Annotated in this window: 50 protein-coding genes (2 of these 50 only partly in view); 30 read left to right on the top strand and 20 right to left on the bottom strand. The window is 66.2% G+C overall.

Features of this window, described 5'->3' with window-relative positions:
• A protein-coding gene (ligA, locus tag AC13GF_RS08795; RefSeq protein ID WP_483004531.1) for an NAD-dependent DNA ligase LigA crosses the window boundary here: on the bottom strand, positions 1–403 show its 5' portion. Its footprint begins 2,069 nt before the window's first position; the window shows 403 of its 2,472 coding nt (coding positions 1–403); its start codon is at positions 401–403; its stop codon lies off the left edge, out of view.
• Between the two features lie 202 nt (positions 404–605).
• Here ligA and AC13GF_RS08800 point away from each other — a divergent pair, with 202 nt between their 5' ends.
• Entirely contained in the window at positions 606–1,736 is a 1,131-nt protein-coding gene (locus AC13GF_RS08800; RefSeq protein ID WP_483004376.1) for a pyridoxal phosphate-dependent aminotransferase, read from the top strand.
• A 118-nt stretch (positions 1,737–1,854) separates the two neighbouring features.
• Here AC13GF_RS08800 and zipA read toward each other — a convergent pair whose 3' ends face one another.
• The gene (gene zipA / locus AC13GF_RS08805; protein ID WP_088026490.1) at positions 1,855–2,592 is read right to left on the bottom strand and encodes a cell division protein ZipA; all 738 of its coding nucleotides are present in this window, start codon (positions 2,590–2,592) and stop codon (positions 1,855–1,857) included.
• A gap of 46 nt (positions 2,593–2,638) precedes the next feature.
• A complete protein-coding gene (gene smc / locus AC13GF_RS08810) occupies positions 2,639–6,142 on the bottom strand; it encodes a chromosome segregation protein SMC (RefSeq protein ID WP_483004377.1) in 3,504 nt (1,167 codons plus the stop codon).
• A gap of 311 nt (positions 6,143–6,453) precedes the next feature.
• Between smc and AC13GF_RS08815 the strand changes: the two genes are divergently transcribed.
• Both AC13GF_RS08815 and AC13GF_RS08820 read left to right on the top strand, forming a co-directional pair.
• On the top strand, positions 6,454–7,041 hold the full coding sequence (locus tag AC13GF_RS08815; protein ID WP_483004378.1) for a DUF1963 domain-containing protein: 588 nt from the start codon (positions 6,454–6,456) through the stop codon (positions 7,039–7,041).
• 221 nt (positions 7,042–7,262) lie between these two features.
• A complete protein-coding gene (locus AC13GF_RS08820; RefSeq protein WP_483004379.1) occupies positions 7,263–7,733 on the top strand; it encodes a DUF1963 domain-containing protein in 471 nt (156 codons plus the stop codon).
• A gap of 110 nt (positions 7,734–7,843) precedes the next feature.
• On the opposite strand, the gene rplI is transcribed toward AC13GF_RS08820, so the two are convergent.
• The 5 genes from rplI to AC13GF_RS08845 form a co-directional block, all read right to left on the bottom strand.
• Complete coding sequence (gene rplI / locus AC13GF_RS08825; protein ID WP_014037734.1) at positions 7,844–8,293, bottom strand: 50S ribosomal protein L9; 450 nt, start codon at positions 8,291–8,293, stop codon at positions 7,844–7,846.
• 105 nt (positions 8,294–8,398) lie between these two features.
• A complete protein-coding gene (gene rpsR / locus AC13GF_RS08830; RefSeq protein WP_002804494.1) occupies positions 8,399–8,629 on the bottom strand; it encodes a 30S ribosomal protein S18 in 231 nt (76 codons plus the stop codon).
• A gap of 11 nt (positions 8,630–8,640) precedes the next feature.
• Positions 8,641–9,078, bottom strand: a complete 438-nt coding sequence (rpsF, locus tag AC13GF_RS08835) for a 30S ribosomal protein S6 (RefSeq protein WP_006452997.1) — start codon at positions 9,076–9,078, stop codon at positions 8,641–8,643.
• Between the two features lie 168 nt (positions 9,079–9,246).
• Positions 9,247–9,789, bottom strand: a complete 543-nt coding sequence (locus AC13GF_RS08840; RefSeq protein WP_483004380.1) for a CbrC family protein — start codon at positions 9,787–9,789, stop codon at positions 9,247–9,249.
• An 84-nt stretch (positions 9,790–9,873) separates the two neighbouring features.
• Positions 9,874–10,212: a HesB/IscA family protein gene (locus tag AC13GF_RS08845; protein WP_006376495.1), complete on the bottom strand. Its 339-nt coding sequence runs from the start codon at positions 10,210–10,212 to the stop codon at positions 9,874–9,876.
• Between the two features lie 128 nt (positions 10,213–10,340).
• Here AC13GF_RS08845 and asnS point away from each other — a divergent pair, with 128 nt between their 5' ends.
• The 12 genes from asnS (at position 10,341) to AC13GF_RS08905 (ending at position 20,836) form a co-directional block, all read left to right on the top strand.
• Positions 10,341–11,735: an asparagine--tRNA ligase gene (gene asnS / locus AC13GF_RS08850; RefSeq protein WP_483004381.1), complete on the top strand. Its 1,395-nt coding sequence runs from the start codon at positions 10,341–10,343 to the stop codon at positions 11,733–11,735.
• Between the two features lie 29 nt (positions 11,736–11,764).
• Entirely contained in the window at positions 11,765–12,064 is a 300-nt protein-coding gene (locus tag AC13GF_RS08855; RefSeq protein WP_483004382.1) for a hypothetical protein, read from the top strand.
• 5 nt (positions 12,065–12,069) lie between these two features.
• A complete protein-coding gene (locus tag AC13GF_RS08860; protein ID WP_006453002.1) occupies positions 12,070–12,384 on the top strand; it encodes a hypothetical protein in 315 nt (104 codons plus the stop codon).
• A gap of 7 nt (positions 12,385–12,391) precedes the next feature.
• Positions 12,392–13,030, top strand: a complete 639-nt coding sequence (locus AC13GF_RS08865) for an FMN-binding negative transcriptional regulator (RefSeq protein ID WP_483004383.1) — start codon at positions 12,392–12,394, stop codon at positions 13,028–13,030.
• 72 nt (positions 13,031–13,102) lie between these two features.
• On the top strand, positions 13,103–13,765 hold the full coding sequence (gene can, locus AC13GF_RS08870; RefSeq protein WP_014037740.1) for a carbonate dehydratase: 663 nt from the start codon (positions 13,103–13,105) through the stop codon (positions 13,763–13,765).
• Between the two features lie 19 nt (positions 13,766–13,784).
• Entirely contained in the window at positions 13,785–14,306 is a 522-nt protein-coding gene (locus tag AC13GF_RS08875; RefSeq protein ID WP_483004384.1) for a 3-hydroxyanthranilate 3,4-dioxygenase, read from the top strand.
• A 160-nt stretch (positions 14,307–14,466) separates the two neighbouring features.
• On the top strand, positions 14,467–15,741 hold the full coding sequence (gene kynU, locus AC13GF_RS08880) for a kynureninase (RefSeq protein WP_483004385.1): 1,275 nt from the start codon (positions 14,467–14,469) through the stop codon (positions 15,739–15,741).
• A 31-nt stretch (positions 15,742–15,772) separates the two neighbouring features.
• On the top strand, positions 15,773–17,140 hold the full coding sequence (locus tag AC13GF_RS08885) for an FAD-dependent oxidoreductase (RefSeq protein ID WP_483004386.1): 1,368 nt from the start codon (positions 15,773–15,775) through the stop codon (positions 17,138–17,140).
• A complete protein-coding gene (sbcB, locus tag AC13GF_RS08890) occupies positions 17,140–18,579 on the top strand; it encodes an exodeoxyribonuclease I (protein ID WP_483004387.1) in 1,440 nt (479 codons plus the stop codon). Before AC13GF_RS08885 ends, sbcB begins: the two co-directional genes overlap by 1 nt.
• Positions 18,576–19,262 carry a DUF2461 domain-containing protein gene (locus AC13GF_RS08895; protein WP_008265662.1) on the top strand — a complete coding sequence of 229 codons (687 nt, stop codon included), beginning with the start codon at positions 18,576–18,578 and terminating at the stop codon, positions 19,260–19,262. Before sbcB ends, AC13GF_RS08895 begins: the two co-directional genes overlap by 4 nt.
• Positions 19,262–20,242 carry an aldo/keto reductase gene (locus tag AC13GF_RS08900; protein WP_483004388.1) on the top strand — a complete coding sequence of 327 codons (981 nt, stop codon included), beginning with the start codon at positions 19,262–19,264 and terminating at the stop codon, positions 20,240–20,242. Before AC13GF_RS08895 ends, AC13GF_RS08900 begins: the two co-directional genes overlap by 1 nt.
• A gap of 42 nt (positions 20,243–20,284) precedes the next feature.
• Positions 20,285–20,836: a DUF2939 domain-containing protein gene (locus AC13GF_RS08905; protein ID WP_483004389.1), complete on the top strand. Its 552-nt coding sequence runs from the start codon at positions 20,285–20,287 to the stop codon at positions 20,834–20,836.
• 48 nt (positions 20,837–20,884) lie between these two features.
• Here AC13GF_RS08905 and AC13GF_RS08910 read toward each other — a convergent pair whose 3' ends face one another.
• From AC13GF_RS08910 to AC13GF_RS08920, 3 genes are all read right to left on the bottom strand, one after another.
• On the bottom strand, positions 20,885–21,829 hold the full coding sequence (locus tag AC13GF_RS08910; RefSeq protein WP_005410242.1) for a 5'-nucleotidase: 945 nt from the start codon (positions 21,827–21,829) through the stop codon (positions 20,885–20,887).
• 47 nt (positions 21,830–21,876) lie between these two features.
• Complete coding sequence (locus AC13GF_RS08915) at positions 21,877–22,650, bottom strand: NAD kinase (RefSeq protein WP_049445646.1); 774 nt, start codon at positions 22,648–22,650, stop codon at positions 21,877–21,879.
• A 293-nt stretch (positions 22,651–22,943) separates the two neighbouring features.
• On the bottom strand, positions 22,944–27,920 hold the full coding sequence (locus AC13GF_RS08920) for an NAD-glutamate dehydrogenase (RefSeq protein WP_483004390.1): 4,977 nt from the start codon (positions 27,918–27,920) through the stop codon (positions 22,944–22,946).
• A gap of 250 nt (positions 27,921–28,170) precedes the next feature.
• On the opposite strand from AC13GF_RS08920, the gene AC13GF_RS08925 reads away from it, so the two are divergent.
• From AC13GF_RS08925 to AC13GF_RS08935, 3 genes are read left to right on the top strand one after another with little or no spacing between them, the layout of a single operon-like run.
• A complete protein-coding gene (locus AC13GF_RS08925; protein WP_483004391.1) occupies positions 28,171–28,827 on the top strand; it encodes a TetR/AcrR family transcriptional regulator in 657 nt (218 codons plus the stop codon).
• Positions 28,827–30,071, top strand: a complete 1,245-nt coding sequence (locus AC13GF_RS08930; RefSeq protein WP_483004392.1) for an efflux RND transporter periplasmic adaptor subunit — start codon at positions 28,827–28,829, stop codon at positions 30,069–30,071. Before AC13GF_RS08925 ends, AC13GF_RS08930 begins: the two co-directional genes overlap by 1 nt.
• A 15-nt stretch (positions 30,072–30,086) precedes the next feature.
• Positions 30,087–33,260: a multidrug efflux RND transporter permease subunit gene (locus tag AC13GF_RS08935; RefSeq protein WP_483004393.1), complete on the top strand. Its 3,174-nt coding sequence runs from the start codon at positions 30,087–30,089 to the stop codon at positions 33,258–33,260.
• Between the two features lie 152 nt (positions 33,261–33,412).
• Here AC13GF_RS08935 and AC13GF_RS08940 read toward each other — a convergent pair whose 3' ends face one another.
• Both AC13GF_RS08940 and AC13GF_RS08945 read right to left on the bottom strand, forming a co-directional pair.
• Positions 33,413–33,676, bottom strand: a complete 264-nt coding sequence (locus AC13GF_RS08940; RefSeq protein ID WP_285311500.1) for a hypothetical protein — start codon at positions 33,674–33,676, stop codon at positions 33,413–33,415.
• Between the two features lie 170 nt (positions 33,677–33,846).
• A complete protein-coding gene (locus AC13GF_RS08945; protein WP_180845359.1) occupies positions 33,847–34,995 on the bottom strand; it encodes an acyl-CoA dehydrogenase family protein in 1,149 nt (382 codons plus the stop codon).
• 153 nt (positions 34,996–35,148) lie between these two features.
• On the opposite strand from AC13GF_RS08945, the gene AC13GF_RS08950 reads away from it, so the two are divergent.
• From AC13GF_RS08950 to metH, 3 genes are read left to right on the top strand one after another with little or no spacing between them, the layout of a single operon-like run.
• On the top strand, positions 35,149–36,078 hold the full coding sequence (locus AC13GF_RS08950) for an ArsR/SmtB family transcription factor (RefSeq protein WP_014037755.1): 930 nt from the start codon (positions 35,149–35,151) through the stop codon (positions 36,076–36,078).
• Positions 36,079–36,091: 13 nt separating this feature from the next.
• Positions 36,092–37,186 (top strand): homocysteine S-methyltransferase family protein, encoded by a 1,095-nt coding sequence (locus AC13GF_RS08955; RefSeq protein ID WP_483004394.1) that lies wholly within the window; start codon positions 36,092–36,094, stop codon positions 37,184–37,186.
• The gene (gene metH / locus AC13GF_RS08960; RefSeq protein ID WP_483004395.1) at positions 37,183–39,867 is read left to right on the top strand and encodes a methionine synthase; all 2,685 of its coding nucleotides are present in this window, start codon (positions 37,183–37,185) and stop codon (positions 39,865–39,867) included. Before AC13GF_RS08955 ends, metH begins: the two co-directional genes overlap by 4 nt.
• 212 nt (positions 39,868–40,079) lie before the next feature.
• On the opposite strand, the gene AC13GF_RS08965 is transcribed toward metH, so the two are convergent.
• The 6 genes from AC13GF_RS08965 to AC13GF_RS08990 all read right to left on the bottom strand — a co-directional run bounded on the left by AC13GF_RS08965 (position 40,080) and on the right by AC13GF_RS08990 (position 46,158).
• On the bottom strand, positions 40,080–42,152 hold the full coding sequence (locus tag AC13GF_RS08965; RefSeq protein ID WP_483004396.1) for an acyltransferase family protein: 2,073 nt from the start codon (positions 42,150–42,152) through the stop codon (positions 40,080–40,082).
• Between the two features lie 48 nt (positions 42,153–42,200).
• Positions 42,201–42,881 carry a DUF2058 domain-containing protein gene (locus AC13GF_RS08970; RefSeq protein ID WP_483004397.1) on the bottom strand — a complete coding sequence of 227 codons (681 nt, stop codon included), beginning with the start codon at positions 42,879–42,881 and terminating at the stop codon, positions 42,201–42,203.
• Positions 42,882–42,891: 10 nt separating this feature from the next.
• Positions 42,892–43,131, bottom strand: coding sequence for a SlyX family protein (locus AC13GF_RS08975; RefSeq protein WP_019660397.1), 240 nt, complete (start codon positions 43,129–43,131; stop codon positions 42,892–42,894).
• Complete coding sequence (locus AC13GF_RS08980) at positions 43,124–44,473, bottom strand: UDP-glucose dehydrogenase family protein (protein ID WP_483004398.1); 1,350 nt, start codon at positions 44,471–44,473, stop codon at positions 43,124–43,126. Before AC13GF_RS08980 ends, AC13GF_RS08975 begins: the two co-directional genes overlap by 8 nt.
• A 23-nt stretch (positions 44,474–44,496) precedes the next feature.
• Positions 44,497–45,474 (bottom strand): FKBP-type peptidyl-prolyl cis-trans isomerase N-terminal domain-containing protein, encoded by a 978-nt coding sequence (locus tag AC13GF_RS08985; protein WP_010480420.1) that lies wholly within the window; start codon positions 45,472–45,474, stop codon positions 44,497–44,499.
• 96 nt (positions 45,475–45,570) lie between these two features.
• A complete protein-coding gene (locus AC13GF_RS08990; RefSeq protein ID WP_483004399.1) occupies positions 45,571–46,158 on the bottom strand; it encodes a glutathione peroxidase in 588 nt (195 codons plus the stop codon).
• 613 nt (positions 46,159–46,771) lie between these two features.
• Here AC13GF_RS08990 and AC13GF_RS08995 point away from each other — a divergent pair.
• The 6 genes from AC13GF_RS08995 to AC13GF_RS09020 all read left to right on the top strand — a co-directional run bounded on the left by AC13GF_RS08995 (position 46,772) and on the right by AC13GF_RS09020 (position 51,113).
• Entirely contained in the window at positions 46,772–47,131 is a 360-nt protein-coding gene (locus AC13GF_RS08995; RefSeq protein ID WP_006453095.1) for a GntR family transcriptional regulator, read from the top strand.
• A complete protein-coding gene (locus tag AC13GF_RS09000; RefSeq protein WP_032130455.1) occupies positions 47,131–48,006 on the top strand; it encodes an ABC transporter ATP-binding protein in 876 nt (291 codons plus the stop codon). The genes AC13GF_RS08995 and AC13GF_RS09000 overlap by 1 nt, the downstream gene beginning before the upstream one ends.
• A complete protein-coding gene (locus AC13GF_RS09005) occupies positions 48,003–49,031 on the top strand; it encodes a hypothetical protein (RefSeq protein WP_483004400.1) in 1,029 nt (342 codons plus the stop codon). The genes AC13GF_RS09000 and AC13GF_RS09005 overlap by 4 nt, the downstream gene beginning before the upstream one ends.
• Before the next feature lie 25 nt (positions 49,032–49,056).
• Positions 49,057–49,944 (top strand): GIN domain-containing protein, encoded by an 888-nt coding sequence (locus tag AC13GF_RS09010; protein WP_483004401.1) that lies wholly within the window; start codon positions 49,057–49,059, stop codon positions 49,942–49,944.
• A 31-nt stretch (positions 49,945–49,975) separates the two neighbouring features.
• On the top strand, positions 49,976–50,581 hold the full coding sequence (locus tag AC13GF_RS09015; protein ID WP_483004402.1) for a YggN family protein: 606 nt from the start codon (positions 49,976–49,978) through the stop codon (positions 50,579–50,581).
• 106 nt (positions 50,582–50,687) lie between these two features.
• The gene (locus AC13GF_RS09020; protein WP_483004403.1) at positions 50,688–51,113 is read left to right on the top strand and encodes a hypothetical protein; all 426 of its coding nucleotides are present in this window, start codon (positions 50,688–50,690) and stop codon (positions 51,111–51,113) included.
• Positions 51,114–51,183: 70 nt separating this feature from the next.
• On the opposite strand, the gene AC13GF_RS09025 is transcribed toward AC13GF_RS09020, so the two are convergent.
• Complete coding sequence (locus AC13GF_RS09025) at positions 51,184–52,611, bottom strand: class II fumarate hydratase (protein ID WP_476714150.1); 1,428 nt, start codon at positions 52,609–52,611, stop codon at positions 51,184–51,186.
• A 293-nt stretch (positions 52,612–52,904) separates the two neighbouring features.
• Between AC13GF_RS09025 and purB the strand changes: the two genes are divergently transcribed.
• From purB to AC13GF_RS09040, 3 genes are all read left to right on the top strand, one after another.
• Positions 52,905–54,272: an adenylosuccinate lyase gene (purB, locus tag AC13GF_RS09030; protein ID WP_483004404.1), complete on the top strand. Its 1,368-nt coding sequence runs from the start codon at positions 52,905–52,907 to the stop codon at positions 54,270–54,272.
• Positions 54,273–55,032: 760 nt separating this feature from the next.
• The gene (locus AC13GF_RS09035) at positions 55,033–56,448 is read left to right on the top strand and encodes a ribosomal protein uL16 3-hydroxylase (protein WP_483004405.1); all 1,416 of its coding nucleotides are present in this window, start codon (positions 55,033–55,035) and stop codon (positions 56,446–56,448) included.
• 9 nt (positions 56,449–56,457) lie between these two features.
• Positions 56,458–57,264, top strand: partial view of a GNAT family N-acetyltransferase gene (locus AC13GF_RS09040; RefSeq protein WP_483004406.1) — the 5' portion only. The gene runs 90 nt beyond the window's last position; the window shows 807 of its 897 coding nt (coding positions 1–807); its start codon is at positions 56,458–56,460; the stop codon falls past the right edge of the window.

Here is a 57,264-nt window from a genome sequence, read left to right on the forward strand (position 1 = left end):
CGAGCACGAAATGACCATCCTCGTAGCGCAGGCTGATCGCCAGGCCGTCCATCTTCGGCTCGGCCGAGAACTGCAGGCTGCGGCGGCCCAGGCGCTCATCGATGCGACGCACGAAATCGGCCACTTCCTCGTCGCTGAAGGCATTGGACAGCGACAACATCGGTACCGCGTGGCGCACTTCCGGGAAGCGGCCGGAGGGGCGCGCACCGACCTGCTGGGTCGGGCTGTCGGCACGGGCCAGTTCCGGGTGCTCGCGCTCCAGCGCTTCCAGCTCGCGCACCATCCGGTCGTAGTCGACGTCGGGGATCTCCGGCGCGTCCAGCTCATGGTAGGCGCGGTTGGCCTGGGCGATCTGCCGGCGAAGGTCTTCGGCACGTTCGGCGGGGCTGGGGCTCATCGGGATCCGGTGGTTCTGGGATGGCCGGGAATTCTACCGCGCCCGGCCGTCAGGCCCGGTAAGGCCCCTGCCTATGTAGAGTCGAGCTTGCTCGACTGGCCTTCATGCACGGCCAAAGCAGTCGAGCAAGCTCGACTCTACAAAAGACGGCTTGCGGCGCACCACCACCAGCGCTAGCGTGCCCTGGCTACCCTCCGGAATCCCGCCCGTGACCCTACCCGCCTCCCGCCGCCACTTCCTCCAACTGGCCGGTGCCGGCCTCGCCCTGGCCGGCACCAGCCTGCCCCGGCTTGCCGACGCCCAACCCGCTACGGCTTCGACGGCGGTATCTGCTTCAGGCGAAGGTGCGGTGCTGCTGAATTTCAACGAATGCCCCTACGGCCCCTCGCCCGCCGCCCAGCAGGCCGCGCGCGACAGCATCGCCGGTTGCGGCCGCTACCGTTTCGCACTGGCCGGTCAGGTGCGCGACGCCTTGATCGAACAGGCGCGCATTCCGGCCGATCACGTGCGGATCTATCCGGGTTCCAGCGAACCACTGAACCGTGCCGCCGTGCTATGGACCGGCCCGCAGGCAGGACTGGTGGTGGCCGACCCGACCTTCGAGACGCTGGGCGAGGTCGCTGCCGCACACGGTGCGCACGTGCAGAAAGTGCCATTGCGCGACGACGGCGCACATGACCTGCGCGCGATGGTCGCCGCCGCACACGCGCGCCCGACCGGTCTGCTGTATGTGTGCAACCCGAACAACCCGACCGGCTCGATCAGCCCACCGGATGAGCTGGCCTGGCTGCTGGCCCACAAGCCCGCCTCCACCCGTGTGCTGCTGGACGAGGCCTACCTGCAGTACAGCGAACAGCCGAGCCTGATCGCGCAGGTGGCGCAGCGCGACGACCTGATCGTGCTGCGCACGTTCTCCAAGCTGTATGGCATGGCTGGCCTGCGCCTGGGCGTGGCCGCTGCGCATCCCGACCGCCTTCGCGAACTGGCCAGTCTGGGCGACAACCCACTGCCGGTGCCGGCACTGGCCGCTGCACTGGCCAGCCTGCGCGATCCGCAGTTGATTCCGCAGCGCCGCCTACAGAATGCCAAGGTGCGGCAGGCCACCATCGCATGGCTCGGCAAGCGCGGTTTCAGCTGCCTGCCGTCGGAAGCGAACTGCTTCGTGGTGGACGTCCAGCGCGATGGCAGCGCGTTCGCCAAGGCAATGGCCAACAACGGCGTGGTGATCGGGCGGAGCTGGCCAATCTGGCCACAGCGCGTGCGCGTGACCGTCGGCACCGAAGAGGAGATGGCCGCGTTCCGCCATGCGTTCGCGAAGGTGGCCGGCGTACCGGCCTGACCCTGTTGGTGGGGGCGAACCCTGGTTCGCCCCATCCACGCATGGCGTGGATCTACTGTTGTGGGTGCCGACCGTTGGTCGGGGTGGGTGCCGACCGTTGGTCGGCACGCCATGGCGCTTACCAGCGCGGGGTCTTGGTCAGCGGCGGGGCCTGGTGCTGGCGGTCGTAGGCGCGCAGCTCGTCACGGATGTGTGCGATGCGCTGGCGGCCCAGAGCATTGCGGCTGTCATCCAGCACCACGCCATCCAGCAGTTCGGCCATGCGCTGCACGGTCGGCAGCATCTTCTCCCAGGCATCCAGCGCGGTCAGCGGCGCCGGCAAGGTCAGGAAGAAGGCGATGGCCGGGGTTTCCATGGCGCGGATGTTGGCCATGTCGAAGCTGCCCGGCTTCATGATGCTGGCCATCGAGAAGATCGGGCCGCGCTCGGGGTGGCCTTCCACCAGCCGGTGGAACACGTTCATGTGGCCGAACACCAGACCGGTCTTCTCGGCCGCCACCACGATGTCCTCACCACGCAGCTGCTCGCCGGCGCGGGCGGCCACGAACAACGAGACGATCTTGTCGAAGTCCTGGGTGGCACGCTTGCCGAGGTCGCTGGCGCCCGGGTCGGTTTCGCCCAGGCCGAGTTCGGCCTGCTCGCCCTCCGTGCCCATGCCCGGCTCGACGCGGCCATCGGCCACGGTGACGCCGTCTTCGCCCAGCACCGGTTCGCGGCGCTCGCCGCTGGTCGGTTCCGCGCCTTCCACGCGGCGCCCCTGGGGCTTCTTTTTCGGACGGCCAAACAGGAAGATCGCGGCGATCAACAGCAGGCCGGCGGCCAGGATGCCGATGCGCAACAGTGCCGTGTCGGACATTCGATAGGTTCTCCGGCTAGTTCATTCAGGTAACTAGGATGGCACGTCAGGCCGCGCCCGCCAATCGCGCGGCTTCTTCCAGGTCCACGCTGACCAGGCGGCTGACGCCCGGCTCGCGCATGGTCACGCCCGACAGCTGGTGCGCGGCCTCCATCGTCGCCTTGTTATGGCTGACGAACAGGAACTGCACCTTTTCGCTCATTTCCTTGACCATGTTGGCCAGGCGGCCGACGTTGGCTTCGTCCAGCGGCGCGTCCACCTCGTCCAGCAGGCAGAACGGCGCGGGATTCAGCTGGAAGATGGCGAACACCAGCGCCACCGCGGTCATCGCCTTCTCGCCGCCGGACAGCAGCGAGATGCTGGACACGCGCTTGCCCGGCGGACGCGCCATGATGGTCACACCGGTGTCGAGCAGGTCTTCACCGGTCAGTTCCAGGTAGGCGTGGCCGCCACCGAACAGGCGCGGGTACAGTGCCTGCACGCCAGCGTTGACACGATCGAAGGTGTCCTTGAAACGACCGCGGGTCTCGCGGTCGATCTTGCGGATCGCATCTTCCAGGGTTTCCAGCGCGGTGGTCAGGTCGGTGTGCTGCGAATCCAGGTAGTCCGAGCGCTGCGAGGCCTCGCCATACTCATGGATGGCCGCCAGGTTGACCGGCTCCAGCCGGCGCATGCGCCCATCGATCTGGTGCACGGCCTGCTCCCAGTCGCCCAGGCGGGCATCCTCGGGCAGTGCGTTGAGCACGTCCTGCAGCACGAATCCGGCCTTCTCCACCGCGCCCTGCAGGGTCTCGGCGCTGAGCACCAGCGCCTGCTGGTCCAGCTTGCGCTGCGAAATGCGCTCGCGCTGGGCCAGCGCCTGCTCGTCACGCTGGTGGCGGGTCTGTTCGTAGTTGCGCAGCTCGGCGTCAATGCCGTCCAGCAGCGTGCGCGCCTCGGTCAGCACGCGATCAGCCCGCACGCGCTCTTCCAGCGCGTTCTGGTGCTCGGCCTGCAGCGACTCGACCGGCGAATCACCTTCATCCAGCTGCGAATGCAGTTCGCCCAGGCGCGAATCCAGCTGCCCGCGCTGGGTGCCCATGCGCTCCAATGCCTGGCTCAACGAGGCCAGCTGCGCCCGCTGTGATTCCAGGGTCAGGGCCAGCGAGTGCGACCGCTCGCGCACCGCACGTGCAGCATCGCGTGCCAGGTCGCGGGCCTCGGTCAGCTGGCGGCGCTCGCCCTCCAGCCGCTGCCGGGTCGATTCCAGGTCGCCCATGCTGCTGACCGCGTTCTCCAACCGCGAGCGCGCTTCACGCGCCTGCTCGTTGTTGGCTTCCAGCGTTTCCTGCAACTGCTTCAGCTCACCTTCGATGCGGTCGATGCGCGTGCGCGCCGCTTCCACCTTGCCCTGCTGGCCCTGCAACTGGCCAGCCAGTTCAGAGACCGCACGATGGGCCTGGTACAGCGCACGCTGCGCGTCTTCGCGCTGCTGCTCCGCGGCGTGCAGCTGCTCACGGAAACCACTCAGTTGTTCTTCCAGCTCGGCCTCGCGGTCCTGCAGCTGCTCGATCTGCTCACGCAGTTCGTTGATCTCACGTTCGCGCAGCAGCGCGCCCTGCTGGGCCGCGCCGGAGCGCGATACGCGCAGCCAACCCTGGCCCAGGCGCTCGCCGCTCTGGGTGATGATCGAATCGCCTTCCGGAAGACTGCCCTGCAACGCCTTCGCTTCGGAAAGGTCCCTGGCTGCGTGCAGGTGTGCCAGCAGGCGACGGATCGCTGCCGGGCCACGCACGCGGGCGGCCAGCGAGGTCGGTGCAACCTTGACGTCGGCACCCCCGTTGGCAACCAGCGCAATGTGACCCTCGCCAAGTTCGCCAAGCGCGTCGACCAGGCTCGCCGGATCATCGACCAGCACGCCTTCGATCAACTGGCCGAGCGCGCTTTCCACCGCATTTTCCCAGCCGGCATCCACGTCCAGGCGTTCGCCGACACGCGCCGCCGAATCCAGCCCACGCGCCTTCAGCCAGGCCACGGCAGCGCCCTGCTCCTGGCCCAGCGCGGCCTGCTGCAGGGTTTCCAGCGAGGCCAGACGACCGCGCAGGCCGTTGGCCTGCTTGCGCAGCTCGGCCAGTTCATTTTGGCCATTGCGCTGCTGTTCCTGCACCGCCGCCACGCCCTGCTTGCGCAGCTCGACGTCTTCGCTCAATTCATCCAGCGCGGTCTTCTGCGTGTCGTGCTGCAGGTGCAGCTGCTCGAAGGCTTCTTCCAGCGCATCCACGTCCAGGCCGGCGCGCTCGGCGGCCAGGGCCTCGCGACGCCGGTCGGCATCGAGGATCTGCTTGTCCAGGTAGTCCACGCGCGTGCGCTCGACATCGCCGGCGCGCGAGGCTTCCGAACTCTGCGAGGTGTGCTGTTCCCAACGCTGCTGCCAGCTGGCCAGCCGGTCCTCGGCCTCGCGCAGGCTTTCCTGCTTGATCTCGTTCTCTTCCTGCAGCTCTTCCAGCTGCGGGGTGGCGGCCTCCACCGCCTCGCGCAGCACCATCAGCTTGGCCTCGTCGCCGCTGATGTGCTGGCCCAGTTCGGCCAAGGCCTGGCGGGTCTCATCGCGCGCCTTGTGCAGGCGCTGCGACAGCTCGCGCTGATGCTGGATCTGCTGTTCCACGCGCGCCAGCGTGCTGCCGACCTGGTAGACCGCGGCCTGCGCGGTGTTCAGCGCGTCGGCAGCCTCTTCGCGGCGCACACGCGAGGTCTCGATGCGGGCCTCGGCGTCACGCTGGTCGGCGATCAGCTGCTGCAGCTTGGTCTCTTCCTGCGACAGGCCCTCGCGCAGCTTCGACAGGCGCCCGTCGAGACCACGGAATTCCAGCGTCTTCCACTCGGCATCCTTGACCCGGCGCTCTTCCTGCAGCGCCTGGTACTGCTCTGCCTGCCTGGCCTGGCGCTTGAGGTGTTCGAGCTGCTTGCTGATCTCGTCGCGCAGGTCGCCCAGCCGGTCCAGGTTCTCGCGGGTGTGACGGATGCGGGTCTCGGTTTCCTTGCGGCGCTCCTTGTACTTGGAGATGCCGGCCGCCTCCTCCAGGTACACGCGCAGGTCTTCCGGGCGCGCCTCGATGATCTGGCTGATCATGCCCTGCTCGATGATCGAGTAGCTGCGCGGGCCCAGGCCGGTGCCGAGGAACAGGTCGGTGATGTCGCGGCGGCGGCACTTGGTGCCGTTGAGGTAATAGTTGCTGGTGCCGTCGCGGCTGACCGTGCGCTTGACCGAGATTTCGTTGAACGAGGCGTACTCGCCCGAGATCGTGTGGTCCGAATTGTCGAAGATCAGCTCGACGGTGGCCTGCGAGACCGGCTTGCGGGCATTGGAGCCGGAGAAGATCACGTCGGTCAGCGAGTCGCCACGCAGACGGCTGGCCGAACTCTCGCCCATGACCCAGCGCACGGCGTCGATGATGTTCGACTTGCCGCAGCCATTGGGGCCCACCACGCCGGTCATGTTGGTCGGCAGGTGCAGGGTGGTCGGATCGACGAACGACTTGAAGCCGGACAGCTTGATCGTGGAAAGACGCATGGCGTGATTGGGTTCCAGCAGGCGCCCTGGGGGCGTCCGTATTGTGGATGTCAGGTCAGCCAGCACCTCAAGCCATTGATTTCAAAAGAATTCAATGAAGCCAAGGGTGACACAATGGAATGAGTATAACGGCGCGAATGTTCCACGGGCGGGATGACCGGCTCGGAGCGCGCTTGAATAGGGCCCAGATGTCGCTTTGCGCCTGGCGCGACGGATTTCCAAGCCACCGATCAAATCGCAAGCCATTGATATTTATTGATTGTTGGACCGAGTCACAGCCCTGCACATCAGAAGCCGTGCAGGATGGGGGGATGCATCGACCGCTTTTATTTACCCACGCCGACGACGCGATGACCGCTCCCGTGCTCGGCGGGACCGCTTGGCTGGATGCCCGTACCCCTTGGCCAACCAGCATCCATGGACACGCACTGCTTCACCTGGCCAGTTTTCCAGCCGCATTCATTCGAAGCCACGTCGCCGGACTGTACATCGCGCCCGGGCTGAGCATTTCGGTCTTCACGCCATATATCACCTCGGGCGAGCAGAGATTCGAAGAAGCCATGGACCAGGGCGGTCGCGTGGTCGTTCACTGGTCTGGACATGAACCAAGAGACTCTCCCTGCGCGCCGATTGGGCCACTCCGCATTTGTGCCGGGATGGCGCTGAGAGAGGGCGAAACACCTCACGGAACTTCGAAAGTTGGTGGACGGCCTTACTGGCTGCAGGATGACGAATCGGAAGACCAGGTGTTCGTCCTTCAGTTCGACGACTTCGATCTTGATAAGGCAGCCCCGACACATCAAGGAATCCTGATCGGCGGGATGGGCTATCTGTTGCTTGATCGCAACATTCCTTCACCTTCGATGGACTGCGGTCGATTTGTCATCCAAACCACTTGAGAGACAGGCCAAGTCAGTTGCCCGACTTCGGCCGGCCATGACTCATCAGACCGGACAAGAACAGGTCATCGCTGGCTCGGCCCTCAACGCCATCGGACTCATCCATGTACAGAGAACTTGTATTCGAAAATCATGGCCAAGCTCCGGGCTGCGCTTTCTTGGGAGGCGCCCCATACCTGTCTCCCGATGCTCCTTGGCCTTGCGACGCCAAAGGAAAGCCAATGCTTCATCTTGCAAGCCTGCCTGCGCCCTTCATTCAAACGCATACCCCGAAGATCGCAATCAGAGCTCACCTCTGCGTGTCGATCTTCACGCCTTATGACGCTATTGATGATGCATACATCGAAACCGCTCTACTGACTGGCGGACGTGTCATCGCTTACGCGCCCCACGAACCCGGCGCAGACAGCGCAGCGCCGCCTTTTGACCCGCGCCTGATCGCCACTGCCACCGCCTCCATCCCGGATGACGCCGAGAACGGAATCGCCAAGATCGGCGGAACCCCCGCTTGGCTTCAGGACGATTGCGCTGAAGGGCGGGAATTCGTCCTCCAGATCAACGGTTCCCGATTGAACCGGGCAGCACCCACACATCGAGGAATCCTCGCCGGTGGAATGGGCTATCTATTGCTTGAACGCAACATTCGCGCGCCTTCAATGGACTGCGGTCGATTCGTCATCCAGACCACCTGAGCAACCAGTCGAGCATGGCTCGACTCTACATCCCCGGCGATCGCCCAAAACAAAACGGGCACCCTTGCGGGCGCCCGTTCTGCGGTGATTCCAGGCCTTGCGGCGTGGGATCAGGCTTCGGCGACGACGACGACCTTGACGGTGGTCTCGACGTCGGCGTGCAGGTGGACCAGCACGTCGTATTCGCCGATGTTGCGGAAGGCGCCTTCGCCCAGGATGACTTCGCTCTTGCTGACCGGCAGGCCAGCAGCGGTGAAGGCATCGGCGATTTCGCGGGCGCCGACCGAGCCGTACAGCTTGCCTTCGGTCGAAGCGTTGGCCGGGATGGTCACGCTCGCGCCTTCCAGCTTGGCCTTGCGGGCGTCAGCATCGGCGTGGATGGCCTGGGCCTTGGCTTCGTATTCGGCGCGCTTGGCTTCGAACTCGGCCTTGTTGCTCTCGGTGGCCGGAACGGCCTTGCCCTGCGGCACGAGGAAGTTACGGCCGTAGCCCGGCTTCACGTCGACCAGGTCGCCCAGGTTGCCGAGGTTGGTGACTTTCTGCAGGAGAATCAGCTGCATGGTATTGCTCCAGATGAGTTATTCGTTAGCGAGGCGATGCCCCGCAACAAAGGCTGTCCGAATAGCTGGCACAGCGGGGGCGGCACCGGGCCGCCCCGCCGGGCATCAGACGTCGTGGTTGTCGGTGTACGGGATCAGGGCCAGGAAGCGAGCGCGCTTGACGGCGGTCGCCAGCTGACGCTGGTACTTCGACTTGGTACCGGTGACGCGGCTCGGCACGATCTTGCCGTTCTCGGTCAGGTACTGGCGCAGGGTGTTGAGATCCTTGTAGTCGATCTCCTTCACACCTTCAGCCGTGAACTTGCAGAACTTGCGGCGACGGAAGAACTTGGACATGGGAAGGCTCCTTAGGCGGCGGAAGCGGCGTCGTCGCCGGCTTCGTTGTCAGCGGTGGTGGTGGACTCGCCTTCTTCGTCGTCACGACGACGGCGCTCACCGCGCTCCGGCTTGTCACCCTTCTCGTCCTTGCTCTTCATGATCAGCGACTGCTCGGTGTCAGCCTCGTCACGCTTGATGACCAGGTTGCGCAGCACGGCGTCGTTGAAGCGGAAGCTTTCGGTCAGTTCGTTCAGAACGGCCTGGTCGGCTTCGATGTTCATCAGCACGTAGTGGGCCTTCACCAGGTTCTGGATCGGGTACGCCAGCTGGCGGCGGCCCCAGTCTTCCAGACGGTGGATGGTGCCGTTGCCGTTCTCGACCAGCGACTTGTAGCGCTCGATCATGGCCGGGACCTGCTCGCTCTGGTCCGGGTGGACCATGAACACGATTTCGTAATGACGACTCATGTTTTTTCTACCTTTCGGATGTGGCCTTGCGGCCGGACAGCCCCCCGCCGTTGATACCGCGGTGGGGCAAGGATTCCCGCCAGGGAAGCAGGAAGCCGCGCATTATGGCGCAGATGGGGATGGCGGGCAACCGGGCGGCCACGGGACAACCTGAACCCACCAGCGTATTCAGCCCAGATCGACGTGAAGGCGATGCTGGCCGCATTCCAGGCACTGGAACAGGCAGCCGACCATCATCCCGTCCCGGCTCAGGTGCGCCAGCACCCAGTCGGCGTCGCGTGGATTGACCGCCGCCACATCGGGCCGGACCTGGTCGAGGATGGGCAGCAGATCGTCGCTGCCGGCGAAGCCGAGGAAGGCACAGGGCCGTTCACAGTGGCTCAGCCAGACCGATTGCTGCCAGGACGAGTAACCCGGGGTGCGCTCACAGATCTCCAGCAGCAACTCACGGGCGATGGTCGGCGGCGGGTCGGCTGGATCCGGGGATACCCCTTCAATATCGCTCCAGCCGGTGAATTCACCTTCGCAACTGGCCGCCGCCCTGCCATCGGCAATACACCACGGGCACAGATACTCCGGCCGCAGGCGCGTGTAGAACGGTCCGCGGTAGCGTAGTGTGCGCGGCTGGCCGCAGCAGTCACAGACCCCCTCGACCTCTTCGAATGAGAGGGCGTAGGCGTTGGGGTAATAGGTAAAAGCCGGTCGTTCCATCCGTGGGGTCCCTGCCGAGCCCAGCGTGCCGACCAAGGTCGGCACCTACCAGAGCACGCCTTGGCTATGCCCGGCAGCCGGGCCTCAGGCCTTGTCGGCGTCGGTGGTGAAGCTCTCGCCGCAGCCACACTCGGCGGTGGCGTTGGGGTTGCTGAACGTGAACGTCTCGCTCAGGCCGTGCTTGCCGAAGTCGATCACGGTGCCGTCCACCAGCGCCAGGCTCTTGGCATCGACGTAGATCTTCACGCCGTCCTGGTCGAACACGGTATCGCCCTCGCGCTCGTCGCGGGCCAGGTCGGTGATGTGACCCCAGCCCGAGCAACCGGTTTTGGTCACGCCGAAACGCAGGCCCAGCGCACCGGGGGTCTGGGCGACAAAGCGCTGCACGCGCTCGAAGGCAATGGGGGTCAGGCTGACGGCCATGGGGCTACTCCAGAGGTACGGGGACATTATAAGGAGCCGTTGCCGCGAAAAATGCCTCGCAAGCAGAACGCTGCAACCGGTAAACTCCCGTGTTCACAGATCGAGTCGATCAGCAGAGGATTCAAGTCATGACGGTGGTCAGCGTTGAACATGCGCTTGCCGGGAAGATCCCGGAAGGCGGCGAAGTCACGGTACGCGGATGGGTGCGCACGGTGCGCGGTTCAGCGAATCTGGCCTTCGTGAATGTGAGCGACGGCTCCTGCTTCGCCCCGATCCAGGTGGTGGCCGGCGACAGCCTGGCCAACTTCGACGAGATCAAGCGCCTGACCAGCGGCTGCTCGGTCATCGCCACCGGCATCCTGGTGAAGTCGCAGGGCAAGGGCCAGTCGTTCGAGATCCAGGCCAGCGCACTGGAAGTGGTTGGCTGGGTTGAAGACCCGCTCACCTACCCGATCCAGCCCAAGCCGATGTCGCCGGAGTTCCTGCGCGAAGTGGCGCACCTGCGCCCGCGCACCAACCTGTTCGGCGCGGTCACCCGCATCCGCAACTGCCTGGCCCAGGCCGTGCACCGTTTCTTCCACGAGAACGGCTTCAACTGGATCAGCACCCCGATCATCACCACTTCCGACGCCGAAGGCGCCGGCCAGATGTTCCGCGTGTCCACCCTGGACATGGTGAACCTGCCGCGTGACGAGAAGGGCGCGATCGATTTCAGCCGCGACTTCTTCGGCAAGGAGACCTTCCTGACCGTGTCCGGCCAGCTGAACGTCGAGGCCTACTGCCTGGCGCTGAGCAAGGTCTACACCTTCGGCCCGACCTTCCGCGCCGAAAACAGCCACACCACCCGCCACCTGGCGGAATTCTGGATGATCGAGCCGGAAATCGCCTTCGCCGACCTGGCCGAAGACGCGCGCCTGGCCGAAGAGTTCCTGAAGTACCTGTTCCGCGCGGTGCTGAACGAGCGCAGCGACGACCTGGCCTTCATCGCCGAACGCGTGGACAAGAACGCGATCACCAAGCTGGAAGACTTCATCAACGCACCGTTCGAGCGCATCGACTACACCGATGCGGTCAGCCTGCTGCAGAAGTCCGGCAAGAAGTTCGACTTCCCGGTCGAATGGGGCCTGGACCTGCAGACCGAGCACGAGCGCTGGCTGACCGAGGAACACGTCGGCCGCCCGGTGGTGGTGACCAACTACCCGGAGCACATCAAGGCCTTCTACATGCGCCTGAACGACGACGGCAAGACCGTTGCCGCGATGGACGTGCTGGCCCCGGGCATCGGCGAGATCATCGGCGGCAGCCAGCGCGAAGAGCGCCTGGACGTGCTGGACGCGCGCATGGCCCAGTTCGGCCTGGACCGTGAGCACTACAGCTGGTACCGCGACTTCCGCCGCTATGGTTCGGTGCCGCACGCCGGCTTCGGCCTGGGCTTCGAGCGCCTGGTGGTCTACGTCTGCGGCCTGTCCAACATCCGCGATGCGATCCCCTACCCGCGCGCCCCGGGCAGCGCGGACTTCTAAGCCCCACTCGACCACGGAGGTACTGCCCCATGACCCTGTTCTTCGCCCTCTGTTTCGTCGGCGTTGCAGTGGCCGGGTTCAGTGCCTTCGTGATCTTCTGGCCGCTGACCCTGGTGCACGTGCGCGACCGCCATCCGGCGCTCGCCGAGCGCTTCGGCAGGGGCGCCTTCCTCAAGCCCGATGCCCTGGCCTGGCTGCTGCGCCGTGACTATCGCCAGCAGCCGGACCGCTCGCTGTCCGGGCTGGCGACGCCGGCCTGGGTATCGCTGCTTACCCTGCTGGCAGGACTGGGCATGGCCGCCCTGCTCTGGCTGGCCTCGCTCTGGTAACCCCCATGAATGACATTACTGCCTCGCGCGACAGCTGGTGGCTGGCCAGCCTCGGCAACACCCTGATCTGGGCCCGCCTGCGCGTGCGCCCGGCCGGCACCGCCGAAGTGCTCGACAGCGACGGCAACACGCTGAGCTATGACAGCGAAGACACCGCGCGTTCGCAGCTGTTCGACGCCGAGTTCGTCGAATATGACGGCCTGGATGAAGAAGACGCGCTGGTGCGCGGCTTCAGCCTGCACGAAGTGCAGCCGCCGCAGGCCGACAGCGACGAGGGCCTGCGTGGCCGCATGATCCAGTCGCTGGGCGGGCGCGCCTGACCCCAGCATGTTCACCCCGCGCGCCTTCGCCGAGACCGACCTGCTCTGGCTGGACCGCCTGCTGGCGCGCGATCCGTTCGTCACCGTGCTCACCCCCGGCAGCGATGGCCTGCCGGAGCTGACCCGGATGCCGGTACTGTACCGGCGTGACGGCGAGCAGATCGAACTGCGCGGCCACTGGGCCCGCGCCAACCCTCAGTCTCGCCACCGCGGCGCGGCCAAGGTACTGGTCGATGGCCCACACGGCTACGTCTCGGCCAGCTGGTATCCGGACAAGGAGCCCGCTGCGCGGGTGCCTACCTGGAACTATGCCGCTGCCGAGCTGCGCGGCCAGCTGCACACCTTCGACGACGCCGATGCGCTGGCCGAACTGGTCGGTGCGATCAGCGACCGCTTCGAGGCCAGCGTCGGCCAGGCCTGGCAGTTCGATGCCACGCGCGCCGAACACGGCCCGGAGCTGCGCGCCATCGTCGGCTTCCGCTTCCAGGTCCAGCAGGTGCAGCTGAAGCTCAAGCTGAGCCAGAACCATCCCGATGCGAACCAGCGCGCGGTGATCGCCGAACTGGAACAGCTGGGCACCCCCTCTTCCACCGAGTTGGCGCAGTGGATGCGCTGGCACCGCGAACAGGCCGCCCGCAGCGACTGAACGCCCCAGATTCCCGCGACGACGCAGCCGGATGGCTGCGGCGCGCCCTCACCCGACGCCAGGGACCCGAACATGAAAGACATCCACAAGCTGCTGCAGAACAACCGCGACTGGGCCGACCGCATCGAGAAGGAAGACCCTGAGTTCTTCCACCAGTTGGCCAAGCAGCAGCACCCGGAATACCTGTGGATCGGCTGTTCCGATTCGCGCGTGCCGGCCAACCAGATCATCGGCATGGCCCCGGGTGAAGTGTTCGTGCACCGCAACGTGGCCAACGTGGTCGCCCACACCGACCTGAACTGCCTGAGCGTGGTGCAGTACGCGGTGGACCAGCTGAAGGTGAAGCACATCCTGATCGTCGGCCACTACGGCTGCGGCGGCGTGCATGCCTGCCTGCACAACACCCGCGTCGGCCTGGCCGACAACTGGCTGCGCCACGTTGGTGACGTGATGCAGAAACACACCGGCATCCTCGATGCGATCGAGACCGATGAGCTCAAGCACGCACGCCTGTGCGAACTGAACGTGATCGAGCAGGTCGCCAACCTGTGCCGCTCGACCATCGTGCAGGACGCCTGGGCCCGCGGCCAGAAGCTGATGGTGCACGGCTGGGTGTACAGCCTGAAGGACGGGCGCGTGCGCGAGATGGGCATCGACGTCGGTTCGCAGGAAGAGCTGCAGCCGGCGTATGAAAAGGCCCTGTCCTACGTCCCGCGCAAGGGCAAGCGCGACTGATCCCTTACGGATGACCACCATGCTCGCTTCGCCGATCAACCTGCACGCCTGGATCGAAGAAAACCGCCACCTGCTGAAGCCGCCGGTGGGCAACAAGATGATCGACAACGGCGACTTCATCGTGATGGTGGTGGGCGGGCCGAACTCGCGTACCGACTTCCACTACGACGAAGGCCCGGAGTGGTTCTACCAGCTCGAAGGCGAGATGGTGCTGAAGGTGCAGGAAGACGGCGCGGTGCGCGACATTCCGATCCGCGCCGGCGAGATCTTCCTGCTGCCGGCGAAGGTGCCGCACTCGCCGCGCCGCCCGCCCGGTGGTATCGGCCTGGTGGTCGAGCGCAAGCGCCTGCCGCATGAGATGGACGGCGTGATCTGGCACTGCGAGCGCTGCAACCACAAGCTGCACGAAGAGTACTTCCCGCTGCAGAACATCGAAACCGACCTGCCCAAGGTGTTCGCGCGCTACCACGCCAGCCTGGAACTGCGTACCTGCAGCCAGTGCGGGCAAGTGGATCCGCTGCCGGCGCCAGCGGCCGGCTGACCACCCGCCCCTGTAGAGCCGAGCCCATGCTCGGCTGCCGGGCCACGAAGCCGAGCATGGGCTCGGCTCCACAGCTATGGCGGTACGCAGGCATTCCGGGCGTCGGTCCCGCCGTGCCAGGCGCTACACTGGCGGTCCCGTTGCAGCCTGTTGCCCGACCATGTCCGACCTGCTCAGCCGAACCCACGCCATTGCTCTGGACGCCGCCGATCCACTGCGCCCGTTGCGCAATGAATTCCTGATTCCGCGCCATGGTGGCGGCGAGCAGACCTACTTCGTCGGCAACTCGCTGGGCCTGCAGCCGCGTGGTGCACAGGCGGCCGTGCAGGAAGTGATGAAGCAGTGGGGCGAGCTGGCGGTGGAGGGCCACTTCACCGGCCCGACGCAGTGGCTGTCCTACCACCGCCTGGTGAGCGCACAGCTGGCCCGTGTGGTCGGAGCATTGCCCAGCGAAGTGGTGGCGATGAACACGCTGAGCGTGAACCTGCACCTGATGATGGTCAGCTTCTACCGGCCAACGGCCGAGCGCCCGGTGATCCTGATGGAAGCCGGCGCATTCCCGACCGACCGCCACGCGGTGGAGGCGCAGATCCGCTTCCATGGCTTCGATCCGGCCGAGTGCCTGGTGGAAGTGCAGCCGGACGAGGCCAACGGCACGATCTCGCTGGCCGCGATCGAGCACGCCATCGCCGAACACGGCCCGCGCCTGGCACTGGTGCTGTGGCCGGGCGTGCAGTACCGCACCGGCCAGGCCTTCGACCTCGATGCGATCACCCGTGCCGCGCGCCTGCAGGGCGCGCGCATCGGCTTCGACCTGGCGCACTCGGTTGGCAACCTGCCGCTGCGCCTGCATGACGTTGCACCCGATTTCGCCGTGTGGTGCCACTACAAGTACCTCAACAGCGGCCCGGGCGCGGTTGCAGGTGCCTTCGTGCATGAGCGCCACCACCGCGATGCCACCCTGCCGCGCTTTGCCGGCTGGTGGGGCCATGAGGAAGCCACCCGCTTCCAGATGGCGCCGCAGTTCACCCCGGCCATCGGTGCCGAAGGCTGGCAGTTGAGCAATCCGCCGATCCTCGGCCTGGCGCCGCTGCGGGCCTCGCTGGACCTGTTCGAGCGCGCCGGCATGGAATCGCTGCGCAGCAAGTCGCTCGCGCTGACCGGCATGCTCGAAGCGCTGGTACGCGCACGCCTGTCCAGCGTGCTGGACATCATCACGCCAGCCGACCCGCAGCGCCGCGGCTGCCAGCTGTCACTGCGCGTGATCGGTGGCCGCGAACGTGGCCGCGCATTGTTCGAACACCTGCGCAGCATCGGCGTGCTCGGCGACTGGCGCGAGCCCGACGTGATCCGCATCTCGCCCACCCCGCTCTACAACCGCTACCTGGACGTGCACCACTTCGTCGAGGAAGTGGAAGCCTGGGCCGGCCTCTAAGCCGGCCCCTCCCCTACTGCTGGACAGTTCGTTGATCGCACACGCTTCCCGCTCGTTGAGCATTATCGGTGCCGGCCTCGCCGGGTCTCTGCTGGCCATCCTGCTGTCACGCCAGGGTTGGCGCATCACCCTGTACGAACGCCGCGGCGATCCGCGCGTGGCCGACTACGAGAGCGGCCGCTCGATCAACCTGGCACTGGCAGAGCGTGGGCGCAACGCACTGCGCCAGGCCGGTGTGGAAGACGAGGTGATGGCGCGCGCGGTGATGATGCGCGGGCGCATGGTGCACCCGCGCGAGGGCGAACCGCAGCTGCAGCGCTATGGCCGTGATGACAGCGAAGTGATCTGGTCGATCCACCGCAGCGACCTGAACACCACGCTGCTGGAACTGGCCGAACAGGCCGGCGCCACCGTGCACTTCCATCGTCGCCTGCACACCGTCGATTTCGATGCCGGCTACGCGCGCTTCATCGATGACCGCGACGACAGCCCGCACGACATCCGCTTCGACACCCTGATCGGTGCCGACGGCGCCGGTTCGGCACTGCGCGCGGCGATGAACCGCCGTGCGCCGCTGGGCGAGGACATCGCCTTCCTCGACCACTCCTACAAGGAGCTGGAGATTCCGCCGGCCGCCGACGGCAGCTTCCGCATCGAGCGCAATGCGCTGCACATCTGGCCGCGTGGCCACTACATGTGCATCGCCCTGCCCAACCACGAAGGCACCTTCACCGTCACCCTGTTCCTGCCCAACCAGGGCGACCCCAGCTTCGCCACGGTCAACACCGGCGCACAGGCCGAGGCGCTGTTCGCGCGCGAGTTCGCCGACACCCTGCCGCTGATCCCGAACCTGCGTGCGGACTGGGAACAGCACCCGCCAGGCCTGCTCGGCACACTCACCCTGGAACGCTGGCACCAGCAGGGCCGCGCCGTGCTGATCGGCGACGCCGCGCATGCGATGGTGCCGTTCCACGGCCAGGGCATGAACTGCGCGTTCGAGGACTGCGTTGCGCTGGCCCGTAACCTGATGGAGGCCGATGATCTGGAAGGTGCGTTCGCCGCGTTCGAAGCCGAGCGCAAGCCGAATGCGCGTGCCATCCAGCAGATGGCGCTGGAGAACTACCTGGAAATGCGCGACCGCGTGGCCGACCCGGCCTTCCTGCTGCAGCGCGAACTGGAACAGGAGCTGCAGCGGCGCTGGCCGACCCGCTTCGTACCGCACTACACGATGGTTACCTTCCTGCACACGCCCTACGCCGAGGCGCTGCACCGCACCGAACTGCAGCGCGGGATGCTGATGGCGGCCACTGCAGGTCACGATTCACTGGACAACATCGACTGGGCCGCACTGGAAGCGCAGATCCACGCGCAGCTGCCGGTCCTGGAGGGCGCGCACTGATGGCCGACAGCTTCCTGTTCTACGACCTGGAAACCTTCGGCCAGGACCCGCGGCGCACACGCATCTCGCAGTACGCCGCGATCCGCACCGATGCCGACCTCAACGAGATTGATACCCCGGTCAGCTTCTTCGTGCGCCCGGCCGATGACCTGCTGCCCTCACCGATGGCCACCCTGGTGACCGGCATTACCCCGCAGCAGGCACTGGCCGAAGGCATCAGCGAAGCCGAAGCCTTCGACCGCATCAACGAGCAGCTGTCGCGCCCCGGCACCTGCGCGCTGGGTTACAACACGCTGCGCTTCGACGATGAATTCGTCCGCTACGGGCTGTTCCGCAACTTCCACGACCCGTACGAACGCGAGTGGCGCAACGGCAATTCGCGCTGGGACCTGCTGGACATGCTGCGGCTGATGCGTGCGATGCGCCCGGACGGCATCCAGTGGCCGCTGCGCGAAGATGGCGCCACCTCGTTCAAGCTCGAGCACCTGGCCGAGGCCAACAACGTGCGCGAAGGCGATGCGCACGAAGCACTTTCCGACGTGCGCGCCACCATCGGCATGGCACGCCTGTTCAAGCAGTCGCAGCCGCGGCTGTGGGAGTACGCACTGAAGCTGCGCGACAAACGCTTCGTCGGCAGCCTGCTGGACGTCACCGCGATGAAGCCGGTGCTGCACATTTCCATGCGCTACCCGGCCAGCCGCCTGTGCGCGGCACCGGTGCTGCCGCTGGCCATGCACCCGACCATCAACAACCGGGTGATCGTGTTCGACCTGGAAGGCGAGATCGACGATCTGCTGGAACTGCCGGCCGGGGTGATCGCACAGCGCCTTTACATGCGTGCCAGCGAGCTGCCCGAAGGCGCGGCGCGGGTACCGCTGAAGGAAGTGCATCTGAACAAGGTGCCGGCACTGATCGCCTGGAACCACCTGCGCGCCGATGACCACGCGCGCCTTGGCCTGGACGTGGCCGCGATCGAGGCCAAGGTGGAGCGGCTGCGCGCGTTCGCACCGCAGCTGGCCGAAAAGGCGCGCCAGGTCTACAACCAGCCCCGCGCCGCCACCGTGGCCGACGTCGATGCCTCGCTGTACGACGGCTTCCTCGGCAACGGCGACAAACCGCTGCTTGCGCTGGCACGCACCAGCGCGCCGGAGCAGTTGGCCGCACTGGAAGGCCGCTTCCGCGACCCGCGCCTGCCCGAGCTGCTGTTCCGCTACCGCGCGCGCAATCATCCCGACAGCCTCGCGCCGCCTGAACGCCAGCGCTGGCAGGATTACCGCCGCCAGCGCCTGCTCGGAGACGGCGGCCTGGGCGAACTCAATCTGCCCCAGTACCAGCAGCAGCTTGATGCACTGGCCGCCGAAGCGCCCGACGATGCGCGGCGCCAGGCCCTGCTGCAATCGCTGCGCGACTGGGGCCAGCAGCTGCAGGAGACCTTGTGAGTACCTATTTCTCGGACGCCAGCTTCAAGTTCCTGCGCAGCCTGGCGCGGCATAACGAAAAGGCGTGGTTCAACGACCACCGCCAGCAGTATGAAGACCACGTGCGGCAGCCGTTCCTGCGCCTGCTGGGTGACCTGCAGCCGGCGCTGGCCGAGGTCAGCGACCACTTCCGCGCCGATACCCGCGGCGTCGGCGGCTCGCTGTTCCGCATCCATCGCGACGCGCGCTTCTCCAACGATAAATCCCCGTACAAGACCTGGCAGGGTGCGCGCCTGTTCCATGAGCGCCGTCGCGAGGTGGCCGCGCCATCGTTCTACGTGCACCTGCAGCCGGGCGAGAGCTTCGTCGGTGCCGGGCTGTGGCATCCGGAACCGGAGACCCAGCGCCGCGTGCGCCATTTCATCCTCGACAACCCCGGCAGCTGGAAGGCCGCCGCGCATGCACCGGCCCTGCGCAAGCGCTTCGACTTCGAGGAGAGCGAGAAGCTGGTGCGGCCGCCGCGCGGCTTTCCGGCCGACTTCGAATTCATCGACGATCTCAAGCACCGCAACTGGGTGATGTGGCGCTCGCTGGACGATGCCACCATGACCGGCCCGCGCCTGCTGTCCACACTGGGCAAGGACCTGGCTGCGCTCGGTCCGTTCGTCGACTACCTGTGCGCCGCGCTGGACCTGGAATTCTGATGCCGTTGGCGCACCAACGCCGCACGCTGGGCCGCACCGGCCTGGCGGTTTCGCCGGTGGGCCTGGGCTGTTCCGGCTTCTGGGGGCATCGCCGCTTCCTGGAACAGTCTGCCGCGCACGTGGTCGAGCATGCACTGGCACAGGGCGTGAACCTGTTGGACACCGGCCACAACTACTCCGGTTTCCACGCCGAGCCGCGGCTGGGCCGCATCCTGCGCCCGCTGCTGAAGCGATACCCGCGCGAGTCGCTGGTGATCTCCAGCAAGGGCGGCACGCTGACCGGCCAGGCCGGCATCAGTGGCGCCGAGCAGCGCAATTTCTCGCCCGCAGCCATCACCGCCAGCTGCGAAGCCTCGCTGCGCAACCTCGGCCTGGATTACCTCGACATCTACCAGCTGCACGGTGCCAGCCAGCACGACATCAACGATGACCTGCTGGCCGCACTGCAACGACTGCGCGAACGCGGGCTGATCCGGCACACCGGCATCAATACGCACACGGCGTCGACCCTGCACTGGATGATCGACCATCCCACGCTGTTCGACGTGGTGCTTCTGGACTACAACGCCCTGCAGCAGGACCGTGAACCCCTCATCGACCAGCTGCACGCGGCCGGGATCGGCGTGCTGGCCGGCACCGTGCTGGCACAAGGCCATCTGCTGCCGTCACGGGCCCGCCTGCCCCGCCCAGCTGACGCCTGGTACCTGGCCAGAGCCTGGCTCAAGCCGAGCAGCCGCGCACTGATGCACAGCGCGCGCCGGATGCGCCACGCCATCGCCGCCATCCGCAGCCAGCGCCCCGCACAGACCGCGTTTGCCTATGCCCTGGGCCATCCCGGCGTGGCCAGCGGCATCCTCGGCACTACCCGCACCGGCAGCCTGGACGAGGTGCTGGCGACGCAGCTTGAGGCACTGACCGCAGCCGAACGCCAACAGCTGGTGGCCGCCTTCGGTGATGGCCGCGGATCACCCAGTCATTGAGTCTTCACCCCATGCCGCTGCGGTTGCGGCAGTCTGGGCGGCATGAAGAAACTCACTGCACTCGTTGTGCTGCTGGTCCTGGCCTTGGCGGCCTGGTGGTTCGGTGGTCCCTACATGACCGTGCGCGGGCTGTCCCAGGCCATTGAACAGCGCGACACCGCGCGCCTGGAGCGCTACGTGGATTTCCCGCGCGTGCGCAGCAGCCTGCGCGGCCAGCTCAACGACTACCTGGTGCGCCAGGCCGGCCCGGATGTGGCGGCCAGTCCCTTCGGTGCCCTGCTGTACGGGCTGGGCGACCAGCTCGGCGGTGCCGCGGTGGACACCATGGTGACCCCGACCGGTATCGGCGCGATGCTGCAGGGCCACGTGCTGTGGAAGCGCGGCCGCAATGAACTGCAGGGCGGCGATGCCTTCGGCCCGACCGAGCCGGCGCGACCGCTGAAGAATGCCGAACATCATTTTGAAGCGCTGGACCGCTTCGTGATCGATGTCGATCGCGGTCCCGGCCAGCCACCGATGAAGGTGGTGCTGGAGCCGCAGGGGCTGCGCTGGAAGGTGGTGGACCTGCAGTTGGGGATGTCGGTCGCGCATTGACCGATAACGGCAGTGCCAACCAACGGTTGGCACCCACCCGGCATGGTTTCACCCCTCGTTGGCAACGCCGTGCGGTACGTGGCCGGCCGCCACATGCTCGCGGGCACTATCGATGTTGTGCTGCGAATCATCGAAGAAGATGTCGGCACCGAACGCCTGCAGGAACGGCCCCTTGTGGCGACCGCCGAGGAACAGCGCTTCGTCCAGGCGCACGCCCCACTCGCGCAGGGTGCGGATCACCCGCTCGTGCGCCGGCGCCGAACGCGCGGTCACCAGCGCGGTACGGATCGGCGCACTCTCGCCGGCCGGGAACACTTCCTGCAGCGTGTGCAGGGCCGACAGGAAGCCGCGGAACGGGCCGCCGCTGAGCGGTTCGCGGGCCCGTTCGCGCTCGTGGCGGCCAAACGCTTCCACGCCCTGCTCGCGCGAAATGCGCTCGCTCTCGTCACCGAAGATCACCGCATCACCGTCAAAGGCGATGCGCAGCTGGCCGGCCGGGCGACCGGTATCGATCTGGTCGGCCGCTGCCGCAGCGGTCTCACCGGGTGGCTTGGGCAGGATGGTCGCCGCAGCGATGCCATGGCGCAGCGCGCTGCGCACCGATTCGGGGTTGGCCGACAGGAACAGGTCGGTGCCGAACGGCTTCACGTACGGCCAGGTCGGCTCGCCGGCGGTGAAGGTCGCTCGGATAATGCCCAGGCCGTAGTGCTGGATCGAGTTGAAGATGCGTAGGCCCGTATCGGCCGAGTTGCGCGACAGCAGGATCACCTCGACCCGCGGATTCTCCGGGCTGGCGCCCTGGTTCAGCGCCAGCAGCTTGCGCACCACCGGGAAGGCCACGCCGGGGCCGAGGATGTCGTCTTCGTGCTGGCGCTGGAACTCGGCATAGGCCGCCACGCCATCGCTCTCGAACAGCGCGTGGCTTTCCTCGAGGTCGAACAGGGCGCGCGAGGTCACCGCGACGGTCAGCAAACGGGGGGAGTTGTCGCCCATCGGTGGGGGTCCTTCAAGCGGTCGGCGGGGCCGGCCGCCTATTGTCCTCAAAAAACGAACTGTTCGCTCAGGATCCGGTCTTCCAGGTTGTGCTCCGGGTCGAACAGCAGGGTCACGCGGCGGTCCTTCGACTCGCGGATGGTCACTTCGACCACGTCGCGGGTCTCGTGCGAATCAGCGGTTACGCTGATCGGGCGCTTGTACGGATCGAGCACGCGGAAACGCACTTCGGTGTCGGCCTTGAGGATCGCCCCGCGCCAGCGTCGCGGCCGATACGGGGCCAGCGGCGTCAGGGCGATGGTATGCGAGCCCAGCGGCAGCACCGGGCCATGCGCGGAATAGTTGTAGGCGGTACTGCCAGCCGGGGTCGCCACCAGCACGCCGTCACCGATCAGTTCGGCCACGCGTTCCTGGCCGTTGAGGTCGATGCCGATATGCGCGGCCTGGCGGGTCTGGCGCAGCAGCGAGACGTCGTTGTAGGCCAGCGAGCCGGTGCTGGTGCCCGATTCGGTCAGCGCCACCATCTCCAGCGGTCGCAGGTTGGCCGGTTCGGCACGGGCGATGCGCGCCTGCACGTCATCGTCGCCGCGGTACTGGTTCATCAGGAAGCCGACCGTGCCCAGTTTCATGCCGAACACCGGCTTGCCCAGGTGCCCATGCCGGTGCAGGGTCTGCAGCATGAAGCCATCGCCGCCCAGAGGGCACAGTACATCGGCCTGCTCGGGCGTGTAGTCGCCATAGCGCGACACCATGGCCGCGCGGGCCATCTGCGCGGGCTCGGTGGTGCTGGCCAGGAAAGCGATGCGGGGGGTGTCGCTCATCGGTGGATCCGGGTGGGTTTGATGGAGAGCATAACCGAGCGCCGGGAGTTGGACCCCGTGGGGCGGATGACCGGCATATCCGCCGGGACACGCCGTAAACCCATCCCTGGGGGCTCGATCGCGCCATCCATGGCGCTCGCGGTCCCGGCGGATATGCCGGTCATCCACCTGGCAGGTTCACGGTCGGCGTCGGGTCAGGTGGTCGCAAAGGTCAAGGGCAGAAACAGAACGGCCCCGCTCTCGCGGGGCCGTTCCGGTTCACGCATGCCAGGCATGGTCTGGCACTACTTCACTTACGCGCCGTGGGCAGCCAGCTGGCCCAGGCGCTGGACTGCCACCGAGACGGTCGGGTAGTCCAGCGTCTTCTGCTCGGCCAGTTCAGCCAGCATCGCCAGGGTGAAGCGCAGGCTGCTGTCGTCACGACCGATCCACGCGGCCACCTTGGCTTCAGCGTTACTGCCCTTGGTGCCCAGTGCCTGGCCGGCCAGGCTGCGGTGGTGCGCCGCCAGTTCGTCGCGCAGCACGCCACGTGCCACCGCGTGCCAACGGCCGTTGACCTCCAGCGCGTCGATCTGCTCGAACAGCCACGGCAGCTGCAACGCGTCGCCCAGGCGGAAGTGGATCTTGGACACGTCCACCGGCTTCAGCTTGCGGGTACGGGCCAGTTCGATAATGTCGAACGCCGGCTCCAGGAAGTGCAGTTCGGCCAGCTGCTGTGCCAGTGCCGACGGCAGGCCCTTTTCCTTCCACTCGGCCACCAGGGCTTCGTAGGTCGGACGCTGCGAATCCGGCAGCACACCCGAAGCAACACGGATGTCGTTGAACGGACCCTGATAGCGGTTGACCGCCTCGGTGATGCCCGGCATCGGGCCCGGGCGCGACAGCAGCCAGCGCACGAACGAGCGCTGCAGCTTCCAGATCACTTCCAGCGCGTCGATCTGCACCGACTCCGGCAGGGTGCCGTCGAGGGCGTCGATCTGTGCCCACAGCGCGCGTGCATCCAGCGTTTCGCGGCTGATGGTGTACGCCTTGGCGACCTCGGCGATGGAGCGGCCGGTGTCTTCCTGCATGCGCATCAGGAAGGTGGCGCCCATGCGGTTGATGGTCTGGTTGGTCACGGCCGTAGCGATGATTTCGCGCTTCAGGCGGTGACGCTCCATCGCGTCGGCGTACTTCTTCTGCAGCGGGGTCGGGAAGTAGCGCTGCAGTTCCTTGGACAGGTACGGATCTTCCGGGATGTCCGAATCCAGCAGCTGGGCGAACGCCACCAGCTTGGAGTAGGACAGCAGCACCGACAGTTCCGGACGGGTCAGGCCCTGGCCGCGTGCCTTGCGCTGGGACAGCTCGGCGTCGGACGGCAGGAATTCGATCTGGCGATCGAGCAGGCCCTGCTGTTCCAGGGTGCGGATGAAGTGCTGCTTGGAACCCAGGCGCTTGACCGCCATCCGCTCCATCAGGCTCAGCGCCTGGTTCTGGCGGTAGTTGTCGTTGAGCACCAGCGCGGCGACTTCGTCGGTCATCGACGCCAGCAGCTTGTTGCGCTGCTCGACGGTCAGCTTCTTGGCCCGCACCACATCGTTGAGCAGGATCTTGATGTTGACTTCATGGTCGGAGGTGTCGACACCGGCCGAGTTGTCGATGAAGTCGGTGTTGAGCAGCACGCCGGCCTGGGCAGCTTCGATGCGGCCCAGCTGGGTCATGCCCAGGTTGCCGCCCTCGCCCACCACCTTGCAGCGCAGCTCGCCACCATTCACACGCAGCGCGTTGTTGGCGCGGTCGCCGACATCGCTGTGCTGCTCGCTGGCGGCCTTGACGTAGGTACCGATGCCGCCGTTCCACAGCAGGTCGACCGGTGCCTTCAGGATCGCGCTCATCAGATCATTCGGCGACAGCGCCTTGACGCTCTCGTCCAGGCCCAGCACTTCACGCACCTGCGGGGTGATCTCGATCGACTTCAGGCTGCGCGGGTACACGCCGCCGCCCTTGCTGATCAGCTTGGCATCGTAGTCCGCCCAGCTCGAACGCGGCACGGTGAACAGGCGCTCACGTTCGACGAACGTGGTGGCTGCGTCCGGGTTCGGGTCCAGGAAGATGTGGCGGTGGTCGAATGCAGCGACCAGGCGGATGTGGCGCGACAGCAGCATGCCGTTGCCGAACACGTCGCCGGACATGTCGCCGACGCCGACGGCGGTGAAGTCCTGGCTCTGGCTGTCACGGCCCAGCGCACGGAAGTGGCGCTTGACCGACTCCCACGCACCGCGTGCGGTGATGCCCATGCCCTTGTGGTCGTAACCGACCGAACCACCGGAGGCGAATGCATCGCCCATCCAGAAGCCGTGCGCGATGGCCAGGCCGTTGGCGATGTCGGAGAAGGTCGCGGTGCCCTTGTCGGCGGCCACCACCAGGTACGGATCGTCCATGTCGTGACGCACGACATCCACCGGCGGCACGATTTTGTTGTTGACGATGTTGTCGGTGATGTCCAGCAGGCCCTGGATGAACAGCTTGTAGCAGGCCACGCCGTTGGCGAAGATCGCATCGCGATCGCCGTTCACCGGCGGGGTCTTGGCGAAGAAGCCGCCCTTCGCGCCAACCGGCACGATGACGGTGTTCTTGACCATCTGCGCCTTGACCAGGCCCAGCACTTCGGTACGGAAGTCTTCGCGACGATCCGACCAGCGCAGGCCACCACGGGCAACCGCACCGAAGCGCAGGTGGGTACCTTCCACGCGCGGGCCGTAGACGAAGATTTCGCGGTACGGGCGCGGCTTCGGCAGGTCCGGCACCAGCGCCGAATCGAACTTGAAGCTGATGACATGGCCGTGCTGGCCGTTGGCATCGGTCTGGTAGTAGCTGGTACGCAGGGTCGCATCGATCACGCCCATGAACGAGCGCAGGATGCGGTCCTCGTCCAGGCTGGACACGCGGTCCATCAGCTTCAGCAGCGCATCGCGCGCGGCCTGCATCTGCGCGTCGCGGTCACCCTTGCGGGCGTCGACCACGGTCTTGAGCACCTTCAGGGTGGCCTCGTCACCGGCGGCCAGCACATCGAGGTGCGCCTTCAGCTGGGCCTGGCCGGCAGCAATGTCTTCCTTGCTCTCGTGGCCGGTGGCCGGATCGAAGCGCGCTTCGAACAGCTCGACCAGCAGGCGCGCCAGCAGCGGATAGCGGGTGAAGGTGCCTTCCACGTACGCCTGCGAGAACGGCACGCCGGTCTGCAGCAGGTACTTGCAGTAGCCACGCAGCATGGCGACCTGGCGCCAGTGCAGGCCGGCAGCCAGCACCAGGCGGTTGAAGCCATCATTCTCGGCATCGCCGTGCCAGACGCGGGCAAAGGTCTCGCCGAAGGCTTCATCGACGCTGGCGGCATCGATCGCGCCGGCGGTCGATTCGACCTCGAAGTCCTGCACATACACCGGGGCGTTGTCGACCGACAGGCGGTACGGACGCTCGGCGATCACGCGCAGGCCCATGTTTTCCATCATCGGCAGCGCGTCCGACAGCGGAATGTCGTCCAGCTGTCGGTACAGCTTCAGGCGCAGGCCATCGCCGCTTTCGCGCGGCACAGCCTGCAGGCTCAGGCGAAGGTCGTCCGGACCGGTCAGGGCATCAAGCTGGCTGACATCGTTGGCGGCAACAGCGGTGCTGTTGTCTTCGATGTAGCCGGCCGGCAGTGCCTTGCCGATGCGGGCAGCGATGCGCAGGCCTTCGGTTTCGCCATGGCGGGTCACCAGCGCTTCACGCAGGTCGTCCTGCCAGTTGCGCAGCACCTGGGCCAGCTTCTGTTCCAGTTCGGCGGTATCGACGTCGAGCATTTCACCCGGCTTCGGGCGCACGATCAGGTGCACCTGGGCCAGCGGCGATTCGCCCAGCACCACCGAGCTGTCCACGTACTCGCCGTGCAGCGCGTCCTTCAGCATGGCCTCGATGCGCAGGCGCACGTCGGTGTTGAAGCGCTCACGCGGCAGGTAGACCAGCGCGGAGATGAAACGGCTGTACTTGTCGCGGCGCAGGAACAGGCGGCTGCGCACGCGCTCCTGCAGGCCCAGTACGCCCATGGCGGTGCGGAACAGTTCGTCCTCGCTGGACTGGAACAGTTCTTCGCGCGGCAGGGTTTCCAGGATGTGGCGCAGGGCCTTGCCGCTGTGGCTCGCCGGGGCCAGGCCCGACTGCTTCATCACGTGCTCGTGGCGCTGGCGCACCAGTGGGATTTCCCACGGGCGACGGTTGTAGGCGCTGGAGGTGAACAGGCCGAGGAAGCGCTGCTCGCCGATGATCTTGCCCTTGGCGTCGAATTCCAGCACGCCGATGTAGTCCATGTAGCCGGCGCGGTGCACGCGCGAACGGGCATTGGTCTTGGTCAGGATCAGCGCGTCCTTCAGACCGGACGTGGTGTTCAGACCCTGCGCGGCCAGCGTCTTGACCGGACGGGCGGCGGACTTGTCCTTGCCGCGCATCAGGCCCAGGCCGGTGTCGTTCAGCGGCGCCAGCACTTCTTCCTTGCCCTGCTTCTCGACGCGGTACTCGCGGTAGCCGAAGAAGGTGAAGTGGTTGTCGGCGGCCCAGCGCAGGAATTCCTGTGCTTCCTTGCGCGAGGCTGCGTCGACCGGCAGCTGGCGGCTGCCCAGGTCATCGGCCAGTGCCAGCGCCTTGTCCTTCATCGGCTGCCAGTCGCGCACGATCGCACGCACTTCGTCCAGCGCCTTGTTGATGGCCTGCTCGATGGCCGCCATGGCTTCGGCCGGCTGGCGGTCGATTTCCAGCAGCATCACCGACTCGGCATCACCTTCGCCGACCTTGACCAGCTTGCCGGCCTTGTCGCGGGTGAAGCGCAGCACCGGATGGCCCAGCACGTGGACACCCACACCCTGTTCGGCCAGCGACATGGTGACGGTATCGACCAGGAACGGCATGTCGTCGTTGACGATCTGCAGCACGGTGTGCGGCGATTCCCAACCGTTGGCCTTCGCGGTCGGATTGAACACGCGGACGTTGGCCTTGCCGGCCTTGCGGGCACGGGCAAATTCCAGCGTCTCAGCCGCGAGAGCGGCCCACTCTTCAGCGCTGTGGTGCGGGAACTCGTCCGACTCCATGCGCTTGTAGAAGTCAGTGGCGAAGGCCACCGCTTCGGCCTGTGCGGCCGCGGGGTAACGCTTGCGCAATGCCGTGTACACCGGCTCCAGGGAGAAACCAGCGGTCACTGCGACCTCCGACTCTGCTGGTTTGGTCTTGTTTTTCACGGTCTTGGCTGCGGTTTTTTGCGGTTTCATGGCAGAGCGATGCGCTTGCTCAGTTGGGAAAATGAAATTGTAGCCCTACCGCACGAAAAGGCCTTGCTGCAGGACGGAATAACCAGATTCGGGTTTGCTGCGGTTTAGACGCCTATTCAGTTCGCACCGGTATGGTGCTGGCGCCCGCTTCAGCACTGCCGACAGGATCGGCAAAGCGTGTTACCGGAAGACACACGCAGCGACTCCGATTCGATTCCACAATCCTGAACTGGACGGTATAGTCCACCGCGTGAACCCGGCCTACCTCCCCGTTGCCCTCGACGCACGCGATGAGCGCGTGTTCGATGCCGTGCGCGAGCTGCTGGCCCAGCAGGGCATGCAGATGAGCATGGACGCGGTGGCCCAGCACGCCGGCTGCTCCAAGCAGACCCTGTACTCGCGCTATGGCAGCAAGCAGGAACTGCTGCGCCGGGTGATGCAGCGCCACGTCGGCCACGCCACCGGCGCCATGGTTCGTGCACTCCGCAGTGACGACCTGCGTGCCAGCCTGCTCCAGTTCGCCACCGACTTCCTGGAGCATTTCAACCAACCGCACGTAGGACAGGCCTGTCGGCTGATCGCCGCCGATGCGTCCCAGTTTCCCGAAGAGGCGCGTACGCTGTACCGGCATGGCGCCGGCGCGCTGACGCTTCATCTTGCTGAATGGATTGAAACCGTTTGCAGGCGTGGCCAGCTACGGCATGACGACCCGCACTTCATGGCCGAACTGCTGCTGAGCATGATTGCCGGTCAGGATTTCGACAAACAGCGTTTCCATACCCCCCATCGTGATGACGCGCAGCTGCGTCGGCGCTGGGCAGAGTTCTCCGTCGACAGCTTCCTGCGCGCCTTCGCGCCACAGCCGTCGCCGGCCCCGTCTACAAACCAACCCCGGAGTTCCTCCTGATGACCGCCCCACTCCGCACCCTTGCCTTGACGTGCGCCGTTGCTGTCGCGCTGGCTGCCTGCAAGAAGCCGGAACAGCAGATGCCCCCGCCGCCGGAGGTGGGCGTGATCGACGCCAAGCCGCAGACCCTGCCGCTGCAGCGTGAGCTGGTCGGCCGCCTGTCGCCGTTCCGCAGCGCCGACGTGCGTGCGCGCGTGCCGGGCGTACTGCTCAAGCGCGTCTACCAGGAAGGCTCGCAGGTCAAGCAGGGCCAGCCCCTGTTCCTGATCGACCCGGCGCCGCTGCGTGCCTCGCTCAACGCCTCCGAGGCCCAGCTGGCCTCGGCCCGCGCCACCTACGCCAATGCCAAGGTGGCGGCAGACCGCGCACGTTCGCTGGCACCGCAGCAGTTCGTCTCCAAGTCCGACCTGGACAACGCCGAATCGGCCGAGCGCACCGCGCTGGCCGCGGTCAAGCAGGCCGAAGCGGCGGTGACCTCCTCGCGCATCAGCCTGGGCTATACAGAAGTAACCGCACCGATCAGCGGCGTGGCCAACAAGCAGCAGGTCACCGAGGGCGCACTGGTCGGCCAGGGCGATGTGACCCTGCTGACCACCGTCGACCAGCTCGACCCGCTGTACGTCAACTTCTCGCTGAGCGTGGACGAACTGACCCAGCTGCGCGCACAGCAGGCCAAGGGCGCGCTGGCGCTGTCGGGCGACGGCAAGGCCACGGTCAACGTCAAGCTGGCCGACGGCAGCACCTACAGCGAGCCGGGCACGCTGGACTTCTCTTCGACCACGGTCGACCCGGCCACCGGCGCGGTGTCGCTGCGTGCGCTGCTGCCGAACCCGCAGCAGATCCTGCTGCCGGGTGCCTTCGTCAGCTTCCAGGCCAACCTGGGCGAGCGCAACAACGCCTACCTGGTGCCGCAGCAGGCGCTGCTGCGTGACACCACCGGCGGCTACGTGATGGTGGTCGGTGCCGACGGCAAGGTCGTCCGCAAGAACGTGAAGACCGATGGTGCACAGAACGGCAACTGGCTGGTCAGCGATGGCCTGGCCGCCGGTGACAAGGTGATCGTGGCCGGCGTGCAGAAGGTCAAGGAAGGTGCACCGGCGGTGGCCAAGCCGTGGACCCCGGGGCAGGACGCCAACGGCAAGCCTGCCGCAGGCGGCGCCGCTCCGGCGGGCGCGGCACCGGCCGCAGGCAAGGCACCGGCCGATGCGGCCAAGCCGGCCGCCACCGATTCGAACAAGCAGTAACGGGAACCTTCCGTCATGCCTAAATTTTTCATCGAACATCCAGTCTTCGCCTGGGTGGTTGCGATCCTGATCTCGCTCAGCGGCGTGATCGCGATCCTCAACCTGGGCGTGGAGTCCTATCCCAACATCGCCCCGCCACAGGTCACCGTTTCGGCGACCTACCCGGGCGCCAGCGCGGACACCACCGAGAAATCGGTCACCCAGGTGATCGAGCAGCAGCTGACCGGTATCGATCATCTGCTGTACTTCAGCTCCTCGTCCGCCTCCAACGGCCGCGCGCAGATCACCCTGACCTTCGAGACCGGTACCGATCCGGACATCGCCCAGGTGCAGGTGCAGAACAAGGTGTCGCTGGCCACGCCACGACTGCCTTCGGAAGTGACCCAGCAGGGCGTGGTGGTGGCCAAGGCCAATGCCGGCTTCCTGATGGTGATCGCGCTGCAGTCCGATACGCCGGCCATCAACCGTGACGCCCTGAACGACATCGTCGGTTCGCGCGTGCTCGACCAGGTCTCGCGTATCCCCGGCGTCGGCAGCACCCAGCAGTTCGGTTCCGAGTACGCCATGAACATCTGGCTCAACCCGGAAAAGATGCAGGGTTATGGCCTGTCGGCCAGCCAGGTGCTGGCGGCAGTGCGCGCGCAGAACGTGCAGTTCGCCGCCGGTGCGCTGGGTTCGGACCCGTCGCCGGAAGGCCAGCACTTCACCGCCACAGTCTCGGCCGAAGGCCGCTTCAGTTCGCCGCAGGAGTTCGAGAACATCATCCTGCGCGCGAATCCTGACGGCTCGCGGGTGCTGATGAAGGACATCGCCCGCGTTGCCTTCGGCGCCAACAACTACGGTTTCGACACCCAGTACAACGGCAAGCCGACCGGCGCCTTCGCCATCCAGCTGCTGCCGGGCGCCAACGCCCTGAACGTGGCCGATGCGGTGCGCGCCAAGATGGACGAGCTGCAGCCCAGCTTCCCGTCCGGGGTGACCTGGTTCTCGCCGTACGACAGCACCACCTTCGTCAAGATCTCGATCCAGGAAGTGGTCAAGACACTGTTCGAGGCAGTGTTCCTGGTGTTCCTGGTGATGCTGATCTTCCTGCAGAACTTCCGCGCCACCCTGATCCCGACCCTGGTCATCCCGGTGGCCCTGCTCGGCACCTTCCTGGGCATGTGGATGATCGGCTTCACGATCAACCAGCTGACCCTGTTCGCGATGGTGCTGGCGATCGGCATCGTGGTCGATGACGCGATCGTGGTGATCGAGAACGTCGAACGCATCATGACCGAGGAGGGCCTGGCGCCGAAGCCGGCCACGCAGAAGGCGATGACCCAGATCACCGGCGCGGTGGTGGCGATCACCGTCGTGCTGGCCGCGGTATTCATCCCGTCCGCCCTGCAGGGCGGTGCGGCCGGTGAGATCTACAAGCAGTTCGCGCTGACCATCGCCATCTCGATGGCGTTCTCGGCGTTCCTGGCCCTGGGCTTCACCCCGGCGCTGTGCGCGACCTTCCTCAAGCCGACGCACAACGACAACCCGAACATCATCTACCGCACCTTCAACAAGTACTACGACAAGATCAGCCACACCTATGTGGGCCACATCACCTCGGCGGTGCGCCATGCGCCGCGCTGGATGATCCTGTTCGTGGTGCTGACCGCACTGTGCGGCTTCCTGTTCACCCGCATGCCGGGCAGCTTCCTGCCGGAAGAAGACCAGGGCTATGCGCTGGCGATCGTGCAGCTGCCGCCAGGCTCGACCAAGGGCCAGACCAACGAAGTGTTCGCGCAGATGCGTGGCATCCTGGAAAAGCAGGATGGCTATGAAGGCATGCTGCAGGTGGCCGGTTTCAGCTTCGTCGGTTCCGGCGAGAACGTCGGCATGGGCTTCATCCGCCTGAAGCCGTGGGAGGAACGCAAGTTCACCGCGCCCGAGTTCATCCAGAACATGAACGGCGCGTTCTACGGCATCAAGGAAGCGCAGATCTTCGTGGTCAACCTGCCCACCGTGCAGGGCCTCGGCCAGTTCGGCGGCTTCGACATGTGGCTGCAGGACCGCAGCGGTGCCGGCTACGAACAGCTGACCCAGGCGCGCAACATCCTGCTCGGCCAGGCCGCGCAGAAGCCGGACCATCTGGTGGGCGTACGCCCGAACGGCCTGGAGAACGCCCCGCAGCTGCAGTTGCATGTCGATCGCGTGCAGGCGCAGTCGATGGGCATGTCGGTGTCGGACGTGTACAGCACCATCCAGCTCATGCTGGCCCCGGTGTACGTGAATGACTTCTTCTACGAAGGCCGCATCAAGCGCGTGACCATGCAGGCCGATGGTCCGTACCGCACCGGCCAGGAGTCGCTGAAGAGCTTCTACAGCCCGTCCAGCCTGACCAAGAACGCCGATGGCACCAATTCGATGATCCCGCTGAACACGGTGGTCAAGTCCGAATGGGTATCGGCGTCGCCGTCGCTGAGCCGCTACAACGGCTACTCGGCGATCAACATCGTCGGCTCGCAGGCACCGGGCACCAGCTCGGGTGAGGCGATGCAGACCATGGAAGGCATCGTCAACGACGACCTGCCGGCCGGCTTCGGCTACGACTGGTCGGGCATGTCCTACCAGGAAATCCTGGCCGGCAATGCGGCGACGCTGCTGCTGGTGCTGTCGATCGTGGTGGTGTTCCTGTGCCTGGCCGCGCTGTATGAAAGCTGGTCGATCCCGGTGGCGGTGCTGCTGGTGGTGCCGCTGGGCGTCCTCGGTGCGCTCGCTCTGTCGATGATGCGCGGCCTGCCCAACGATCTGTTCTTCAAGATCGGCCTGATCACCGTGATCGGCCTGGCCGCGAAGAACGCGATCCTGATCGTCGAATTCGCGGTGGAGCAGCGTGCAGCAGGCAAGACCCTGCGCGATGCCACCATCGAGGCGGCACGCCTGCGTTTCCGACCGATCCTGATGACCTCGTTCGCGTTCATCATGGGCGTGATCCCGATGGCGATCTCCACCGGCGCCGGCGCCAACTCCCGCCACGCCATCGGTACCGGCGTGATCGGCGGCATGCTGTTCGCCACCCTGCTCGGCCTGCTGATGATCCCGGTGTTCTTCGTGGTCGTGCGCCGCATGCTGGGTGACAAGCTGGATGAACCGTCCAAGGAGTTCATGGAACGCCAGCGCGACGCGGATGCGGCACACCGTCCGGATCGTTGATACGGCGATGCGCTGAAACGAAAAGGCCCCGGAGCGATCCGGGGCCTTTTTTCTTGCCGCTTTTGAATTCATGCCAAGCAAGGTTGGCATTTACCGGGGCAACGGCGTGGCCGGTAGCCGCCAACCCTGGTTGGCGCTGTTCGGGCAACGTCTCAGCGCAGCAGCGCCACCACCACGCACACCGCCACGATCACCAAGGCCACCCACTGCATCGGCACGAAGAAGAAATGATGGGGCGCGGCTTCGCCCTTCTGCCGGGGCACGCGATTGAGCCACAGCCCCAGCAGCACGTTCACGGTTGCGCCGATGCCTGCACCCAGCAGCACCTGCTGCAACGGAACGTTGCCTTTGGGGCCATCATGCGGAAAGAAGTACGCCAGCAGCAGGATGGCTGCAATCGGCGTCACCAGCGTCATGAATCCCCAACCGCGATAGATCACGTCGTCATCCTCGAAGAAACGGACTGCATTAGAGCAGCATGCGTCTCCGCAGGCCAACGGCAATCACGTCATCTGGATGACCATCATCCACGGATGGCGTGGATCTACTGGCCGCGCCGCCGTTGCAGCGGCGCGGCCGGTCGAACTCAGCGCAGCCCGGTCTCGTTGCGGGCGATCACCAGGCGCTGGATTTCCGAGGTGCCTTCGTAGATCTCGGTGATCTTGGCATCACGGAAGTAACGCTCCAGCGGCATTTCCTTGGAATAGCCCATGCCGCCGTGGATCTGCACGGCCTGGTGGGTGATCCACATCGCCGCTTCCGAAGCGGTCAGCTTGGCCACGGCCGCTTCAGTGCTGAAACGCTTGCCCTGGCCCTTCACCCACGCCGCACGCAGGGTCAGCAGCAGCGCTGCATCCAGCTTGCACTTCATGTCGGCAATCTTGGCCTGGGTCATCTGGAAGGTGCCGATGGCCGCGCCGAATGCCTTGCGCTCCTTCACGTATTCCAGGGTCGCTTCATAGGCGGCACGGGCGATGCCGATGGCCTGCGAGGCGATGCCGATGCGGCCAGCATCGAGCACGCTCATGGCGATCTTGAAGCCCTCGCCTTCCTGGCCCAGCACATCCTCAGCCTGCGCTACGTAATCGTTGAACTCGATCTCGCAGGTGGCCGAAGCGCGGATGCCCAGCTTCGGCTCGGTCTTGCCGCGACCGAAACCGGCCTTGTCGGTATCGATGATGAAGGCAGTGATGCCGCGCGCGCCCTTGTCCGGCTCGCTCATCGCGAACAGGACGATGTACTTGGCCACCGGGCCGGAGGTGATCCAGCTCTTCTTGCCGTTGATGACGAAGGTGCCGTCGGCCTGCTTCACTGCGCGGCAGCGCATGGCGGTGGCGTCCGAACCGGACTGCGGCTCGGTCAGCGCGAACGCACCGATGGCCTCGCCCTCGGCGATGGCACGCACGTACTTCTGCTTCTGTTCCTCGGTACCGTGGGTGAGGATGCCGTTGCAGAACAACGAGTTGTTGACCGACATGATGGTCGAGTGGGCAGCGTCGGCGGCGGCGACCTCCACCATCGCCAGCACGTACGCAACCGGGTCCATGCCCGCGCCACCGTATTCGGTCGGCACTTCGATGCCCATCAGCCCGTTCTCACCCAGCAGGCGGATGTTGTCCAGCGGGAACTCGCCGGTACGGTCATGGTGCTCCGCGCTCGGGGCGATCTTCTCCTGCGCGATGCGCCGCGCAACGTCCTGCAACATCAACTGCTCTTCAGTAAAGCTGAAATCCACAACACCCTCCCGGGTACATGATGTTATGGGCCGCGCACGGCGTGCCCAGGTGCGCCGATTGTACCGGGGCCCGGGGAATTCCGTACGCCAGCGACTTGACCGCAGCAGGCGCTCTCGGCGAATATATCTCTATATCGCGATAGGTAGATATTTATGGATCTTGAAGACTGGTCGACACGCCTGAAGGTGTTCGCCGATGCGACCCGCGTGCGCCTGCTGGCGCTGCTGGAGCAGGAGGAACTGACCGTGGCCGAACTGTCGGCGATCACCCGGCTGGCACAGCCACGTGTGTCCACCCACCTGGCGCGCCTGAAGGAAGCCGGTCTGGTCCGTGACCGCCGTGCAGGCGTGTCGGCCTATTACCGGTTCGACGAGGCCCAGCTGGACCCGGCGCAGCGTGCATTGTGGCATGCCTTGAGCAACGGAAGCGACGACCCGCTGCTGCGCCAGGACGCCGAACGTGTTGCCGCCGTGCTGGCCCACCGTGCCTCCGACCAGAACTGGGCCGACAGCGTGGCCGGTGACATGGAACGCCACTACTCCCCTGGCCGCACCTGGGAGGCGTTGGCGCGTACCGCGCTGCCCCTGCTGGAGACCGGCGACGTGCTCGATATCGCCTCCGGTGACGGCGTACTGGCCGAACTGGTCGCCCCGCATGCCAAGCGCTACATCTGCATCGATACCAGCGCGCGCGTGGTTGCCGCCGCCAGCGAACGCCTACGCCGCCTGCCCAATGTGGAAGTGCGCGAGGGCGACATGCATGCGCTGCCGTTCAAGGACGGCAGCTTCGACCTGGTGGTGCTGATGCATGCGCTTACCTACGCCAGCAAACCGGCGCAGGCCGTGACCGAAGCCGCACGCGTGCTGCGCCCCGGTGGCCGCCTGCTGCTGTGCAGCCTGGCTCGCCACGAGCACAAGGCGGCGGTGGAGGCTTACGGCCACGTCAACCTTGGTTTCAGTGACAAGGAGCTGCGCAAGTTCGTCGACAAGGCCGGCCTGCAGGTGTCCAGCCTGGAGACGGTCACCCGCGAGAAGCGTCCGCCACACTTCGAAGTGATTTCGCTGATCGCCAACAAGCCCTGAGCCCGAGACCGCCATGCCTGCCCTGCCCTGGTTGCATCCTGATCGTGCCAACGCCCTGCTCGACGCCCTGCGCCAGCGGATCCTGATCATTGACGGCGCGATGGGTACGATGATCCAGCGCCATGGCCTGCAGGAAGACGATTACCGTGGCGAACGCTTCGCCGGTGGCTACGATCACAGCCATGGCCCCGGCTGCGACCACGGCACGCCGGAGGGCCATGACCTGAAGGGCAACAATGATCTGCTGCTGCTGACCCGGCCGCAGGTCATCGCCGACATCCACACCGCCTATCTCGAAGCCGGGGCGGATCTGGTCGAGACCAACACCTTCAACGCAACCTCGGTCAGCCAGGCCGACTACCACCTCGAACACCTGGTCTATGAGCTGAACAAGGCGGGCGCTGCGGTAGCTCGTGCCTGCTGCGATGCCGCCGCTGCAAATACGCCGGACAAACCGCGTTTTGTCATCGGCGTGCTTGGCCCGACCAGCCGCACGGCCTCGATCAGCCCCGACGTCAATGACCCCGGCTTCCGCAACACCAGCTTCGACGAACTGCGCGACACCTACCGCGAAGCCATCGACGGCCTGATCGACGGCGGTGCCGACACGATCATGGTCGAGACCATCTTCGACACGCTCAATGCCAAGGCCGCACTGTATGCCATTGAAGAAGCCTTCGACGCACGCGGTGCGCGGCTGCCGATCATGATTTCCGGCACCATCACCGATGCCTCGGGGCGCACCCTGTCCGGGCAGACCGCCGAAGCGTTCCACGCCTCGCTGGCGCATGCGCGGCCGCTGTCGATCGGGCTGAACTGCGCGCTGGGGGCGGAAGCGATGCGCCCGCATGTGGAAACCCTTGCACAGGTCGCCGGCTGTTACGTCAGCTCCCACCCCAACGCGGGCCTGCCCAATGCCTTTGGCGAGTACGACGAGACCCCCGAAGAGATGGCCGTCACCCTGCGCGGCTTCGCCGAGGATGGCCTGTTGAACCTGGTCGGCGGCTGCTGCGGCTCCACCCCCGAGCACATCCGTGCCATCGCCCAGGCGGTGGCCGGGCTGCCGCCGCGCGCCCTGCCCGCCGCCCAGGAGCAGCAGGCCGCATGAGCACCTCGCCCTACACCCGCCTGTCCGGCCTGGAACCGCTGGTCATCACCCCGGACCTGCTGTTCATCAACGTCGGCGAACGCACCAACGTCACCGGCAGCGCGCAGTTCCGCAAGCTGGTCAAGGAAGGCCGCTACGAAGAAGCGGTGGACGTGGCCCGCCAGCAGGTCGCCAGCGGCGCACAGATCCTCGACGTCAACATGGACGAGGGCCTGATCGATTCGGAAGCGGCGATGACCCGCTACCTCAACCTGATCATGTCCGAACCGGACATCGCCCGCATCCCGGTGATGGTCGACTCCTCCAAGTGGAGCGTGATCGAGGCCGGCCTGAAGTGCCTGCAGGGCAAGAGCGTAGTCAACTCGATCTCGCTGAAGGAAGGCGAGGCGCTGTTCCGCGAACACGCGCGCAAGGTCCTGCGCTATGGGGCCGCCGCAGTGGTCATGGCCTTCGATGAAAGCGGGCAGGCCGATACCTGCGCGCGCAAGGTCGAGATCTGCACCCGCGCCTACCGCATCCTGGTCGACGAGATCGGCTTCCCGCCGCAGGACATCATCTTCGACCCGAATATCTTTGCCGTCGCCACCGGTATCGAAGAACACGACAACTACGCGGTCGACTTCATCGAAGCCACCCGCATCATCAAGCAGACGCTGCCGCACTGCCATGTCTCCGGCGGCGTCTCCAACGTCTCGTTCTCGTTCCGTGGCAACGAAACGGTTCGCCAGGCCATCCACTCGGTGTTCCTGTACCACGCCATCGCCGCCGGCATGGACATGGGTATCGTCAACGCCGGCGCGATGCCGATCTACGACGAACTGGAACCGGAGCTGCGTGAGCGCGTGGAGGATGTGATCCTCAACCGCCGCAGTGATGCCACCGAGCGCCTGCTGGAAATCGCCGAGCGCTACAAGGGCAAGAAGGGCGCGGCGAAGACCGAAGACCTGGCCTGGCGCGAAAAGCCGGTGGCACAGCGCCTGGCACATGCGCTGGTACACGGCCTGGATGCCTTCGTGGAAGAAGACACCGAACTGGCCCGACAGGCCTCCAGCCGCCCGCTGGACGTGATCGAAGGCCCGTTGATGGATGGCATGAACGTGGTCGGCGACCTGTTCGGCGCCGGCAAGATGTTCCTGCCGCAGGTGGTCAAGTCCGCGCGCGTGATGAAGAAGGCGGTGGCCTACCTGCTGCCGTACATCGAAGCGGAAAAGGCGCGCAGTGGCGATACCGCCAGGAGCAACGGCAAGATCATCATGGCCACGGTGAAGGGCGATGTGCATGACATCGGCAAGAACATCGTCGGCGTGGTCCTGGCCTGCAACAATTTCGAAGTGGTCGACCTTGGCGTGATGGTGCCGGCGCAGAAAATCCTCGATGCCGCCCGCGAACACAACGCCGACCTGATCGGCCTGTCCGGACTGATCACTCCGTCGCTGGAGGAGATGAGCCACGTCGCCCGCGAGATGCAGCGCCAGGGCTTCGAGCTGCCGCTGCTGATCGGTGGCGCCACTACGTCGCGTGCGCATACCGCGCTGAAGATCGACCCGCATTACAAGGCGCCCACGGTGTGGGTGAAGGATGCCTCGCGCGCGGTCGGCGTGGCCCAGTCGCTGATCTCGCGTGACCTGCGCGAAGCCTTCGTTGCCGCCAACGAGGCCGACTATGCCGAGATTCGTGCCCGCCACCGAAATCGTGGCGATGCCAAGCGCCTGGTCACGCTGGAACATGCACGCGGGCAGAAATTCCAGGGGGGATGGGACAGCTACACGCCGCCGGCACCGATCCAGCCCGGCCTGCACGTATTCGACGACTACCCGCTGGCCGAACTGGTCGACTACATCGACTGGACGCCGTTCTTCCAGGCCTGGGAACTGGCCGGCAAGTTCCCGGCCATCCTCACCGACGAGATCGTCGGCACCCAGGCCAGCGACCTGTACAAGGATGCCCGCGCGATGCTCGAGCGCATCGTCGGCGAAAAGTGGCTGACCGCCAAGGCCGTGTTCGGTCTGTGGCCGGCCAACAGCGTCGGCGACGACGTGCGCGTGCAGCACCCGCAGGGCGAGACCACCCTGCATTTCCTGCGCCAGCAGGTGGACAAGCCGGCCGAGCGCCCGGATTTCTGCCTGGCCGATTTCATCGCGCCGGCCGACAGCGGCAAGCAGGACTGGATCGGCGCCTTTGCCGTCACTGCCGGTATCGGCATCGACGCACACGTGGCGCGCTTCGAAGCCGACCACGACGACTACAACGCGATCCTGCTGAAGGCCCTGGCCGACCGCTTCGCCGAAGCGCTCGCCGAACGCCTGCACCAGCGTGTGCGTACCGACTTCTGGGGCCATGAGCGTGCCGAGACGCTGGACAACGAAGCGCTGATCGACGAGCAGTACCGCGGCATCCGTCCGGCCCCCGGGTACCCGGCCTGCCCCGAGCACAGCGAGAAGCGCCACCTGTTCGACCTGCTGCAGGCCGAAGCGAATGCCGGCATGGAACTGACAGAGAGCTTCGCGATGCTGCCTACGGCCGCCGTCTCGGGCTACTACTTCAGCCACCCGCAGAGCCAGTACTTCGTGGTCGGCCGCCTCAGCCGTGAACAGGTCAGTGACTACGCCCGCCGCAAGGGCGTGGACCGCGCCCAGGCCGAGCGCTGGCTGGCCTCCAACCTCGACTACGATCCCGAATGACACAAAAAGGGGACGGAGGGGATTAAGTCGTTTTGGGCACAAACGACTTAATCCCCTCCGTCCCCTTTTCGCTTCATCATTGCGCTGGCTTTGACGGTTTCTCGTCCGGTGTCGTTTGCCCTGGCCGGCGCACTGCTGTGCTTCTTCGCACTGAGCCTGCCGCTGATCCGCGCACGCCGGAACCGCTCCGAGGCCTGACGTCGACGCCGATCCTACTGCTGCTGCAGTAGCTGCTGCAGCGACGGCAGCAGCACGCGGTTGCCATGCGCGCTGAGGTGGTCGCCATCGAAGAACAGCGGCCGGCCATCGCGCTGCGCCGGGCACAGCACGTCATCACACAGCACCGGCATCGGATCCCACAGCACACCGCCTGGCAGGCCATCGACTACCTGCTGCAGGCTGCCCAGCATCGGTGCCCGCAACGTTTCCATCGCCTCACGCGTGCTGTCCAGGCCATTGCGGCAGACCTCGTTGCGTGAATTGAAGCGATCCGAGCAGCGATACGGCGGCGCCGGCAGCACCGGTTTGGGCGCCTCAAGCACAATGCGGACACCACGCTCTGCCAACGGCCGCCATTGCGCAATCGCCTCCAGCGCTTCGGCCTCACGCCCCGCCGTGGCTTCCGGGGTCAACTCACCCGCCAGCTGCGCCTGCGCATCGAACAACACGAACTGATCGGACAAGCGCGGCATGCGCAGCGACACCAGCACCACGGCATCACCCGGCTGCGCTCGCTGCGTGACGTCGGCCAGCATCGCGGCATCGAAATCAGCGCAACCGGCACCCGCACCGCGCCACTTCTGCAGGCTCACCTGCGGGCATCCGCCTCGCCCGTAGAGGAAAACCTCCGAGCCGGTCTCAAGCGCCAGCCGCTGCAGCAGCTCGATGTAGGCCATCGCATGCGAATCGCCGGCAACAAAGACCCGCTTCGGCGCGCCGGCCGACAGCGGCCGATCGCAGGCGCCGCGGGCATAGGTCCGCATGCTGCCACCTGCGAAGCGCTGCTTGTCCGCCATCAATGCACAATCAGGATAGTCGCCTGCCACGCTCTTGCCGTTGGGATACCAGTCGGCCGGATGCCGGCTCACCGTGCTCAGTGATATCCGCGGCGCCTGCAGGTACAGCAACGTCTGGGTGCCGGCCGCGACCAGCAGTACAGCCGCCCCTGCCAGCACCCAGCGCCCCGGGCGCAGACGCTGCGCCAAGGGGCCGCGGAACGGTTGTTCCACCCAGCGCCACGACAGCCACGACAGCAGCAGCACCAGCGCCATCGCAGCGGTCATCTGCAAGGGCGTCTGCAGGCCCACGGTCCAGCGCATCAGCACGAACACCGGCCAGTGCCACAGATACAATGAGTACGACAGCAGGCCGACAGAGCGCATCGGCCTGCTGGCCAACAGGCGTGCCACCCAGGCCTGCGGATGATGATGCAGCGCCCACAGCAGGCCTGCCGCAGCGAAGGTCGGCAGCAGGCCATCAGGCCAGGGCGAACGACCGGCCCGCGCGGTCCACAACGCCCAACACAGCAGGGCCAGCGCCACTGCCGCGAGCAGCGAGAACACGGGCGCAGCGCGCTTCAGTGCAGTCGTCGTCACCGCATCCAGTGGCTTGCGCACGTGCAGCAACTGGAACAACAGTACGCCAACACCCAGTTGCCACAGCCGCGTCGTGGTGGCGTAGAACGCCCACGATGGCGGTGCCTCGCGCAGGCCCAGCACCGCCGCATGCAGCAGCGACGCTGCGCTGACCACGGCAAACAGGCCAAGGCTGATCCAACGCCCGCGCGCGCCGCGCGCCCAGGCCAGGAACAGCAGCGGGAACAGCAGGTAGAACTGCTCCTCCACGCCCAGCGACCAGGTATGGGTGTAGGGATTGAATTCGGCCTTGGGCGCGAAGTAATCGTTGCCGATCAGCGCCAGTACCCAGTTGCTGAAGCCGAAGAATGCCATCAGCCCGGTCTTGTCACTGGCCTCGCTGAGCCAGGACTCGGGAATGAACAGCACGCTGGCGACGGCGGTCAACAGCAGGCAGCTGATCAGCGCAGGTGCGATGCGGCGGATGCGGCGCGAATAGAAGCGCAGCATCGACTGCCACAGCGACAATGGCGGCAGCCGGTGCACCGACGCGCTGACCACGAACCCGGAAATGACGAAGAACACGTCTACGCCGGTGAACCCGCCCGGCAACCAGGCCGGATCCAGGTGGAACACGATGACGGCCAGCACGGCAATCGCGCGCAGGCCGTCAATGTGCGGCACGTAGCCACGGCTTGGATCAGCGGTCATCCCTTCCCCCCAACCGCGGAGGCAGTGCCGTCCGCGGTGGTTGCACCCTTACCAGACCAGGTCGTCCGGCACCTGGTACTGCGGGTCCGCGTACGGATCTTCCTCGGCCGGCGCATTTGGATCGACCTTCAGCGCCACCGAGGCGGCGAACACCGCTTCGGACTGTGCCAGCACATCGGCGGTCACCAGCAGGTAGCGGCCATTGAGCTGGACCACGCCCAGCTCACCGGCATTGAGCGCGGTCAGCTGTTCGGCGGTCACGTAGATGCGCTTGATCTTGCCGCCATACGGGAAGTGGCGGGCGATGTCCGCCGCCTCGGCATTGAGGCTCTTGTCCTTCAGCAGTTCTTCCAGCTTGGCCTTCGCCTCGCGGCGTACGCGTGCTTCTTCCTGCTTCAGGCGCTCGGTCTCGATGCGCTCTTCCTTCTCCCGCTGCGCACGGATGGCGTAGGCCTTGGCCAGGTCCATCTCTTCGGCGCTGCGCGGCTTGCGCGGACCCTGCTGCCCCTGGCCACCACGCGCATGCCCACCGGGCTTGCCCGCGCCACCATGGCCATGCCCGCGACGCTCGCCGGGCTTGTGCTCGCCCTTGCCTGCGCCCTGCGGCTTTCCATTGCCACCCTTGCCCTGCGGGCGGCCATCACGGCGGGGGCCATCATTCTTGCGCTCGGGCTTGGGCGCGGGCTTGAAGCCCAGGCCCATCAGCTGGTCGCGGAGGGTATCGCTCATAGGATTCGGATCAGTAGTGCGGCGGCGGCGGTTCGCTCGCCGGATCGGAAGAATTCAGTGCGTTGCGGACCTTGCCCAGGTCTTCCAGCAGCACGCGCAGCACATCGGCGTTGCGCATGCCCTGCATGCGGGCGTCAGCCAGCGCATCGCTCAGCTCGGCCAGCGCCTGTTCCTGGAAGGACACGCGCATTTCCAGCTCGACCAGGCGCGCTTCCAGCGCCTGCTCGCGTTCGGTCGGTAGATCAGACATGCAGCGAGCGCCCCCGGCCGATGCCGTAGTAAGCCAAGCCGGCGGCTTCCACTTCGGCCGGCTCATACAGGTTGCGACCGTCGAACACCACTGCGTCCTTCAACTGCTCGCGCAGCTTCTGGAAGTCGGGGCTGCGGAACTGCTTCCACTCGGTGACCACCACCAGCGCGTCGGCACCCTGCAGCGCTTCATCGGCGCTGTTGCAGAACACCAGATCGTCGCGCTCACCGAAGATGCGCTGCGATTCATGCATCGCCTCCGGGTCGTAGGCACGCACCGTAGCACCGCCTTCCCACAGCTGTGCCAGCAGGCGACGGCTGGAGGCCTCGCGCATGTCGTCGGTGTTCGGCTTGAAGGCCAGGCCCCATACGGCGAAGGTCTTGCCGCGCACACCCTCATCCTCGCCCTTGTCGTAATGACGCTGGATGAGGGCGAACAGATGGCCCTTCTGTGCATCGTTGACCGCTTCAACCGCATTGAGCAGTTTCGGCTCCAGGCCATACTGCTGGGCGGTACGGGCCAGTGCCTGCACGTCCTTCGGGAAGCACGAGCCACCGTAGCCGGCGCCCGGGTAGATGAAGTGCCAGCCGATGCGTGGGTCCGAGCCGATGCCCTGGCGGACCTGCTCGACGTCTGCACCGACGCGTTCGGCGATGTTGGCGATTTCGTTCATGAACGAAATCTTGGTCGCCAGCATCGCGTTGGCCGCGTACTTGGTCAGCTCGGCCGAACGCACATCCATTTCCACCACGCGGTCGTGGTTGCGGTTGAACGGCGCGTACAGGCGACGCATCACCGCCACCGACTCTTCGTTCGCCGCACCGATGATGATGCGGTCCGGGCGCATGCAGTCCGCAACCGCGTCGCCTTCCTTCAGGAATTCCGGGTTGGACACCACGTCGAAGGCGATGTCCGCGCCACGCGCGGCCAGCTCTTCGGCAATGGCCGCACGCACCTTGTCAGCGGTGCCGACCGGCACCGTCGACTTGTTGACTACCACGGTCGGCACACTCATGTGCCGGCCAATGGTTCGGGCTACGGCAAGCACGTATTGAAGATCGGCACTGCCATCCTCGTCCGGCGGCGTACCAACGGCGATGAACACCACCTGGCCGTGATCGATGGCGGCCGCAGCATCCGTGGTGAACGCCAGCCGCGCTGCGGCATGGTTGGCCTTCACCATCGGCTCCAGGCCGGGCTCATAGATCGGGATGATGCCCTGGTTGAGGCCATCGACCTTGGCCTGGTCGATATCGACACAGACCACCTGGTGGCCGACGTCGGCCAGGCAGGTACCAGTCACCAGCCCTACATAACCGGTACCGAAAATCGCAACGCGCATGTCCGTGCAGGCTCCGTGGTCGCTTACGGCAGAACGCCCAGCAGCTCGACGTCGAACGTCAGAGTCGCGTTCGGGCCGATCGGGCCGCCCGGGGTGCCGTTCTCACCGTAGGCGAGTTCGCCCGGGATCCAGAAGCGGTACTTCGAACCGACCGGCATCAGCGCGACGCCTTCGGTCCAGCCCTTGATCACCTGGTCCAGACCGAACTCGGCCGGCTGGCGGCCATAGGAACTGTCGAACACGGTGCCGTTGAGCAGCTTGCCTTCGTAGTTCACGCGCACCTTGCTGCTCGGCAGCGGGCGCTCGCCGCTACCCGGGCGGATCACCTGGTACTGCAGGCCCGACGAGGTGGTCACCACGCCCGGCTGGGTCTTGTTCTTGGCCAGGAACGCGTTGCCTTCCGTGCGGTTGGTCTGCGCAGCCTGGGCGGCCTTGGCCTGCATTTCAGCCTGCTTGGCGCCCATGAAGGCCTGGATGGTGGCGGTCGCGTCAGCTTCCGTCATCTTCGGCTGGCCCTTGGTCAGGCCGGTGCTGATTGCGTCAAACAGCGAGGCGACATCGATATCGTCCTTCAGCTGCGCCAGCGACGGGCCCACCGAGTAGGAGCCGATCATCTGCGACACCTTGACGCGGTCGACCTTCGGCGGCTGCGAACCCGGTGCCACGCCCGGCACCTGCTGGCCGCTGCGGGCCATCACGACCTGGCGCAGCGCGGCATCGGTGGCCTTGGCCTGTTCCTGGGTGATCTGCGGCTGCAGGCCCTCGAACGAACGCTCGACGGCGGTGCGCAGGGCGGCCACATCGATCTCTTCGGCGATCGGGGTGAACGACTTGGCGACATCAAGGCCGATGGCGTAGCCGAGCTTCTGCTTGGGGGAATTCAAGGTTGCGGTCTCCTTGGCGGCTGCGGGGGCAGCCGGTTGTTGCGACAGAGCGACACCCGAAGTGCCCATCGCCAGAATCAGAACCGACGCCGCGGCGCCGCGCATTCCCATCTTCATTCGCTGCATTCCTGGAAGTGTCTGGGCGCCGACGTCGGCGCGAAAAGAAGCATTGTCGCACGCATGCCGTCGATGTCGAGGCATGCGTGCCGGATATCAATGCGTGGCGGCTGCCGCCAGCGCCTTGTCGATGGCCGCGGTCAGCTGCGGATCGTCCGGCGTCACCTTGCTGGCGAACTGGGCGATGACCTTGCCATCGCGGCCCACGAGGTATTTGTGGAAGTTCCAGGCCGGCGCAACGCCGGTCGCTGCGGTCAGCCGCTGGTACAGCGGCGTGGCCTGCGTACCGACCACATGCACCTTCTCGAACATCGGGAACTTGACGCCGTAGGTCAGGGTGCAGAAATCCTGGATCTGCTTCTCGTCACCCGGTTCCTGGCCCTTGAAGTCATTGGAAGGGAAGCCCAGCACCGCAAAACCGCGGCCTGCATAGCGCTTCTGCAGCGCCTCCAGCCCTTCGTACTGCGGCGTGTAGCCACACTTGCTGGCGGTGTTGACCACCAGCAGCACCTGCCCGTGATAGCGCTGCTGCAGATTCACCTGCTGCTTGCTGGCCAACGGCCGGTATTCCAGATCGAGCAGGTCGGCCGCCAGCGCACTGGCGGAACCGGCGGCGCCGGCCACCATCAGGGCCAGCAGGGACAGGCCGCGCAGGCGGCGCGGGATAACGGTCGGCAGGGGCATCAGAGGCGGTCCGCGGTAGCCATTCACAAGGCCCGGCCAGTGCTGGCCGGGAATCGGCCGAACTATAGCACCGGGCTCCGGAGCCCCTGATGGCACAGGCCCACCGCGGGCTTTGCGCGGCATGGCGAATGTACTGCCCGGGCGCCATCGAAGGCGCAGTGATGACATAGCATGGACATCACTGAATGGAAGGCGGCCCCGGGAAGCCCCCTGCGACAGTTTTATTTCCCTTTGAAATCAATCGAATAAAGGGATATTTCAGCAATCTGCCCCCCCCTGCCATCAGTTGGGGACGGCAAGGGGTTGCACGTAGGCGTGCCGGTGTTATAGTTGCATACAACACCAGTCACCTGAGACAGGGGGAAGCCATGAACGTCCGGATCCGTCGCAACCTCACCGCACCCGCGGCCGTCGCTGTTTCGACCCTGCTCGTGCTGGCCTGGTGGGCCACGCCCACCGCCCCTGCTTCTGCCGCGGCTGAAAGTGCGCAGGACGCAACACTCTCCCCGGCAGGGAACGCCCCCTCCTCCCCCCCTCCCCCGCGTCGGCTGCACAGCGCGCTGTCCATGCCGTATTTCTCGTTCGCCCAGCCGCTGACCCCACGGAGCTGAATATGAGCGACATCCAGTGGAGCGACGGCGCTCCTATCTACCGTCAGTTGAAGGAGCGCGTGATCGCCATGATGCTCGACGGAATCCTCAAGCCAGGCGATGCCCTGCCTTCGGTGCGCCAGGTGGCCGCCGACTATCAACTCAACCCCATCACCGTTTCGCGCGCTTACCAGGAGCTGGCCGACGAAGGCCTGGTCGAGAAGCGCCGCGGCCTGGGCATGTTCATGACCGAGCAGGCGGCCACGCAGCTGCGCAGCAGCGAGCGCGACCGTTTCCTCAACGAAGAATGGCCAGCGGTTCTGGAGCGCATCCAGCGCCTGGGCCTGAGCCTCGACGAATTGCTGCCCCAGGGGAAAGTCTGATGAATAGCACTGCAAGTGAGTCGGTCATCACCGCCCGAGGCCTGCGCAAGGCCTACAAGACCACGGTCGCCCTCGACAACGCCAGTTTCAGCATTCCAAGCGGGCGCATCGTCGGCCTGATCGGGCCCAATGGCGCCGGCAAGACCACCGCGCTGAAGGCCATTCTTGGCCTCACCTCGGTGGAGGGTGAACTGAGCGTGCTCGGCCGCGACCCGCGACTGCACCGCGACGAGCTGATGAACGACATCTGCTTCATCGCCGACGTCGCCGTGCTGCCGCGCTGGCTGAAGGTCCGTGAAGCGATCGATTTCGTCGCTGGCGTCCACCCGCGCTTCGACCGCGCCCGCTGCGAGCGCTTCCTGGCCAATACCAAGCTGCAGCCGAAGCAGCGCGTGCGCGAGCTGTCCAAGGGCATGATCGTGCAGCTGCACCTGGCGCTGGTGATGGCCATCGATGCCCGCATCCTGGTGCTGGACGAGCCGACCCTGGGCCTGGACATCCTCTACCGCAAGGAGTTCTACCAGCGCCTGCTGGAAGACTACTTCGACGAACAGAAGACCATCATCGTCACCACCCACCAGGTGGAGGAGATCGAGCACATCCTCAGCGACGTGATGTTCATCCGCGACGGCCGCATCGTGCTCGACGCGGAAATGGACGACGTCGGCCAGCGCTATACCGAGCTGCTGGTCAATGCCGACCAGCTGGATACCGCGCGCGCCCTGAAGCCGATCGACGAGCGCAGCCTGGCGTTCGGCAAGACGGTGATGCTGTTCGATGGCGTGCCGCGCACCCAGCTTTCCTCTCTCGGCGAGACCCGCATCCCGGGCCTGGCCGACCTGTTCGTCGCCATCATGAAGGGGACCTACGCATGAATGCCGTCAACCACCCCGTCAGCCCGATCGGCACCCTGCGCTGGCTGCTCAAGCGCGAGTACTGGGAGAACCGCGGCGGTTTCCTGTATGCCCCGTTGATCGCGGGCCTGATCTCGCTGGTGATGAGCATCGCCGGCATTGCCTTCGGCCTGTTCGCGCTGAACCGTGCAGCACGCGACGGCGGCCTGCACATCGATGGCGAGAACGTGAACATCAATGGCCTGAACCTGGCCCTGCTCACCCGTGACATCAGTGCCAAGGACCTTGCAGATCTTGGCAACGGCCTGGACCTGACTCTGGTGCTCAGTTCAAGTTGGCCGTTCCTGGTGCTGGCCTTCGTGGTGTTCTTCTACTGCCTGGGCGCCCTGTACGACGATCGCCGCGACCGCAGCATCCTGTTCTGGAAGTCGTTGCCGCTGTCGGACACGCAGACCGTACTGTCCAAGGTGATCAGCGCACTGATCGTGGCACCGTTGATCGCGGTCATCGCCGGCATCTTCACCATGTTCGGCTTCATGCTGATCATCAGTGCCGTCGCGCTGCTGCACGGTGGCAGCCCGATGACCCTGATCTGGGGCCCGGCCAGCCCGCTGACCCTGGCCGCTGGGCACCTGGCCTGGATTCCGGTCTATGCCCTGTGGGCCCTGCCCACCGCCGGCTGGCTGCTGCTGTGCTCGGCATGGGCCAGGAGCAAGCCGTTCCTGTGGGCGGTAATGTTGCCGCTGTTTGCCGGCATCATCGTCAGCTCCACCAAGATGATGCCGCTGTTCGGCCTGACCACCGGCTGGTTCTGGCAGAACATCGTCGGCCGCCTGCTGCTGGGTGGCGTACCCGGCATGGACCTGCTGTATCGCCTCGGTGCCGACGAAGCCTCACGCCGCGACCTGGACTCGGTCGTCAGCCTGATGTCCCCCGCTTCGCAGCTGAAGTCGCTGGCGATGCCGGAGCTGTGGATCGGCGCCGTCGTCGGTGCAGTGTTCATCTTCCTTGCCATCCGCCTGCGCAAGCGCGCCGGCGAGATCTGATCCCATCCATCCGGAGGCACCACCCATGCGTTCTCTGCTCGCCTGTTCTGCGTTGTTGCTGTTGCCGTTGTCGGCGCTGGCCGCCGATGCTCCGAACTGCAAGTTCACTGCCGCCCGGGCACTGAAGCTGGACGTGGCCGGTGCCAGGACGGTGGTGTTCGAGGTCAACCAGCATGACCTGAAGGTGGTCGCCAACGCCGGCGGCGGCCAGCTGGACGGCCGCGCCTGCGCGTCCAGCCAGGAATGGCTGGACCAGCTGGTACTGGAGCAGCGCAAGGTGGGCGACAAGCTGGTGGTGAGCCTGCGCCGCGACGGCCGCCAAAGCGGCATCAGCCTTGGCAACAGCTACGCCTGGCTGGATATCCGTGGCAGCGTGCCGGACAACCTGCCGCTGCAGTTCAAGGTCGGCTCGGGTGACGCCAGCGTGGAAAACGCACAGTCACTCAGCGTGGACGTCGGCTCCGGTGACGCGGTGGCCCGCGGTACCCGTGGCAGCATCCACGCTGCAGTGGGTTCCGGCGACCTCAACATCGATGGCGGCAGCTCCCTGAATCTGCTGTCACTGGGTTCCGGCGACGTCACCGTACGCAACATCAGCGGCGACGCCAGCACCGGCACCGTCGGCTCCGGTGACCTGAAGATCACCGATGTGCGCGGCAACGCGCGGCTGGATACCGTGGGCTCGGGTGACATCGAGTTCAAGCGCGTGCAGGGCAACGTTGAAGTGGGCGTGGTCGGCTCCGGCGGGGTCGATCTGGCCGACGTCGGCGGCAATGTGCATGTCCGCAGCCACGGTTCGGGCGACATCCACGTCGACGGCGTGCGTGGCACCCTGACCGTCGACCACAGTGGCAGCGGTGACGTCGATCATCGCAACGTCAGCGGCCGGGTCACTCTGCCGCGCAGCAAGTAACCCTCTTCCAGACACTGACCAGGGGAACACCATGAACCTGTTGCGCCTGTTGCCTGCTGTGCTGCTGTCCCTGCCGCTGATCGCCTGCGGCGGCACGTCGTCCGCGCCCGACAAGACCGTCGGCAAGAGTGTCGCCGAAGCCACAGGCGGCGTTGGCGAGACCGTCAAGAACGCCATGGACGATGCCCGCAAGGATATCGCCCAGGGCAACATCAAGATCTCGGCGGACAAGCAGCCGCGTGCGGAGATCACCCCGGATGGCCGCCTGCTGATCGCGGGCAAGGAAGTCGCCGCCAACGATATCCAGCGCCGCCATCTGCAGGAATACCGCGGCCACGTGGTCGCCATCGCGATGGACGGCATGGATGTCGGCCTGGCCGGCGCCAAACTGGGTGCCAGTGCGGCCGGCGAAGCGCTGAAGGGCATTTTCAGCGGCGACAGCGAAGGTGTCGAAAAGCGCATCAATGCCGAAGCCGAGAAGATCGAGGCCCAGGCCAAGCGCATCTGCGACCGCCTTCCGGCGATGCTGGCCAGCCAGCAGGCGCTCGCACGCGAACTGCCGGCATTCAAGCCCTACGCGACCATGGACCAGGGCGACGTGGACGACTGCGGCAAGGACACCGTGGTCCAGCGCTAGGCCTGTGACAGATCAGCGCACCCGGCCGGCAGCGGCGTCCGGCTGCCGGCCGTAGTGCGCCGTCCGGCTTACAATAGCGGCCCCGGACGCCCCCGAACCGAATGTCATGAAGAAGCTGTTTCTGCTGCTGGCCGCCCTGCTCTGCCTTGGCCTGGCCGGCTGTGACCAGGAGTACCGCAACCACCGTGCCGAGCGCGGCAAGCCCAAGATTTCCGTCAGCGAAGGCATGGTCACCGTGCGTCGCCCGCCCGCGCCGAACATCATCATCCTCGCCGACGGCACGATGAAGATGGACGAGATCCAGATTCCGCTGGACGACGGGCAGAAACAGATGCTGCAGACCATGTTCGGCAAACTGCAGGTGCTCCGCCAGAACACCCTGGTGGCCGCACCTGCAGATCCCAACATGCAGCCGGTGAAGATCCGGCCGCCCGAGGGCATGGAAGTGATTCCGGCAGACCTGATCCAGCGCATCCCGGAATTCAAGGATTACACCGACACCTTCGGCAACATCGTCGCCGACCGTCGCTGAAGAAAAACGCCGCCCGAGGGCGGCGTTCCTGCGTGTGGTGGGTGCGGACCTTGGTCCGCACGCCGTTCGATCAACCGCCGGCGCCACCACCGCCCGCCTGGATGCCGCCGGCGGTCAGCGCGGTCGGGTCCAGCAGGCGACGCAGCTCGGCCTCGTCAAGCCCGCTGTCTTCCAGCGCCACGTCCAGCACCGGGCGCTGTTCCTTGTAGGCTCGCTTGGCAATCGCCGCGGCCTTCTCGTAGCCGATGATCGGATTCAGTGCGGTGACCAGGATCGGATTACGCGCCAGTGCCTCGGCAACGCGATCCTCACGCACCTTCAGCCCGGCGATCGCGCTGTCCGCCAACAGGGTGGACACGTTGGCGAGCAGGCCGATGCCATCGAGCAGGTTCACCGCGATCAGTGGCAGGGTGACGTTGAGCTGGAAGTTACCGGTCTGGCCGGCCACGGTAATCGCGGTGTGGTGGCCGATCACCTGTGCACAGGCCATCACGGTCGCTTCCGGAATCACCGGGTTGACCTTGCCCGGCATGATCGAGCTGCCCGGCTGCAGCGCCGGCAGTTCGATCTCGCCCAGCCCGGCCAGCGGACCGGCGTTCATCCAGCGAAGATCATTCGCGATCTTGATCAGCGCCACCGCCAGTGCATTGAGCTGGCCCGACAGTTCCACTGCATCATCCTGCGCGGCCAGGCCTTCGAACTTGTTCTCGGCGCTGTCGAACTTGAAACCGGTCTGCTGCTTCAGCGCCTTGGCCACCTGTGCACCGAAGCGTGGGTCGGCATTGATGCCGGTACCGATGGCGGTGCCGCCCAGCGGCAGCCGGCGCACGCGCTTGAGGCTGTCTTCGATACGCTCCTGCGCCGAGGCCAGCTGCGCCGACCACGCACCGAATTCCTGCTCGAAGGTGAGCGGCATCGCGTCCATCAGGTGGGTACGGCCGGTCTTGACCACCTTGCGCAGGCTGCGGCCCTTCTTGTCCAGGGTCTTGCGCAGGTGCACCAGCGCCGGCAGCAGCTGTTCATGCGTCGCCAGCACCGCCGACACGCGCAGCGCGGTTGGAATCACGTCGTTGGAACTCTGCCCCTGGTTGACGTGGTCGTTGGGGTGCACCGCCGTCTTGCCCGCCTTGCCCGCGCGGTTGGCCAGGGTAGCGATGACCTCATTGGCATTCATGTTCGACGACGTGCCCGAACCCGTCTGGTAGACATCGATCGGGAACTGCGCGTCCCAGTTGCCGGCGGCCACTTCGGCGGCAGCGGTCTGGATGGCCTTGGCCACGTTCTTCGGCAGGTGGCCCAGCTCCGCGTTGACGCCCGCGGCGGCGCCCTTGACCAGGCCCAGGGCACGGATGAAACCGCGCGGCATGCGCTGGCCCGAGACCGGGAAATTCTGCACGGCACGCTGGGTCTGGGCGCCCCACAGGGCGTCCGCAGGCACCTGCAGCTCGCCCATGCTGTCGTGTTCGATTCTGAAACCCTTGCTTGCAGCTTTGCTCATTGCATCAACTCCGCACTACTTCAGTTGGGGAAAGGGAAGCGGCGGCTGGCAGGGTGTCGCTTCCCGGGCTGGCGGCTGCGCCAACGATACTCCCTTGCCCGCAGCGTGGGATGACGAGGGCGGGCCAGATCGTTTCATCCGCAGGGCCGTTCTGCGCGCGCAGGGGCAGTGCCGGCCGCTGGCCGGCAATCCATGGAAGTGAGGGCCGGGCGTGGTTACCGGCCAGCGGCCGGCACTACCTGACCGGCACGTCGTAGAATATGGCCCCCGCCGCTCGCCCCAGCCCTGCCGACATGTCCGATTCCGCCCTGCTCGCCCTGTCCCCGCTCGATGGCCGCTATGCCGGCAAGGTCGACGCCCTGCGCCCGATCTTCTCCGAGTACGGCCTGATCAAGGCCCGCATCACGGTCGAAGTGGAATGGCTGCTGGCCCTGGCCGCCGAGCCGGGCATCGTCGAGCTGGCGCCGTTCTCCGACGCCGCCGTCGCCCGCCTGCGCGCCCTGGCCGCCAGCTTCAGCCCGGCCCAGGCCGCGCGCGTGAAGGAGATCGAGCGCACCACCAACCATGACGTCAAGGCGGTGGAGTACTTCATCAAGGAACAGCTGAAGGACGACGCCGAGCTGGCCCCGGCGCTGGAATTCGTGCATTTCGCCTGCACCAGCGAAGACATCAACAACCTCAGCTACGGCCTGATGCTGGAACAGGCCCGCCGCGAGGTGCTGCTGCCGACCCTGGACGGCATCGCCAGCAGCCTGCGTACCCTGGCCCACGCCCAGGCCGGCCAGCCGATGCTGTCGCGCACCCACGGCCAGACCGCCTCGCCGACCACCCTGGGCAAGGAACTGGCCAACGTGGTCGCCCGCCTGGAGCGCCAGCGCAAGCAGATCGCCGCGGTCGAACTGACCGGCAAGATCAACGGCGCGGTGGGCAACTACAACGCGCACGTGGCCAGCTACCCGGACGTGGACTGGCCGGCCTTCGCCGAGCGCTTCGTGACCGGTCTGGGCCTGGTGTTCAATCCGTACACCACGCAGATCGAGCCGCACGACAACATCGCCGAGATCGGCGATGCCGCGCGTCGCGCCAACATCATCCTGATCGACCTGGCCCGTGACATCTGGGGCTACGTTTCGCTGGGCTACTTCAAGCAGCGCCTGAAGGAAGGCGAAGTCGGCTCGTCGACGATGCCGCACAAGGTCAACCCGATCGATTTCGAGAATGCGGAAGGCAATTTCGGCATCGCCAACGCGCTGTTCGAGCACTTCAGCGCGAAGCTGCCGATCAGCCGCTGGCAGCGTGACCTGACCGACTCCACCGTGCTGCGTGCGCTGGGCACCGCGTTCGGCCACAGCCAGGTGGCGCTGGATTCGCTGGCCAAGGGCCTGGGCAAGCTGGAAGTGAACCCGCAGCGCCTGGATGCCGATCTGGACGCGGCCTGGGAAGTGCTGGCCGAAGCCGTGCAGACGGTAATGCGCCGCCATGGCCTGCCGAATCCGTACGAGCAGCTGAAGGCGCTGACCCGTGGACAGGGCATCACCGCCGAGTCGATGCGGGCGTTCGTGCAGGGGCTGGAGCTGCCGGCGGATGCGAAGCAGCGTCTGCTGGAGATGACCCCGGGCAGCTACACCGGCCTGGCCGAGTCGCTGGCGAAGAAGATTTAAGGGGTTTCCTTTGCGGCGGCGGCCGCGGGCGCTGCCTGCGGCAGGCTTGACTGCCACGGCAACTGCAACTGCAACGTCTAAGGCGGCTCTGGGTTTCTGCCGTGTTTGGCGGGGCGGGTTGGGTTCGCGGGGGACGCCGTAAACCCGTCCTTGGGGGCTTGGCCGCGGCATCCATGCCGCGGACACCCCCACGAACCCAACCCGCCCCACCTCTGACAGATTCCCGGTGACGGATCGAAGAGCATTGGGTTGTCGGAACGGAATTTGAAAGAGGGACGCGGCTTCGCCGCGTCCCTCTTTTGTTTTGGCATGAGCAAGCGCAGCGCGCGACCCGCTGTTGCCTTTGATCTTCTTCTTCCATTCCGTGGCGGGCCGCGCAGGAAACTGTCAGGGGCCGGGCGGGTGGGCCATGCAGGGGCGTTGGCGCCATGGATGGCGCCATCGAGCTTACAGGGGTGAAGGCGCTTTGCTTGCGAAGCACTGCTTCGCAAGCGCCTGAACGCACAGCCGCCAGCGGCTGGGCCGGGCCCCGGAGGGGGACTTGCAGCGTCCCCTGCATGGCCCACCCGCCCGGCCAAGCCCATGAAGCCGGTCGACTAACAGTCGACCCCACCAAAACACCGCCACGAGGGGCTCCGCCGTTGGCCGGACACCCCGCGACAAACCCGCGCACGTGCGCAATCCTGACGAACGGCGGACAATGGAGACCTTGGCGGCCCGCCGCGCCGCCCCTCCCGCTTTCCGCTGCAAGGATTCCCCCATGGCCGCCCGCAAGTCCTCCGCCCCCCTCATCGAAGTCACCGCCCGCCCCGGCCAGCCGCTGGGCATGGCGCCGGCCACCTTCCTGCGCGACTTCTGGCAGAAGCGCCCGCTGCTCATCCGCAACGCCTTCCCCGACTTCCAGACCCCGGTGCAGCCGGAAGACCTGGCCGGGCTGGCCTGCGAAGAAGGCGTGCTGGCGCGCCTGATCGAGCACGACAAGCATCAGGATGGCTGGCGTGTGCGCACCGGCCCGTTCCAGGAAAACGTGTTCCCCGCCCTGCCCGACCACGACTGGACCCTGCTGGTGCAGGACGTGGACAAGTGGGACCCGGACGTGCGCGCCCTGATCGAGCACTTCAGCTTCCTGCCGCGCTGGCGCATGGATGATGTGATGATCAGCTTCGCCGCCACCGGCGGCTCGGTCGGCGCCCACGTCGACCAGTACGACGTGTTCCTGCTGCAGGCCCACGGCCACCGCCGCTGGCAGATCGATGCCAGCGAATCGATCAAGGGCAAGCAGCCGCCGCTGGGCTTCCGCCCGGACGTGGAACTGAAGCTGCTGAAGGTGTTCAAGCCGACCCACGACTGGGTGCTGGCGCCGGGCGACATGCTGTACCTGCCGCCGAACGTGCCGCACCACGGCGTGGCCGAAGATCCGTGCCTGACCTTCTCGTTCGGCATGCGCGCGCCGTCCTCGGCCGAGTTGATCAGCGATTACCTGGACACTCTGATTGCCGATGCCGACGAGAACATCCGCTACGAGGATGCCGACCTGAAGGTGCCGGCCGATCCGAACGAGATCGACACGGTGGCGATGGCACGCGTGATCACCGCGCTCAACGCCATCCGCATGAACGACCCGGACAAGCTGGGCGACTGGTTCGGCCGTTTCATCACCACCTACCGTGCAGCGGGCGAAGTGATGGCCCACCAGGCCGCGCCGGCACCGGAGGAAGTGGTCCAGGCCCTGGCCTCGGGCCTGCTGCTGCAGCGCCACCCGTGGGCGCGCCTGGCCTGGCGCCGGGCCAAGCGCGGCGCCAGCCTGTACGTCAGCGGCCAGGACTTCGCGCTGCCGGTGAAGGACGCGCAGCGCCTGGCCGGCGCCGAACAGCTCGATGCCGCCGCCTATCGCGGGCTGTCCGACAAGGGCCGGGCCGTGGTCCAGCAGCTGCTGGTCGGCGGAGTGTTCCAGTTGATCGACCCGAATGAGGTGTACGAGGCGGAAGACGAGGAAGACGGTGAGGATGCCGTGGTGCTCGGCCAGGTCGTCGAAGGCCGTGACCGCGTGGATGCGATCGACGCCGACGCGGTGTCCGACGATGTCCACTCCGTGACCGTACATGACGACGGCATCGAGGTCATCGTCAACTTCGAGGACGACGAGGAAGACGACAGCAGCACCGGCCGTGCCTGAGTCGCCGCCATGATCCGGGTCCAGCAGGTCAGCCACGCCGACGCCCACGTCGCCATCCACGAGGTGCGCCAGCGCGTGTTCGTGCAGGAACAGGGCATCGCTGCGGAGCTGGAGCGCGATGCGCTGGACCCGGTCAGTGCCCACGTGCTGGCGCTGGACAGTGACGGCCAGCCGGTCGGCACCGGCCGGTTGGCACCGGACGGCCGCATCGGCCGCATGGCCGTGCTGGCCAGCCGTCGCAGCCAAGGGGTTGGCGAGGCCCTGCTGGAGGCTCTGGTCGAGGCCGGGCGCCACCTCGGCCTGGCCGAACTGCACCTGCACGCCCAGCTGCCGGCCCGCGATTTCTATGCCCGCCAGGGCTTCCTGCCGGAAGGCGAGTTGTTCGAGGAGGCCGGCATCGGCCACCAGCAGATGCGCCGCCGGCTGGGCGCGGCCAGCGCCATCGACAGCCGCGCCGAAGCGGTGGCCATCACCACCGCCATCCTCCACCGCGCCCGTCGCCAGCTGTGGCTGCACAGCCGCCAGCTGGACCCCGGGCTGCTTGACGCCTCCCCGGTGCAGGCCGCCCTGCGCCGCTTCGTCACCGCCCGTCATGACAAGCAGCTGCGGGTGATCGTGCACGACGCCGCCGCGATCGCCTCTGCAGGCGCGCCGCTGCTGGCGTTGGCCCAGCGCCTGCCAAGCGTGATCCAGTTCCGCGAGGTCGCCGACCCGGTCGACCGTGCGCTGGCCTCGGCCTGCCTGCTCAACGATGCGGGCGACTTCTACTTTCGTCTGATCGGCCATCGCATCGACGGCGAAGCTGGCATCGCGCTA

It is taken from the genome of Stenotrophomonas sp. 22LJNL06-5-1 (assembly GCF_056861455.1).

Excerpts from the sequence above, each read along its gene's own strand:
- AC13GF_RS08845 (WP_006376495.1), bottom strand. The coding sequence starts at position 10,212 with ATGGCCGTCAGCCTGACCCCCATTGCCTTCGAGCGCGTGCAGCGCTTT.
- AC13GF_RS09025 (WP_476714150.1), bottom strand. The coding sequence starts at position 52,611 with ATGAGCAAAGCTGCAAGCAAGGGTTTCAGAATCGAACACGACAGCATG.
- metH (WP_483004395.1), top strand. The coding sequence starts at position 37,183 with ATGAGCACCTCGCCCTACACCCGCCTGTCCGGCCTGGAACCGCTGGTC.
- AC13GF_RS09015 (WP_483004402.1), top strand. The coding sequence starts at position 49,976 with ATGAACCTGTTGCGCCTGTTGCCTGCTGTGCTGCTGTCCCTGCCGCTG.
- AC13GF_RS08905 (WP_483004389.1), top strand. The coding sequence starts at position 20,285 with ATGAAGAAACTCACTGCACTCGTTGTGCTGCTGGTCCTGGCCTTGGCG.
- AC13GF_RS08940 (WP_285311500.1), bottom strand. The coding sequence starts at position 33,676 with ATGACGCTGGTGACGCCGATTGCAGCCATCCTGCTGCTGGCGTACTTC.
- can (WP_014037740.1), top strand. The coding sequence starts at position 13,103 with ATGAAAGACATCCACAAGCTGCTGCAGAACAACCGCGACTGGGCCGAC.
- kynU (WP_483004385.1), top strand. The coding sequence starts at position 14,467 with ATGTCCGACCTGCTCAGCCGAACCCACGCCATTGCTCTGGACGCCGCC.
- AC13GF_RS09010 (WP_483004401.1), top strand. The coding sequence starts at position 49,057 with ATGCGTTCTCTGCTCGCCTGTTCTGCGTTGTTGCTGTTGCCGTTGTCG.
- AC13GF_RS08985 (WP_010480420.1), bottom strand. The coding sequence starts at position 45,474 with ATGAAGATGGGAATGCGCGGCGCCGCGGCGTCGGTTCTGATTCTGGCG.
- zipA (WP_088026490.1), bottom strand. The coding sequence starts at position 2,592 with ATGTCCGACACGGCACTGTTGCGCATCGGCATCCTGGCCGCCGGCCTG.
- AC13GF_RS08980 (WP_483004398.1), bottom strand. The coding sequence starts at position 44,473 with ATGCGCGTTGCGATTTTCGGTACCGGTTATGTAGGGCTGGTGACTGGT.
- AC13GF_RS09005 (WP_483004400.1), top strand. The coding sequence starts at position 48,003 with ATGAATGCCGTCAACCACCCCGTCAGCCCGATCGGCACCCTGCGCTGG.
- AC13GF_RS08875 (WP_483004384.1), top strand. The coding sequence starts at position 13,785 with ATGCTCGCTTCGCCGATCAACCTGCACGCCTGGATCGAAGAAAACCGC.
- sbcB (WP_483004387.1), top strand. The coding sequence starts at position 17,140 with ATGGCCGACAGCTTCCTGTTCTACGACCTGGAAACCTTCGGCCAGGAC.
- AC13GF_RS08855 (WP_483004382.1), top strand. The coding sequence starts at position 11,765 with ATGACCCTGTTCTTCGCCCTCTGTTTCGTCGGCGTTGCAGTGGCCGGG.
- AC13GF_RS08865 (WP_483004383.1), top strand. The coding sequence starts at position 12,392 with ATGTTCACCCCGCGCGCCTTCGCCGAGACCGACCTGCTCTGGCTGGAC.
- AC13GF_RS08915 (WP_049445646.1), bottom strand. The coding sequence starts at position 22,650 with ATGAGCGACACCCCCCGCATCGCTTTCCTGGCCAGCACCACCGAGCCC.
- AC13GF_RS08965 (WP_483004396.1), bottom strand. The coding sequence starts at position 42,152 with ATGACCGCTGATCCAAGCCGTGGCTACGTGCCGCACATTGACGGCCTG.
- AC13GF_RS08970 (WP_483004397.1), bottom strand. The coding sequence starts at position 42,881 with ATGAGCGATACCCTCCGCGACCAGCTGATGGGCCTGGGCTTCAAGCCC.
- AC13GF_RS08950 (WP_014037755.1), top strand. The coding sequence starts at position 35,149 with ATGGATCTTGAAGACTGGTCGACACGCCTGAAGGTGTTCGCCGATGCG.
- rpsR (WP_002804494.1), bottom strand. The coding sequence starts at position 8,629 with ATGTCCAAGTTCTTCCGTCGCCGCAAGTTCTGCAAGTTCACGGCTGAA.
- rplI (WP_014037734.1), bottom strand. The coding sequence starts at position 8,293 with ATGCAGCTGATTCTCCTGCAGAAAGTCACCAACCTCGGCAACCTGGGC.
- AC13GF_RS09020 (WP_483004403.1), top strand. The coding sequence starts at position 50,688 with ATGAAGAAGCTGTTTCTGCTGCTGGCCGCCCTGCTCTGCCTTGGCCTG.
- purB (WP_483004404.1), top strand. The coding sequence starts at position 52,905 with ATGTCCGATTCCGCCCTGCTCGCCCTGTCCCCGCTCGATGGCCGCTAT.
- AC13GF_RS08990 (WP_483004399.1), bottom strand. The coding sequence starts at position 46,158 with ATGCCCCTGCCGACCGTTATCCCGCGCCGCCTGCGCGGCCTGTCCCTG.
- AC13GF_RS08820 (WP_483004379.1), top strand. The coding sequence starts at position 7,263 with ATGCTTCATCTTGCAAGCCTGCCTGCGCCCTTCATTCAAACGCATACC.
- AC13GF_RS09035 (WP_483004405.1), top strand. The coding sequence starts at position 55,033 with ATGGCCGCCCGCAAGTCCTCCGCCCCCCTCATCGAAGTCACCGCCCGC.
- AC13GF_RS08930 (WP_483004392.1), top strand. The coding sequence starts at position 28,827 with ATGACCGCCCCACTCCGCACCCTTGCCTTGACGTGCGCCGTTGCTGTC.
- AC13GF_RS08920 (WP_483004390.1), bottom strand. The coding sequence starts at position 27,920 with ATGAAACCGCAAAAAACCGCAGCCAAGACCGTGAAAAACAAGACCAAA.
- AC13GF_RS08860 (WP_006453002.1), top strand. The coding sequence starts at position 12,070 with ATGAATGACATTACTGCCTCGCGCGACAGCTGGTGGCTGGCCAGCCTC.
- AC13GF_RS08995 (WP_006453095.1), top strand. The coding sequence starts at position 46,772 with ATGAGCGACATCCAGTGGAGCGACGGCGCTCCTATCTACCGTCAGTTG.
- smc (WP_483004377.1), bottom strand. The coding sequence starts at position 6,142 with ATGCGTCTTTCCACGATCAAGCTGTCCGGCTTCAAGTCGTTCGTCGAT.
- AC13GF_RS08935 (WP_483004393.1), top strand. The coding sequence starts at position 30,087 with ATGCCTAAATTTTTCATCGAACATCCAGTCTTCGCCTGGGTGGTTGCG.
- AC13GF_RS08900 (WP_483004388.1), top strand. The coding sequence starts at position 19,262 with ATGCCGTTGGCGCACCAACGCCGCACGCTGGGCCGCACCGGCCTGGCG.
- AC13GF_RS08840 (WP_483004380.1), bottom strand. The coding sequence starts at position 9,789 with ATGGAACGACCGGCTTTTACCTATTACCCCAACGCCTACGCCCTCTCA.
- asnS (WP_483004381.1), top strand. The coding sequence starts at position 10,341 with ATGACGGTGGTCAGCGTTGAACATGCGCTTGCCGGGAAGATCCCGGAA.
- AC13GF_RS08910 (WP_005410242.1), bottom strand. The coding sequence starts at position 21,829 with ATGGGCGACAACTCCCCCCGTTTGCTGACCGTCGCGGTGACCTCGCGC.
- AC13GF_RS09000 (WP_032130455.1), top strand. The coding sequence starts at position 47,131 with ATGAATAGCACTGCAAGTGAGTCGGTCATCACCGCCCGAGGCCTGCGC.
- rpsF (WP_006452997.1), bottom strand. The coding sequence starts at position 9,078 with ATGAGTCGTCATTACGAAATCGTGTTCATGGTCCACCCGGACCAGAGC.
- AC13GF_RS08815 (WP_483004378.1), top strand. The coding sequence starts at position 6,454 with ATGCATCGACCGCTTTTATTTACCCACGCCGACGACGCGATGACCGCT.
- AC13GF_RS08975 (WP_019660397.1), bottom strand. The coding sequence starts at position 43,131 with ATGTCTGATCTACCGACCGAACGCGAGCAGGCGCTGGAAGCGCGCCTG.
- AC13GF_RS08955 (WP_483004394.1), top strand. The coding sequence starts at position 36,092 with ATGCCTGCCCTGCCCTGGTTGCATCCTGATCGTGCCAACGCCCTGCTC.